Here is a 55,161-nt window from a genome sequence, read left to right as displayed (position 1 = left end):
ATTATTACAGACGGGGGCAAGGTGCTGTTTCAGATATATGGCTTCAAACTTAGAATTTATCTGGGTTTGAAGCTTTTTGCTTTACTAACGATTTAAGATGATATTTAAATATTGCGGAGATGTTCTCAAATACAGCTATTTTATAGGAGAAAACCAATGGTTATGCTAAAATATAGGTATTTTCTAATATTCTAAGCATAGCTATATATGGGAGGATTGTAGATGCGGGATTATAGTGAGCAGCATAAAAAAGCATGGGAGTATGATGCCTATGACTTTTGGGTTAAGACAAGCGGAACACCACAAGAAAGAGCACAGAAGGATATAGCGGATCCAATAGGAATGCTCAAAAAATATGCCGTATATTTTGATTCCTTTGAAGATATAAAGATTGCAAATATCTGCGGATCTTGCGGAAAGAAAGCAATTCCGCTGGCACTTCTTGGGGCAGATGTCACTATTTTTGACATTTCTGAAGATAACAAAAAGTATGCGATGGAAGCAGCAGCTGCTGCAAATACTGAGATTACTTTTGAAGTTGGGGATGTGCTTGACATAGACCTTGGTAGGTATGCTGAATACTTTGATGTAGTTTTCATGGAGGGAGGAATACTTCACTATTTTCACGATATAGATGAGTTTATGAAAATGATGAATGCTATTCTTAAGCCAGGCGGAAAGATAATCTGCAGTGATTTTCATCCTTTTACAAAAATCTATGATAGTTTAAAGCTGGAACAGCCCACGGGGAGCTATTTCTCTACTGATATATTTGAAGGTGAAATGGCACATGCCAGATTTTATGACGAAGAAATAAGAAAAAGCATGCCTAAATGCAGTTATAGGAAATACACGATAAGTGAAATCATAAATTCTATGCTAAGAAATGGATTTTCTTTAAAACAGTTTGATGAGCACCCTTCATGGGAAGATGAAAGGCTGCCTGGTGAGTTTACTGCGATTGGAATTAAGTGTTGCTAATAAGAGGCATGGGTATGGAAGAATTATCATTGTTTTAAGTGAACCGGGTCCATTCTGGGGCCTAAAATAGCAGTATTTGAGCAGTGCATATTTCATTTTGAAGAGTGCACTGCTTTTTTTATTTGTATAATTAGTCAGTACCAAATAAATATTCAGAGAGGGTAGTTATGGGTAATTGGGGCGATGATGTAGATTATGAAGCAAAAGAGATAAAGGATTTCGACGGACGTTTTACTATCAATTTCAAAAAAATCTATATGGACGTAGATGAGATTTCTGAAAAGACGCTTGAAGTTACAGACAAGCATCCCAAGGATTCACTGATGAAGCTTTGGGCAGGAACAATGGTGGGGATATTTATCTTTATGCTGCTTAGTTATCAGGTCTTTGCACTGGTGATGATCGTTTTTATAGCTTTTTATCTTATAGCACTTTTCAGGATTTCCAAATGCTGGAGAGAGTTTAAGTATAATGTGCTTGTTTTCTGGCTTGTGAGTTTTCTGGCTATGGGAGGCTTGTTTGCACTTTCGAGAGTGGTTCAAAGCGCTATTGTGAATGTCATTTTGTGAAAGCAGGACACGTCCATCGTTTTGCGAGGACCTGATTCAATTTTTGAATATATAAAGGAGGAGAGAAAAATGGGAGAAAAGAGTTTTCATGAGAATCCAATAATAAAGGACATTTATACGGCGGATCCAGCGCCAATGGTGTATGGGGATACTTTATATCTTTATACCACACATGATGAGGATGAGCTGGAAAATGATTTTTATACAATGAAGGACTGGCGCTGCTTTTCCACCAAGGATATGGTGAACTGGACAGACCACGGAGCAATCTTTTCACTTGATGATATTGAGTGGGCGGACACAAGAGCCTGGGCGCCTCAGGCAATAGAGAGAAATGGCAAGTTTTATCTATACTGCCCTGTGCACAAGAAAGATGGCGGAATGGCAATTGCTGTAGGAATCTCTGATTCACCTGTAGGACCTTTTAAGGATCTTGGCTATCCACTTGTTGATGAAGGAGACTGGAATGATATTGATCCTACAGTATTTATCGATGATGATGGCCAGGCTTATCTGTACTTTGGAAATCCGGAGCTTAGGTATGTCCTTCTAAATGAGGATATGATCTCCTATAACAAGGAAATTGGAATAGTAAAGGTTCCTATGACAGAGGAGGCTTTTGCAAAGGGAAGCCACGATACAGGCACATCCTACGGCGAGGGCCCTTGGTTTTATAAGAGAAATGGCCTATATTACATGGTTTATGCAGCCTTTGGAGTTGGCAGGCAGAATGAGCATCTTGCATATTCAACTTCAAAGAATCCTACAGGCCCATGGACCTATGGCGGTGTCCTCATGACTGAGGAGGGCGGCGTATTTACAAACCATCCTGGAATTGCTGATTTTAAGGGGCATTCATATCTCTTTTACCATACAGGAGAGCTTCCTGGAGGAAGTCTCTTCCACAGAAGCGTCTGCGTAGCGGAGTTTTCCTACAACGAAGATGGGACAATTGATGTAATCGATAAATGCAATGGTGTTGATAAAATTGACTGATACAACGTGCTGAAACTTTAAAGGACTAAAATAATAATTGCAAGCAAGGAAACTCCCAATTATAATGGTGATTGCGTGGGAGTTTCCTTTTTTTTTCTTATATAATGAGAGGAATTGACGAATGTACGTGACAAAAAGTTTTGAAAGGGGATATATATGAAGGCTAAATTTTCAACTTATTTAACTGAAATGGCACCTGGTCTTAAGGCGCTTATAGCCGAGCTTGGCAAGAGCTACGATTATGTAAGCGTTCTTGCTACCGATACTGTTGGCTTTAAAATGAGAGCTTCACAGAAGGTTAAGGTCATTGCAGGCCAGACAATGGTAACAGAGCGAGGCAATGTTGTGAGGGTATACAAGGACGGCCTCTACAGCGAGTATGCTTTTAACTTATTTGATTCTACTAAGGTAGAAGAGATGGCTGCCAAGATAAAGAAGGCATTAGATAGCCAGTTAGAGGTGCTTAAGGCGACAGAGTCAGAAGTTTACATTACTGACAAACTTTCTGATGAGCCACAGGAGCTGTTTGTGGAAATGGAAACTACAGATATGCCAGAGGATGCAGATCTTGATGCACTTATCCAGAAACTCCAGAAGATAAGTGACAGAGGAAAGGCTCTGTCTGATGAGATCATTGACTGCGCTGTTAATGCTGAGTCTAACCATATCTGCAAGATGTTCCTTACAGCTAACAGAGACCTTCGCCAGAGCTATGTTTACTCTACTGCAGGTCTATTAATGGTGGGTTCTAGAAACGGCAAGACTGATCAGGCCTATAATGCTCTTTCTGACAGAGAAGGCCCTGCTATATTTGATGGCCTTGAGGAATATCCGGAAAAGACCTATGAGGAGCTTTCAGCTAACCTTGGCGCTGAGCGCGTGATCCCAGGCGAATACGATGTTATCACAACTCCAGAGGTTACTGGCCTTATCGCCCATGAGGCTTTTGGCCATGGCGTTGAAATGGATATGTTCGTAAAAAAGAGAGCGCTTGGCCAGGAGTATATTGGCAAGAGAGTAGGCTCAGATATAGTAACAATGCATGAGGGAGCCCTTGTATGCAAGGATGCATCAAGCTATGCATTTGATGATGAGGGAACACTTGCTGGGGATGTAGTAGAGATTCAGAACGGCATATTGAAAACTGGCGTTTGTGATGCTCTGTCAGCTCTGCGTCTTGGAACAGTTCCTACAGGAAATGGTAAAAGAGAAAACTTTGAACACAAGGTTTACACCAGAATGACAAACACTATGTTTGACAGTGGCGTAAGTACCAAGGAAGAGATGATAGCTTCTATTAAGAAGGGATATCTTTTGTCTGGATTCTTCTCAGGAATGGAAGATCCAAAGCATTGGGGAATCCAGTGTATTATCGCAAGAGGATATGAGATCATTGATGGTAAGCTTACTGGCAAGGTTGTTGCACCAGTCATTCTTACAGGATATGTGCCTGATCTTCTCAAATCTATCAGCATGACAAGTAAAGATTACGTATCCTTTGGAAGTGGAATGTGCGGTAAAGGTCACAAAGAGTGGGTCAAGACAGTTGATGGTGGCCCATACCTTAAGTGCAGAGCAAGATTAGGTTGATGCCGGGAGGGGAATATGACAGACAAGATCATTGAATTATTAAAAGAGTCCAGTGCTGATGCCTGGGCTATTACAGATAAAGTTACACAGGCCTGGGAGTTTTACTTCATTGGCCATAAATTAGACCAGAACAGGGTTCGCGACGTAGAGCACATTCAGGTTGATGTTTTCAGAAAGCTTCAGGATGGAAAGCTTCTTGGCAAGGCTTCAGAGGAAATCGCACCAACTGCAACAGTGGAAGAAGCTAAAAAGATTATTGAGCAGCTTTCAGAGAGAGCAACCTTTGCACCTAATCCATACTATGAGCTTACCAAGGAAACGGTGCAGGTTGAAAACAAGACCTACGATCCGCAGGAGATAGCTAAAGAGTTCATAGAAGCAATGCAGCAGGTTCCTGAAACTGACGGAGAGTATATCAATTCTTACGAGATTTTTGCTGAGAGCTGCAAGAGAAGATTCATTAATTCTGAGGGCGTTGATGTTACTGTAACCTACCCTAATTCTATGGTAGAGGTTGTTGTTAATGCCAAGAATAAGGAGCATGAGATCGAGCTTTATAGGATGTACAAGGCTGGCACCTGCGACAAGGATCATCTGGTAAAAGAAATCACGGATACGCTCAAGTTTGGTAAGGACAGGCTTGTTACTAAGCCTACACCAAATCTCGAAAAGGCTACAGTTCTTTTCTCAACAGAGGATGCTAAGGCTCTTTTCCAATGGGCAGCTATGAACATGCATGCAGCCTACAAATTTATGGGTTATTCCAAATTTGAAGCCGGCAAAGAGATTCTTGAAGACGTTACGGGTGACAAGATCACAATCAAGGCGGTAAAAGAACTTCCTAATTCCTCTAATAATATTGCAGTGGATTCAGAAGGATCTCCAGTTCATGACATGTACATTATAAAAGACAATGTGGCTCAGAATTATTGGGGCGATTGCCAGTTCCGCCATTATATGGGAGTTAAGGATTCATTTATCGTAGGAAACTTTGCAGCTGAGGGCGGCAGCAGTACTGAAGCTGAGCTTAGATGCGGCAAGTATCTTGAACCAGTTGAGTTTTCTGATTTTGGCGTAGATGAAATTACAGGCGACATAGCAGGAGAAATACGTCTGGCATATCTTCATGATGGAGATAAGGTAACTATTGTGAGCGGAGGATCTGTTTCAGGAAACTTAAATGAACTTATGAAAAATGCCAGATTTTCCAAGGAACTTAAACAGTATAACAACATTGTTGTTCCGGCAGTTGTGAAGCTTGAAAACGTTACTATTGCAGGAGCTGAAGGATAAGACGATATTTCTTTTGCCTTTCCACTATTGCTCAGTGAATCATAAAAAATACAATCTACGACAAAAAAAGTTCATTTTGCGACAATTATGATTGTGAAACAAATTTTCATGCTAGAGTATTATTATAGAAACAAAATGTCTTCATGATTATGAGGAGTGCGGTATGGATCATATATATAACAATGAAGGCTATTTGCTTGTGAGAGAGAACCACTATTGTGAGCATTGGGAGCCTGACGATGGAGCACTGGTTCCTATGAAAGAATGCTGGTGCTGCAAATGGGCCAGATTCTCAGCAGATAGTGGTAATCTTCACAGCGAAAGCGTAGGTGTATGTTGCTATAGTGGCAACAAAGAAGATTTTACTGACAAAGAAATTAGTTGCAACAAGATAGGTTGACCGATAGGGGTATTGGTATGACTAATGGAAAAAAGGTAAAACTGCAAATACAATTATTTGGCGGTCTTGCTATTACTTATGAAGGCAAAAGTATTTCTATAGGCAAGAACAAGACGTCTAAATATATACAGCTTTTGGAAATAGTGTGGCTTAGCGGCAAAGATGGAATATCTAAGGATAGCCTTATGAATATTCTTTACGACCGGGAAGAACAGTCCAATCTCAACAATAGTTTCAACAATCTCATCTATCAGATGCACAAACAGCTCAAGAAATCGGGACTTCCTGATTGCGACTATGTAGTGAATGTGGATGGTGTTTTTTACACTGATGAAAATGTGGAAATCACATCAGATGCCGTGGATTTTTTTGATCTGGTCACCAAGGCTAGAGAGGCTAATGATCAGGCAGAGGAGATGAAACTCTATAAGGAAGCCTTTGATCTGTACAGGTCAGAACTATTGCCAGAGCTTTCAACTCAGGAATGGGTCATCATAAAGAGTGTACAGCTTCAGAAGATGTATTCAGAGTGTGTTGTTGCTCTTGGTGAGTATTATAACAAGAGAAAAGACTATGAATCCATGTTTAGGATCTACAAGAAGGCAGCAGATCTTTATCCTGATGATGAGTGGCAGATTGGTGAGATTAATGCGCTTATAGGAATGGACAGCTACAAGGAAGCATACAGGGTATACAACGAAACTGTAAGGTACTACACTGATGAACTAGGAGTAACACCTAGTAACGATTTGATGGATTGCTACAATAAGATGAGCCGCCAGATCACCAACATGCCCAGTAAGATATTGCAGATCCGTGATGATATTCTGGAACATCGCGAGAATGTAGCAGGGCACAGTAGTGGAGCTTATGACTGCTCGTATCCTAGCTTTATCGATGCTTACCACATTCTGAGCCGTAACATGGAGAGAACTGGCCAGTCTGTTTATATGATGCTACTTACTCTTGTGGACTATGAGGGTAAAAAGATCTCTAATCAGAGCAAGCTAGAAACAAAAGGAAGACTTCTTCAGGAAGCAGTTTCTTATACTCTAAGACAGGGTGACACCTACTGCAAATATTCATCTTCACAGTACCTTCTTTTACTGGTTGGAACCAGCAAAGAGAGCTGCAAGATAGTTTACAGACGTATTCTTACCAAGTATAAGATGCTGGCAGGGCCTAGAGCCGAGATAGATTATAGTGTGGTTTCATTGGCAGATCTGCCTGAAAGACTGGCAGAAGCCAGGTGATACAAGTTAAATAGGGGATTGTGGTTTATTATGAGGATTCCGCGTGGCTTTTTGCTACGCGGAATTTTGGGCTTATGGCGGTAAGAAAAACTTAATATTATCTTCACAGATAGTTAAAACAATCTTGGTATACTATGCATAGAAGTAAGCAATGAAAGGGGAGTGAAGTCTATGGCATTAGAGCATATTGACTACTCAGGTATAGATTTTACTATGATTAGAGGGAGAATGAAGGAATTAGAGGAATTGGAAGAATTAGACAACTTAACTTCGGTGGAGAATGTTTCTCTAGATGATGTTGAAAAAGTTCTCAAGCTTAAGGACCAGGTAAAAGAATTTCAGATTCTGATGATGAAATATGATTGCGCATTATCAGAAGTTAGAACTAAGCTGGATGTACTTAATAAAGAGCTATCACTTAGAAATAACAGAAATCCATTCGAATCAATTAAAATGAGATTAAAGACTCCTGTCAGCATCTATCAGAAACTTGCTGGCAAGGGCGTTGATTTTACTATCGAAAATATAAATGAGAATCTTTCAGATATAGCAGGCATCAGAGTTATCTGCTCATTTGTGGACGACATTTATATGCTTGCAGATTGCCTGGCTAATCAGGATGATATAACAGTTATCCAGAAAAAGGATTATATCGAAAGTCCCAAGGAAAGCGGCTATAGAAGTTTGCACCTTATTATAGAAGTACCTATTTTCCTGACTCAGGAAAAAGAGTATATGAAGGTTGAGGTTCAGTTTAGAACTATAGCGATGGATTTCTGGGCCAGCCTCGAACATCAAATGAAGTATAAAAAGAATATAGAGAATCAGGACGTAATTTCTGATGACCTTAAGTTTAGCGCAGATCTTATCAATCAGCTGGACCTTCGAATGCAGCAGATCAGAGAGAAGATTGATGCAAGTGAAGACATAAGGTTACATGACTGATAAAAAAGGACGATTCACGAGAATCGTCCTTTTTTATGCCAAGTTTATAGAGCTGTCCACCTGCCACTTGCACCACATGGGAGCACGAGCCCATTACTCTTGACGGGAAGACCAATTTCCTGAGCTTCTACAGTGCCCTTGTGTATAGGGTCAAGAACTGTGTGCAGCATGTAAGATAATACTGCAGGCTGAAGTCCTGTTGTATATGAATTGATCAAAAAGAAAAGTGGCTTATCAGATAGAAGCTGCGCAGTTTCCTTGATGAACGGGAATACGCTGTCTTCAATCTTCCAGATTTCACCCTTTGGACCCCTTCCGTATGAAGGCGGATCCATGATGATTCCATCATACTTGTTCCCTCTTCTTATTTCTCTTTCTACTAATTTAACACAGTCATCCACGAAATATCTGATAGGGGCATCTGCCAGGCCTGATGATGCCGCATTTTCTTTGGCCCAGCCTACCATCCCCTTGGAGGCATCAACGTGAGTTACACTGGCTCCAGCCTTGGCAGCAGATACTGTAGCACCGCCTGTATAAGCAAAGAGATTTAATACTTTGATTGGTCTGTTTGCTTCCTTTATTAATGAAGAGAACCAATCCCAGTTAGTAGCCTGTTCTGGGAAAAGTCCTGTATGCTTGAAACTAAAGGGCTTAAGATTAAATGTAAGATCCTTATAATTAATGGACCACTCTTCAGGGAGATTTCTGAATTCCCATTCACCGCCACCTTTGTTGCTGCGGTGATAGTGACCGTTGAATTTCTTCCAGCCAAAATGCTTCTTGTCTGTATTCCATATAACCTGAGGATCTGGACGTACAAGAATATAGTCACCCCAGCGTTCTAACTTCTCGCCATTTGAAGTGTCTATTACCTCGTAGTCTTTCCATCCGTCTGCAATCCACATAAATGTATTCCTTCCTATAATTATTTCTATATAATAATGAAACTATGATGATCAACTATAATAATGAACTATATTTATCAGATTGAAAACATGATTATAAAGTCTTAATAAATGTTTATAGTTCCATAATAGTCTTTTGAGCCATATTATGTTAACATCTGTTCTTGGTTAAGTCATTAAAAACAGTCAATAGATTAAAATAGATCAAGAAATCTAATCGAAAAACGCTGATTTTGCGATAAAAGTGATTAATTTTAAAAAAGTAGTTGCATATCAGAAAAAAATGTTTTATACTCATAAACGCTGTGACATGATAGCTATGAAGCGTGAGGTTGCTGCTTATCCAGTTGAGCAGGTTTTCCGTGGAGCGAATGTCTAGGGCCAGCTTTAAAGGCCAAACAAACTGACGACAAGTCACTGTACAGTAAATTGAAGTCTGCCGACTTAACCCAAGGCAGAAACGACGTGCAAAGTGTTCGGGAGAACTTTGTTTATAATGAAGTTTTGGACACACACGGGAGAGTGTACAGTCACCGCTTGTCGTACTTAATTCAAAAAGTGCGAAAAGGAGGCGACTTTTTTTATGGCAAATCAGGTAATGAGAATTACACTTAAGGCTTATGATCATCAGCTTGTTGATGCATCTGCCAAGAAGATTATCGAGACAGTCAAGAAGAACGGATCACAGGTTTCTGGACCAGTTCCACTTCCTACTAAGAAGGAAGTTGTTACTATCTTAAGAGCTGTTCACAAGTACAAGGATTCTAGAGAACAGTTCGAGCAGAGAACACACAAGAGACTTATCGATATCATTACACCAACATCTAAGACAGTTGAGGCTCTTCAGAGACTCGAGATGCCAGCTGGTGTAAACATCAATATCAAGATGAAATAATAGCCAACCCGGTTATTGTTCATTATAAAAAGAAACAATTCATTCACCTCTACTAGTATGATGCGAGACGCATGATGCCGTGATAACTGGAGAATTGCAAAGAGCAATTGAAGCGACATTGCGAATGAAGTAAGCATCCGCTGTAGATGTAATAAGGAGGTAAAAACATGAAGAAGGCTATTTTAGCTACAAAGGTCGGAATGACCCAGATCTTCAAAGAAGATGGTTCACTGGTTCCTGTAACTGTTCTTCAGGCAGGACCATGCGTAGTAACACAGATCAAGACAGTTGAGAACGATGGTTACAGCGCTGTTCAGGTTGGTTTTGTTGACAAGAAGGAAAAGGTTGTTAACAAGGACAAGAACGGTAACAAGACAATCTACCATCGTCACGGCGCAACAAAGGCTGAGCAGGGACATTTCAAGAAGGCTGGAGTTTCTTGCAAGAGATATGTAAGAGAGTTCAAGTTTGAGAACGCTGCTGAGTACGAGCTTGGCGCTGAAATCAAGGCTGATATCTTCGCAGAAGGCGACAAGATTGATGCAACAGCTGTTTCAAAGGGAAAAGGATTCCAGGGTGCTATTAAGAAGAATGGTCAGCACAGAGGACCTATGGCACACGGTTCTAAGTTCCACCGTCATCAGGGTTCTAATGGTTCAAGTTCAGATCCTAGCCGCGTATTTAAGGGCAAGGGAATGCCTGGTCACATGGGCAGCGTAAAGGTAACAGTTCAGAATCTTGAGGTTGTTAGAGTAGATGCTGACAAGAATCTTATTCTTGTAAAGGGCGCTATTCCTGGACCTAAGAAGGGACTTGTTGCAATCAAGGAAACCGTTAAGGTTGTAGGCTAATAGAACGCGAAAGGAGGAACCATACAGATGGCTAATGTATCTGTTTACAATATGGAAGGCAAAGAAGTTGGCAAGATCGAATTAAACGACGCTATCTTCGGAGTTGAAGTAAATGAACATCTCGTACACTTGGCAGTTCTTCAGCAGCTTGCTGACAACCGTCAGGGTACACAGAAAGCAAAGACACGTTCTGAAGTTTCCGGAGGCGGAAGAAAGCCTTGGAGACAGAAGGGAACAGGTCATGCTAGACAGGGATCTATCAGAGCACCTCAGTGGAAGGGTGGCGGAGTTGTATTCGCTCCAGTTCCAAGAGATTACTCTTTCAAGATGAACAAGAAGGAGAAGAGAGCTGCTCTTAAGTCTGCTCTTACAGATAAGGTTCTTAACAACAACGTTGTTGTAGTTGATGAGCTCAAGTTTGATGAGATCAAGACAAAGAGATTCGCAGAGGTTATGAACAACCTCAAGGCTACACGTAAGGCACTTGTTGTACTTGCTGACAATGATCAGAACGTAGTACTTTCTGCAAGAAACCTTGCTGAGGCTAACACAACACTTACAAACACACTTAATGTGTATGATATCGTAAACGCTAGAACACTCGTCCTTACAAAGGATGCAGTTGCTAAGATTGAGGAGGTGTATTGCTAATGGCAGCTTTACAGTATTATGACGTAATCCTTAAGCCAGTTATCACTGAGAAGAGCATGGCTGGCATGAGCGAGAAGAAGTACACTTTCCTTGTTAATCCTGAAGCTAACAAGACACAGATCAAGGAAGCTGTAGAGAAGATGTTCGAGGGAACAAAGGTTGCTAAAGTCAACACAATCAATGCTGCTGGTAAGAGAAAGAGACGTGGCATGATCGTAGGCTTCACAGCTAAGACAAAGAAGGCAATCGTTCAGCTTACAGAAGATAGCAAGGACATCGAGATCTTCCAGGGACTCTAATTCATAACTAATAACTATACGTACGGATCCAGATTGAGTCCGGGGTCCAAATGAGTAATCATTAGATACGTGATAAATAAAAAGGAGAAATAATCATGGGAATTAAGAAATACGGCCCATATACCCCATCCAGAAGGAACATGACTGGATCTGATTTCTCAGAGATTACAAAGTCTACTCCAGAGAAGTCACTCGTTGTTTCAAAGAACAGCAAGGCTGGTCGTAACAACCAGGGTAAGATCACAGTTAGACATCGCGGATGCGGCGGCAGAGTTAAGTACAGAATCGTAGATTTCAAGAGAAATAAGGACGATATGCCTGCAAAGGTTATCGGAATTGAGTATGATCCTAACAGATCAGCTAATATCGCACTTATCCAGTACGAGGATGGCACAAAGGCTTATATCCTTGCACCTAACGGATTAACAGATGGCATGACAGTTATGAACGGTGCTAACGCTGAAGTTCGTGTTGGTAACTGCCTCCCACTTTCACAGATTCCTGTCGGTGAAAACGTACATAACGTTGAGCTTTATCCTGGAAAGGGCGGACAGATGGTTCGTTCAGCTGGTAACGCAGCTCAGCTTATGGCTAAGGAAGGAAAGTATGCTACACTTCGTCTTCCTTCAGGCGAAATGAGAATGGTTCCTATCGAGTGCCGTGCAACAATCGGTGTTGTAGGAAATGGTGATCACAACCTTATTAACTATGGTAAAGCAGGTCGTGTACGTCACATGGGTATCCGCCCAACAGTTCGTGGTTCTGTTATGAACCCTAACGACCATCCACACGGTGGTGGTGAAGGTAGAGCTCCTATCGGACGTTCTGGCCCTAGCACACCTTGGGGTAAGCCAGCTCTTGGTTATAAGACACGTAAGGCTAAGAAGGCTTCTAACAAGCTCATCGTAAGAAGAAGAAACGGTAAAGCCATCAAATAAGGAGGAATAAAATGTCTAGATCACTTAAAAAGGGACCTTTTGCAGACGCAAGCCTGCTCAAGAAGATAGATGCTATGAACGCAGAGGGCCAGAAGCAGATAGTTAAGACATGGTCACGTCGTTCTACAATTTTCCCGTCTTTTGTTGGACACACAATTGCTGTTCATGACGGAAGAAAGCATATTCCTGTATATGTTACTGAAGATATGGTTGGACACAAGCTCGGTGAGTTTGTTCCTACAAGAACATTCAGAGGACATGCTGGAAATTCTCCCGCAGAGAGAAAGAGCAGCGTAAACTAATTATTTGTTCGACGAAAGGAGGTTTAATCCATGGAAAACGAGATCAAGCATAGATCTAAAATTAAAAGAGAAAGAAATCGTGACAATAAAGAAACAAGACCTTTTGCAAAGTTATCTTATGCAAGAATACCAGTTCAGAAGGCATGCTTCGTCATGGATGCTATCAGAGGTAAGGATGTAGAGACTGCACTTGCAATTCTCGAGTACAATCCTAGATACGCTTCAAGCGTAATCTACAAGCTTCTTGCAAGCGCTGTAGCTAACGCTGAGAACAACAAAGGTATGAACAGAGCTAATCTTTATATTGCTGAGTGCACTGCTTCAAACGGACCTATCATGAAGAGAATCCAGCCTAGAGCACAGGGCAGAGCATACAGAATCAATAAGAGAATGAGTCATCTGACTGTTATTTTGGACGAGAGATAATTGAAAGGAGAACCTAGAAATGGGACAGAAAGTTAATCCTCATGGCCTCAGAGTTGGTGTTATCGCTGACTGGGACTCAAAGTGGTATGCTGAGTCAGCAGATTTCGCCAATAATCTGGTAGAAGATTACAATATCAGAAAATTTCTGAAGAAGAAGTTATATGCAGCTGGTGTTTCTAAGATCGAGATCGAGAGAGCATCAGATAGAGTTAAGGTTATCGTTTACACAGCTAAGCCTGGTGTTGTTATCGGTAAGGGCGGAGCTGAAATCGAAGTAACTAAGAAGGAGCTTTCAAAGCTCACAGACAAGAAGGTTCTTGTTGACATTAAGGAAATCAAGAAGCCTGATAAGGATGCACAGCTTGTTGCAGAGAACATCGCTCAGCAGCTTGAGAACCGTGTATCATTCAGAAGAGCAATGAAGTCATGCATGAGCAGAACAATGAAGACAGATGCACTTGGTATCAAGGCATGCTGCTCTGGCCGTCTTGGCGGTGCTGATATCGCTCGTTCAGAGTTCTACAGCGAGGGAACTATTCCTCTTCAGACTCTTAGAGCTGACATCGATTATGGTTTTGCTGAAGCAGATACAACCTACGGTAAGGTTGGTGTTAAGGTATGGATCTACAAGGGTGAAGTACTTCCAACCAAAGCAGGTGAGAGTTCAGATAAGGAAGGGAGCGATAAATAATGTTAATGCCAAAGAGAGTTAAGCACCGCAAGCAGTTCCGCGGTTCAATGGCTCATAAAATTACTCGTGGTAACACAATCACTTATGGTGAGTACGGAATTGTTGCGCTTGAGCCTTGCTGGATCAACTCAAACCAGATTGAGGCAGCCCGTGTTGCTATGACACGTTTCATCAAGCGTGGTGGTCAGGTTTGGATCAAAATCTTCCCTGACAAGCCTATCACATTAAAGCCTCTCGGAACACGTATGGGTTCTGGTAAGGGTGCAACTGATAGATGGGTAGCTGTTGTTAAGCCAGGTCGTGTAATGTTCGAAATCGGCGGAGTTGCCGAGGCCGATGCTAGAGAAGCTCTTCGTCTTGCGACACATAAGCTTCCTTGCAGATGCAAGATCGTTTCAAAGGCTGATTTGGAAGGCGGTGTATCTAATGAAAACTAATAAGTATGTAGAAGAGCTTCTGGCTAAGTCTGCTGAAGAGCTCCAGACAGAGCTTGTTTCTGCAAAGAAAGAGCTTTTTAACCTTAAGTTCCAGAACGCTACAAACCAGTTGGATAATACAGCAAGAATTAAAGAAGTAAGAAGAAATATTGCAAGAATCCAGACTGTAATCACACAGAATGCTAAGGCTGCTAACTAAGCCTCATACTAAATAAGGAGAAATAATCGTGGAAAGAAATTTAAGAAAAACGCGTGTTGGTAAAGTAACAAGCGATAAGATGGATAAGACCATCACAGTTTCCATTGAGGACCATGTAAAGCATCCTCTTTACAAGAAGATCGTAAAGAGAACTTACAAGCTTAAGGCTCATGACGAGAACAATGAGTGCCGTATCGGTGACACAGTTAAGGTCATGGAAACAAAGCCTATCTCCAAGGATAAGAGATGGAGACTTGTATCCATAATTGAGCGTGCAAAGTAATCATAAAATAAAGGAGAAATATCATGATTCAGCAGGAAAGTAGACTGAAGGTCGCTGATAACACTGGTGCTAAAGAGCTTCTTACAATCCGTGTTATGGGTGGATCTACAAGAAGATATGCGAGAATCGGCGACACAATAGTAGCTTCTGTTAAAGAAGCAACACCCGGTGGAGTTGTAAAGAAGGGTGATGTAGTTAAGGCTGTTGTCGTTCGTACAGTTAAAGAGACACGTCGTAAGGACGGTTCCTACATCAGATTTGATGAGAACGCTGCTGTTGTTATCAATGAAGATGGTACGCCTAAGGGAACACGTATTTTTGGACCCGTAGCTAGAGAGCTTCGTGAGAAAAAGTTCATGAAGATCCTTTCTCTTGCTCCGGAAGTATTATAAGGAGGCGCCCATATGTCAACAAGTAAGATCAAAAAGGGTGATATGGTTCAGGTTATCGCCGGTGGTGAAATCAACAAGAAGGGTAAAGTCCTTTCAGTTGATCAGAAGAATGGAAAGGTTATCGTAGAAGGCGTTAATAAGGCCATCTGCCACGAGAAGCCTTCTGCAAAGAATCCTAATGGCGGAATTGTTGAGCGTGAAGCTGCGCTTGATATCTCAAATGTTATGTATCTTCATAACGGACAGCCTACCAAGATCGGATTCAAAGTTGAAAAGGATGAGAATGGTAAGGTTGTAAAGAAAAACCGCATCGCTAAAAAGACTGGTGAGGTTATCGACTAATTAAGAAAGGAGGTATATAACGTTGAGTAGATATAAGGATTTATACAAGAACGAGATCGTTGATGCTATGACAAAGAAGTTCGGTTACAAGAACGTAATGGAAGTTCCAAAGCTCGACAAGATCGTTATCAATATGGGTGTTGGAGAAGCAAAGGAGAATGCTAAGCTTCTTGAGAACGCTGCAAACGACATGGCTATTATTTCTGGCCAGAAGCCTGTTATTACAAAGGCTAAGAAGTCTATCGCTAACTTCAAACTGAGAGAGGGTATGCCTATCGGATGTAAGGTAACACTTCGTGGTGACAAGATGTACGATTTCCTTGATCGTCTTGTAAACCTTGCACTTCCTCGTGTACGTGACTTTAGAGGTATCAACCCTAACTCATTCGATGGTAGAGGAAACTATGCTCTTGGTATCAAGGAGCAGCTTATCTTCCCTGAAATCGAGTATGATAAGATTGATAAGACAAGAGGTATGGATATCATTTTCACAACAACAGCTAAGACAGATGAGGAGGCTCGTGAGCTTCTTACACTGTTCAATATGCCTTTTGCAAAGTAATTATAGGAGGGAATAGAACACATGGCTAAATTATCCATGAAGTTAAAACAGCAGATGAAACCAAAGTTCTCTACACGTGCTTATAACCGTTGTAAGATCTGCGGTCGTCCTCATGCTTACATCAGAAAGTACGGAATCTGCAGAATTTGCTTCCGTGAGCTTGCATACAAGGGCGAGATTCCTGGTGTACGTAAGGCATCTTGGTAAAGACTAATTGCTTAGTGAGATTTCATCGAGCTTAGCATATTAGTTTGTTCTGACAAAGGCTATTGCCTGAGAGCAGAACTTCATTAGCTGATAATTGTGGTCTGGGATGGAGACCACTAAATTTAAAGAAATTAGATTATTATTACTCAGTGTATTGAGAAACACAAAAGCGCGAGTTGCGGCTTCGTGTCTCTGCTCAATTCGGGGAGTAGTAAGGCGAAGCAAAAATAATTAAGGAGGCAATTTTAAAATGGCAATGAACGATCCTATTGCAGATATGCTTACAAGAATTCGTAATGCAAATACTGCAAAGCATGACACTGTTGATGTTCCTTCTTCAAAGATGAAGCTTGCAATTGCAAACATTCTTCTTGACGAGGGATATATTAAGAAGTTAGACGTTGTTGAAGATGGAGCATTCAAGAATCTTCATATTACTCTTAAGTATGGTGCTGACAGAAACGATAAGGTTATCACAGGTCTTAAGAGAATCTCAAAACCTGGTCTTCGTGTATACGCAGGCAAGGATGAGCTTCCTAGAGTATTAGGTGGTCTTGGTATCGCTATCATTTCTACAAACCAGGGCGTTGTAACTGATAAAAAAGCTAGAGAACTTCAGGTTGGTGGCGAAGTTCTTGCATTCATTTGGTAAATTGGAGGTACGGGCATGTCACGAATTGGAAAAATGCCAATCGCAGTTCCTGCTGGAGTAACAGTAGAAGTTGCAGAAAATAATAAGGTGACTGTTAAGGGACCTAAGGGAACCCTTACAAGAGTTTTCCCTGCTGAGATTTCTTTCTCACAGGAAGACGGTCAGATCGAGGTTAAGAGACCAGACGATCAGAAGAAGACAAGAGCTTTACACGGCCTTTCAAGAAGCCTTCTTAACAACATGGTTATTGGTGTAACAGAGGGATTCGAGAAGAAGCTTGAGGTAAACGGTGTAGGTTACAGAGCTGCTAAAAACGGCAAGACACTCTCTCTTACACTTGGTTATTCTCACCCAGTAGAACTTGTTGATCCTGAAGGAGTTGAGACAGTTGTAGAGGGTCAGGTAATCACAGTAAAGGGAATCGACAAAGAGGCGGTTGGCCAGCACGCTGCTATCATCAGAGAGAAGAGAGCTCCAGAGCCATATAAGGGCAAGGGAATCAAGTATGCTGATGAAGTTATCAGACGTAAAGTTGGTAAGACTGGTAAGAAATAATAGATAAGGAGAGTGCAAAATGGTTAGTAAAGAATCCAGACAGGAAATTCGTGTTAAAAAGCACATGAAGATCCGTAATCGTTTCAGCGGTACAGCTGAAAGACCACGTTTAGCTGTTTTTAGAAGCAATAATCACGTTTACGCACAGGTTATTGATGATGTTGCCGGCAAGACACTTGTATCTGCTTCAACTCTTGAAAAAGATATCAAGGCTGAGCTTAAGAATACAGACGACATTGAGGCTGCAACAAAGATCGGTGATGTTGTTGCAAAGAGAGCCCTCGAGAAGGGTATCAAAGCCGTTGTATTTGACAGAGGCGGTTATATCTACCACGGTAAGGTAGAAGCATTGGCCGAGGCTGCTAGAAAAGCTGGCTTGGAATTCTAAGAAGGGAGAAAACACAAAATGAAGCGTAATATCGTAGATGCAAGTCAGCTCGAATTGACAGATAAAGTTGTAACCATCAAGCGTGTTACTAAGGTTGTTAAGGGTGGACGTAACATGAAGTTCACAGCTCTTGTAGTAGTTGGTGACAACAATGGACACGTTGGTGTTGGTCTTGGAAAGTCAACAGAAATTCCAGACGCTATCCGTAAGGGTAAGGAAGATGCTACAAAGAACCTCATTACTGTTCCTCTTGATGAGAACAACAGTATTACACATGATTTCGTAGGTAAGTTCGGCTCTGCTGAAGTTTTACTTAAGAAGTCTCCAGAAGGTACTGGTATCATCGCTGGTGGTCCTGCTCGTTCTGTATGTGAGCTTGCAGGTATCAGAAATATCAGAACAAAGTCACTTGGTTCAAACAACAAGCAGAATGTTGTTTATGCTACAATCAATGGCCTTGCTCAGTTAAAGACACCTGAAGAAGTTGCAGCAAAGCGCGGTAAATCTGTAGCAGAAGTAACCGCTTAATAGAAGGAGAAAATCAATGGCAGATAAGAAGCTTAAGATCACATTGGTTAAGTCAACTATCGGAGCTATTCCAAAGCAGGTAGCAACAGTTAAATCAATGGGATTCAAGAAACTTAACAGTTCTGTTGAACTTCCTGATAACTCTGCAACAAGAGGTCAGATTCAGCAGATCAGACACCTCGTTAAGGTAGAAGAGATTTAATAAAATCTCAAAAAAGATGCAAAAATTGTGACCGGAGCTGTTCCATGTATACGCGAGTGGTGTATAATATAGAAGTGCGCTGCGCTGAGCGGTACGAGCTCCGGGTTTTATAAGGAGGAATATCATGGAATTATCCAACTTAAGACCTGCTGAAGGTTCAAGACAGAGCGATAATTTTAGAAGAGGCCGTGGTCATGGTTCAGGAAACGGCAAGACAGCTGGTAAGGGACACAAGGGTCAGAAGGCTCGTTCAGGAGCTCCAAGACTTGGTTTCGAAGGCGGTCAGATGCCACTTTTCAGAAGACTTCCTAAGAGAGGCTTCAAGAACATCAACCACAAGAATATCGTAGGCATTAATCTTAGCGCACTTGAAGTATTTGACAACGGAGCAGTTGTAGATATTCAGGCACTCAAGGACCAGGGTATCATCAAGAAGGAACTTGACGGCGTGAAGATTCTTGGCAACGGAGAATTTACTAAGAAGCTTACGGTTAAAGCTAATGCATTCAGCGCATCAGCAAAAGAAAAGATCGAAGCTCTTGGTGGAACAACAGAGGTGATCTAATAATGTTAAAGTCCCTAATGAATGCATTGAAAGTCAAAGAATTAAGAAGGAAGATCCTTTTCACTATTTGTATGCTTGGTGTGATCAGATTAGGATCAGCAATTCCGGTACCTGGTATGAATGTATCAGTATTCCAGAATTGGTTCAAGAGTCTTACTGATAGCGATTCTTTTGGCTTTATGGATCGATTTACTGGTGGATCATTTGAGAACATGTCAATTTTGGCACTCAATATTACACCATACATCACATCTTCCATTATCATTCAGCTTCTCACTATTGCTATTCCAAAGTTTGAAGAGTGGCAGAGAGATGGCGAGGATGGAAGAAAGAAGCTTACAGCTCTTACAAGATACGTAACAGTTGCTTTAGCTCTTATCGAATCCATTGCAATGGCAATTGGTTTCTACAGGAACACAGGCTTCCTTACACAGCAGTCTATTTTCCTTGTAGTACAGATTGTAGCAGCCCTTACAGCTGGTAGTGCATTCCTGATGTGGATTGGTGAAAGAATCACAGAAAATGGGGTTGGAAACGGTATTTCAATAGTTCTGACTATCAACATTCTTTCCAGAATGCCGTCAGATATCAAGGCTCTTTACGATCAGTTCGTAAATGGTAAGCCTATTGCTAGGGGAGTTGTATCAGCTATAATCATTCTTGCAGTTATAGTTGCAATGGTAGTATTGGTTGTTCTTCTTAATGGCGCTGAGCGCAGGATTCCTGTACAGTATGCCAAGAAGATTCAGGGTAGGAAAACTTACGGTGGAAATCGTTCAGAGATTCCTCTCAAGGTCAATACTGCAGGCGTTATGCCAATTATCTTTGCAATGTCTTTATTCCAGTTCCCTATCATTATCAGCCAGCTTGTTGGCTATAACGGAACAGGTTTCTGGGGCAAGTTCATTGCATATCTTAACCAGAGTAACTGGTGTAATCCAACACACTGGAACTACTCAATTGGTTTAGTAGTATACATATTATTGCTTATCTTCTTTGCGTATTTCTATACGTCAATTACCTTCAATCCACTTGAGATTGCAGATAACATGAAGAAGCAGGGTGGCTTTATTCCTGGTATCAGACCAGGTAAGCCTACAAGTGATTACCTTACAAACATTTTGAACTACATCATTTTCATCGGAGCATGTGGTCTTACAATTATAGGTGTATTACCTATCTTCTTTAATGGTGTATTCGGTGCGAGTGTTTCATTCGGCGGAACTAGCCTTATCATTGTGGTAAGCGTTATTCTTGAGACAATCAAGCAGATTGAATCTCAGATGCTGGTACGTAATTACAAAGGCTTCTTGGAAGACTAAGATTAATTGGAGAGAGGTCACAGGACTCGCTTTTAGCGAGTCTTGCAACCTCTTCTTTGTTCTTATATAATCAAATTTGTGTTACAAATAAATTTGTGAGAGGCAGAAATAAGTATGAAAATTATTATGTTGGGTGCGCCTGGAGCAGGCAAGGGTACACAGGCTCAGATGATTGCTGAGAAATACAGCATTCCTCATATCTCTACTGGAGATATATTCAGAGCTAATATCAAGAACGGAACAGAGCTTGGCAAGAAAGCCAAGGAGTATATGGACAAGGGACTTCTTGTACCAGATGAACTTACTGTACAGTTACTTCTCGACAGAGTAGCTAATGATGATTGCAAGAATGGTTATGTTCTTGATGGATTCCCACGTACTATTCCACAGGCAGATGTTCTGGATGCAGAGCTGACCAAACTTGGAGACAAGGTTGATTTTGCTGTGAATGTCGATGTTCCAGATGAGAATATCGTTCGCAGAATGTCAGGCAGAAGAGCTTGCCTTAAGTGCGGCGCAACTTATCATATTGAACACATTCCACCTAAGGTAGATGGTATATGTGATAAATGTGGAAGCGAATTGGTCCTTAGAGATGATGATAAGCCTGAGACAGTTCAGAACAGACTCTCTGTTTACCATGAGCAGACACAGCCTCTTATCGAGTACTATGATAAGAAGCAGATTTTAAAGACAGTTGACGGTACAAAGGATATGCAGGAAGTATTTAGCGATATCGTTAATATTCTTAATGCATAAGATTTTGGTGTTTTATTTATGGCTATAACAATAAAAACAGATGAAGAACTTGATCTTATGAGAAAGTCCGGACAGCTTTTGGCAAAGGTTCATGAAGAACTTCATGCCGCTATACGTCCCGGTATCTCAACACTTGAGCTTGATGAGATTGGTGAAAAGACAATCCTGGCTCTGGGTGGAATTCCTAATTGCAAGAATTATGAAGGATTTCCTGCTTCTGTATGTATATCTGTGAATGACGAAGTTGTTCATGGAATTCCAAGTGCCGATAGGATCCTGCAGGAAGGCGACATTGTCACCTTTGATACAGGACTTATATACAAGGGCTATCACTCGGACGCTGCCAGAACCTGGGGCGTTGGAAAGATAAGTGATGAAGCCCAGAAACTAATTGATGTTACCAAGCAGAGCTTTTTTGAAGGTATCAAGAAGGCAAGAGCAGGTAACAGACTGCATGATATATCCAGAGCGATTGACAATTATGTTACTCCTTATGGATATGGAATTGTCAGGGAGCTTACGGGCCATGGAATAGGAACATCTTTACATGAGGATCCTATAGTTCCTAATTTCAAAAAGTTTTTCAGAGGTCCCAAGCTTAGAAAAGGTATGACAATCTGCGTAGAGCCGATGATCACTATGGGACAGCGCTATGTAGGCTGGCTTGACGACGATTGGACAGTAGTTACTGTAGATGGTTCCCTTGCAGCGCATTATGAGAATACCATAGCCATCACAGATGGTGAACCAGAGATATTAACATTGGAAAGGTCTTGAACAAGGAGGATAATAATGTCAAAGGCTGATGTAATTGAAATTGAAGGAAAAGTTATTGAAAAGCTTCCTAACACAATGTTCCAGGTTGAACTTGAGAATGGACACGTAGTTTTAGCTCATATTAGTGGTAAGCTTCGCCAGAACTTTATTAGAATATTACCTGGTGATAAGGTTACACTGGAGCTTTCACCATATGATCTGACAAAGGGTAGAATCATCTGGAGAGATAAGTAATCCTTTTTATGGCTATTTCCCGCAAGGCGTTCGTTCGCTTTGCGGGTTTTTTAATTAAACATTCATTTGTCTACGTCGAATTAACGATATATAATTAACTAAGGAACACACATTTGACTTCAGTGGAGATCCTATGATTAATAAACTGATAGATGTCTACATAGATAGTGCGTACTATATTGATAATAATCAGAGAAAGGTTGCCAGAGAAAATTTTCTAGTTGCTGGAGATATGGCAGGCTTTCTGGTTTTTTTGAGTCTTATTTTTACTCTTATTTCTTTTATTGTTCCCATTGATTATAAAAAATATCTATTTTACCTGATTCCAATTATACTAAGTGTCCTCGTTACTATAAGTCACCATTTTTTTGAAAAACTAGTCGGTGGCAATATGTTAAGAACAAGGATTTACTGCTATTTAGTATATACAGTTCTTATTCTTACATTTTCTTATGCTGATGCCTATGTGCACAGGGAAGTTCGTTCTATAATTTTTCCTGCTGCTATTCTTGTAATCTCAGCTTTGTATAGAGATTATCTTCATTTAATAGCCTTATACAAGTTTGTTTTAATAATCCTGTTTGCTGTTTTAGAATACAGCATAAAGACTCCTCGACTAGTAATAATTGATGCAGCTAATGCAATTCTTTTTCTGATTGTATCTGTTTTTTGTTATGTTACTGTAATGAGAGCAAGTCTTATTTCCAAAGAAGAAAATGAAATCCTGATGGAAAAGAGCCAGACAGATCTTTTGACAGGACTATTTAATAAGCTTAGCTTCGAAGATAAAAGTAAAGAGCTACTAAATGATAGACATATAGGCGCTAAAGCGACTTTGTTTATATTTGACCTCGATAATTTCAAGGAAGTCAACGACAGATATGGACATCAGGTTGGTGACGAAGTTCTTAAAAAGTTTGCAGAAATAATTAAAAGCTATTTTCACCCTACAGATGTGTTCGGAAGAATTGGTGGAGATGAATTCATGGTGCTTGTAATGGGCGAGATGGGAAAAGAGTTTGTTGAGACTAGATGCCGAAGTGTCCTGCATGAATTTAAAACCTTTAGAACAGAAGAGGCCTCTGGTTTCTCCTGTAGTATAGGAATAGTAGAAGATACCAAAGGCCTTAATTTTGAAGATATGTATAACCTTGCTGATAAAGCTCTATATCAAGCCAAGGCTGATGGAAAAGGATGCTTTTTTACTGAAAGGAACTAGCAATCTTATCTATTTCTGACAGCTCATCACTAGTAAAACTTGTGTTTTCAATAGCTTTAATATTATCAAGAATTTGAGACGGCTTGGAAGCTCCGATAATGACGGAGGTTACATAGTCGTCTTTTAAAATCCAGGCAAGAGCCATTTCGGCAAGTGTTTGTCCGCGGCCCTTAGCAATCTCATTAAGAGCATGGATGCATTTGATTTTGTCTTCACTAAGACTATTTTCGTTAAGAAAACGTCCATCAGTACGAATTCTGCTGTCTTCTGGAATGCCGTTCAAATATCTATCTGTTAAAAGACCCTGAGCAAGAGGAGAAAAGCAAATTATGCCTTTCCCAAGCTCTTTAGATTTTTCTTTTAGACCATTCTTTTCGATTGTCCTATCGAAAATATTATATCTGTTTTGATTGATGATGAATGGAACATGTAGATCAGTGAGTATGTCGCTAGCTTTCTGAAGAGTTGGTCCATCATAATTAGAAATTCCGACATAGAGAGCCTTGCCACTTCTTACTATCTGGGCAAGAGCCTCCATTGTTTCCTCGAGCGGAGTTTCAGGGTCCATTCTGTGATGATAAAAAATATCTACATAATCAAGCCCCATTCTCTGAAGGGACTGGTCAAGGCTTGATATAAGATACTTGCGGCTTCCCCAGTCGCCGTAAGGACCAGGCCACATATAATAGCCGGCTTTTGTGGAAATGATCATTTCATCTCTGTATTTGTGCATGCTCTCTCTTAATATCTTACCAAAATTGATCTCTGCTGCACCTTCAGAAGGTCCATAGTTGTTGGCCAGATCAAAATGAGTTATACCATTGTCAAAAGCAGTAAAGCACATTTTTTCCATATTATCAAAGTCGCTGTTATCACCAAAGTTGTGCCATAAGCCTAATGAAACAGCAGAGAGCTTGAGCCCGCTTTTTCCGCATCTGTTATATTTCATTGTTCCATATCTATTTTCGTTTGCAGTGTACATCTTCTCTTTCTCCATTCTAATAAATTGGTTAATAGATACACATAAACTACAGACTTAGCGTAGTTTATATTATCAGGTAAAGTCAACACTTTCAGGCTAAAATGATTGAAAATAGGCAGAATATGATTAAATGTGGATTCAATAAAAAGTATTAAGTTATAAAGATAAAATGCCGATATAGATATAGGATTCATGTGCGCATAGACAAGGAAGGAATCGCTATGAAGAAATTATTAGGTAAATTATTGGCATTTATATTGGCCGTGATTGTAGCAGTCTGCGGCTTTATTGTGCTGTGTGGAATCAATCCGGATGTAAAAAACGGCGCCAAGGCCGCATCATCTGGGATAAACAGCATTATTCAGGAGAAGGCAACACTTGAAAGCTCGCAGGGGGCGCAAGGCGCTTCTGGCCAGCAAACTGGAGATAATGCTCAGGATACTGCAGGAAATACTCAGGATTCAGCTGCTTCGCAGGTTATCGCAGAATTAACTGACGCTGCGGCTACAGTTACCTCTTTTACAGTGTCACAGGATCAGGAAAAAGAGTTTGCGCAGTACGAGAGTGAATGGAGCAGCTCAGGAATAGAAAAAGATATAGTTGATCAGGCTGAAGAACCTTTGGTTAATCAGGACCTTTACGAGGATTCTACTGATGAAACTGCCTATTACAGTATCACAGACAATTTATCTGATTACAGTATGCCTACGGCAAATGTCATTGAAATCGAGACTCCTGAGCAGGTGCAAAGCGTAATCAGCGATATTAGCATGGGAAATACGGCAAAAGATATGTCTTTTGCCAAGGAATATTACCCTTATTACAACATGCTGACAGATAAATGCAAACAGCTTTATAAACAGATATATGGAAATTCCATGGAGCAGAGAGATGTTTTTTTGCCTGTGGTCAAGGCGACTCCTGATCAGTGGAAAAATGCTCTTATGAGTGTAGTTCTGGATCATCCCGAACTCTTTTGGCTAAATACAGCCATGTACACTGAATATGATTATAAGGGATATGTGGTAAAGGTTCAGATATATTTCTATGAAGATCTGGGAAACATTGATGAAGCAAAGGCGCAGTTTGATATTATGACTGCAGCTATTTTGGCCGGCACTGATGAACTTAAAACAGCTTATGATAAGGAAGTCTACGTCCATAATCTATTGGCAGATAAGCTGACATACAGCCCAAATAGCCTGGATCAGAGTGCGTATAGTGCGATTGTAGGAAACGAGACGGTTTGCGCCGGCTATTCTAAGGCTTTTCAGTATCTGATGCAGCAATTGGAAATACCCACCTACCTGACTGTTGGATGGGGTGGAGGTCTTGCTTCTGGAGACATGCATGCCTGGGATATCATTAAACTTGGTGATTCTTATTATAACGTGGATGTTACCTGGGATGACCAGGAACCAATAAATTATAATTATTTCAATCAGTCTGATAAGGACTTTCACAGGCACACTCGAATGTTTAATTCCCAGTATCTGCCTGCTTGTGCAGGAGGAAAATACTCAAAAGCACCAAAAACTGAATAACAGTAAAAAAATAGTTGCTATTTGATTTAGCATATGTTATTATGTTAAATGGTCTTTTTAGAAGAGGGGATATTATGCCCTTCTTTAGGCATTATGCTGTTTTTACCATGCAGGAAAGGAGTTACAATGAAAGTTAGGTCTTCTGTTAAGCCTATGTGCGAAAAGTGCAAGGTTATTAAGAGAAAGGGCGTTATCAGAGTAATCTGTGACAACCCTAAGCACAAACAGAGACAGGGATAATTCGAGCCGTTTTCGGATTACTTTTTGATACCAATGTGTATTGGAAGGATCGGATTATACTTTGTCCGGTTGGGCCGATAGAGTATCTGGCCCCAATCAAACAAGTAACAGCTCTGACGGAATTGGTTGGAGCAAGAGGAGTAAAGCTTCTCAAGTAATTATTTATTTTTTTATTTGTAAATGGAGGAATTAAAATGGCTCGTATTGCAGGTGTAGATTTACCTAGAGATAAGCGAGTAGAGATCGGTTTGACATACATCTACGGAATCGGTAGAACAAGCTCAAACAAGATTCTTGAAGCTGCAAAAGTAAATCCGGACACACGTGTTCGTGATCTTACTGATGAAGAAGTTAAGAAAATCGCCGAGATTATCGGTAACGACTACGATGTAGAGGGTGACCTTAGAAGAGAAGTTGCCATGAACATCAAGAGACTCACAGAGATCGGATGCTTCAGAGGAATGCGTCATAGAAGAGGACTTCCTTGCCGTGGTCAGAGAACAAAGACAAATGCAAGAACAAGAAAAGGACCAAAGAGAACAATCGCTAACAAGAAGAAATAATTCTTTTTAAAGCCTTTGATCTATATATTTGAGATTGTGCATGGCAGTTTCAAAAGTAACAATTTATAGTATTTATAGGAAGAAAGTAGGTTAGTTTAAAATGGCAAATCAGAAATCATCAGCTGCAAAGAAGGCAGCTGCAAAGAAGCGTGTCAAGAAAAACGTTGAACACGGACAGGCACATATCCAGTCATCTTTCAATAACACAATCGTTACATTGACAGATGCTGCAGGTAACGCTCTTAGCTGGGCAAGTGCTGGCGGTCTCGGATTTAAGGGTTCAAGGAAATCTACTCCTTATGCTGCACAGGTAGCTGCAGAGACAGCAACTAAGGCTGCTCTTATTCACGGCCTTAAGACTGTTGATGTATTCGTTAAGGGACCAGGTTCAGGAAGAGAAGCTGCAATCAGAGCTCTTGCTGCAAGCGGTCTTACAGTTACATCTATCACAGACGTAACACCTGTACCACATAACGGATGCCGCCCACCTAAGCGTCGTAGGGTTTAATCATTAGCCCAATCAATGTAGTTACATGTGCATATTATATATGTGAAATTACGTTGGACGAAGGTGCAAATGCTGTATTTTACAGCAATCATTGTAAACAACATCAAGACAGAGCATATTTGTTTTGAGTAAAAGAAAGGAGCCTAAAATGGCAGTAAACAGAGTTCCCGTATTAAAGAGATGCAGATCTCTTGATTTAGATCCAACTTTCCTTGGATATGATAAGAAGTCCAAGAGAACATCAGCTAGAGCTGGTAAGAAGATGAGCGAGTATGGACTTCAGCTCCGCGAGAAGCAGAAGGCTAAGTTCATCTATGGCGTACTTGAGAAGCCTTTCAGAAACTACTATGACAGAGCAGACAGAATGAAGGGTCAGACAGGTTCAAACCTTATGACAATTCTTGAGTCAAGACTTGACAACGTAGTATTCAGAATGGGATTCGCTAGAACAAGAAGAGAGGCTAGACAGGTTGTTCTTCACAAGTTCGTTCTTGTAAACGGCAAGCAGATCAACGTACCTTCATACCTCGTTAAGGCTGGCGACACAATCGAGATCAAGGAAGCTGCTAAGAATATCCAGAGATTTAAGGATATCACAGAGATCACAGCTGGCAGACTCGTTCCTGAGTGGATTGATGTTAACAAGGACAATCTTCAGGGTACAGTTAAGGAACTTCCTTCAAGAGAAGTAATTGATGTACCAGTTGACGAAATGCTTATCGTCGAGTTGTATTCTAAGTAATAAATAACTTATAATATAAATATCTTGTTAACTAACCACATAAGGAGGGTATATCAGTGTTTGATTTTGAAAGACCAAATATTGAAGTTGCTGAAATCTCAGATGATAAGAAGTATGGTAAATTCGTAGTTGAGCCTCTTGAGAGAGGTTACGGTATTACACTGGGCAATTCCCTTCGCAGGATTATGCTCTCTTCTTTACCTGGTGCAGCAGTAAGTCAGGTCAAAATCGAAGGCGTACTGCATGAGTTCAGTTCTATTCCTGGTGTTAAGGAAGACGTAACTGAAATCATCATGAATATCAAGAATCTTTCAATCAAGAATTCTTCTGACACAAATGAGCCAAAGACTGCTTACATTGAGTTCAATGGTGAAGGCGTTGTTAGAGCATCTGATATTCAGGTTGATCAGGATATAGAGATCATGAATCCAGATCAGGTTATCGCTACACTTTCCGGCAAGGATGCTAAGCTCTACATGGAGCTCACCATCACTAAGGGAAGAGGTTATGTAAGCTCTGATAAGAATAAAGGCGGCGACCTTCCAATCGGAGTTATCGCTATCGATTCTATCTACACACCAGTAGAGAGAGTAAACGTAACTGTAGAGAATACTCGTGTAGGTCAGGTTACTGACTTCGATAAATTAACACTTGATGTTCACACTGATGGAACACTTGCTCCTGACGAGGCTGTTAGCCTTGCAGCAAAGGTTCTTAGTGAGCATTTAAGCCTCTTCATCGATCTTTCCGAGAATGCCAAGACTGCTGAAGTTATGGTAGAGAAGGAAGATGACGAGAAGGGCAAGGTTCTCGAGATGTCAATTGATGAACTTGAACTTTCAGTTCGTTCATTCAACTGCCTTAAGAGAGCTGGTATCAATACCGTTCAGGAGCTTGCAAACAAGACTTCTGACGATATGATGAAAGTTCGTAATCTTGGACGTAAGTCACTTGAGGAGGTTCTTGCTAAGCTTGATGAGCTTGGACTTTCCCTGAGACAGGATGGCGAGCAGTAAGATCATTCAGATTGAGGCAAATCTATGGGTGGGAATACCTACCCATAGAATTTGATTTTCGCAGAGGATAAATCCGATGTGTACCAATGCGATTCTCATGGCGTATATTAACAGCATTAGAGAAGTAAGACCAAAGCGCATTCTTTGATGTACCACAGCAGGAGGAATCCTGCAGATGAGAAAGGAAGTATATTAAAATGGCAATGTACAGAAAGCTTGGAAAAGCAACAAAACCTAGAAGAGCACTTCTTCGTAACCAGGTAACAGCACTTCTTTACAATGGAAAGATCGTTACTACAGAGGCAAGAGCTAAGGAAATCAAGAAGATCGTAGAGCCTATGATCACTCTTGCAGCTAAGGAGAAGGACAACTTCGAGACACTTACAGTTGATTGCAAGGTTCCTGAGAAGGATAAAGACGGTAAGAGAGTTAAGGAAGTTGTAGACGGCAAGAAGGTTACAAAGTACACAACTGTTAAGAAAGAGATCAAGAAGGATATGCCTTCAAGAATGCACGCTAGACGTCAGCTTCTTAAGACTCTTTATCCAGTAGTTGAAGTTCCTACTGAGAAGGCTGGAAGAAAGAAGAACACTAAGGAAGTTGATCTTGTAGCTAAGCTTTTCGATGAGTACGGTCCTAAGTATGCAGATCGTAAGGGTGGTTACACTCGTATGATCAAGATCGGCCAGAGAAAAGGCGACGCAGCTATGATGGTTGTTCTTGAGCTTGTGTGAGCAACGAGCCACGTCAGATAAAATAAGAAGAGGTAGTTTTTTAATGTTTACATTAAAAAAACTACCTCTTTTTATTTTAGTTGTTGCGGCGACTGCCGCAACAACGAGGAACAAGCGAAGCGGTTCCGAGTCTGACGTGGCTCGTTGAGAGCCAAACGGAGGAACAAGCGAAGCGGTTCCGAGTCTGACGTGGCTCGTTGAGAGCCATAACGGAGGAACAAGCGAAGCGGTTCCGAGTCTGACGTGGCTCGATTTTAATACTCAAAATGCTGATAATCCTTGACTGAATTCCAGTTGCCGCCCCATTTAAAGCCATGTTCTGTAAAGAGCTTGTAGGCGAGGTCGTTTTCGTCAATCTTGTATGGGAATGATGCATCCCTGTCAGCATAGGCTTCACTTCCTACGGGAGAAATATTCTGAGAACCATCTTTGTTATAGGTAATATAAGGGTTGTAGAAAGGGTTTAAATCAATTGCAAGGCCATAGGCGTGCTTGGATAATTTGTTTGACCCCTCAACTACTCTGTAATTAAAGCAGGAGGTATTATTGGCCAGCATAGAAGCTGTATCATCCCCTTTATACTCATCAATAAGCTTAATGCTTTCTATCTGGTACCCGTTATTGTATAATTCATAGAATATCTCCAAAAGATCCTGGGCTATCTGTTCGTTACAGATAAGTTCTCCGGTCTGAACATTTCCGTCAAAATCATTATAAAGAACCTTGCAATATCTTAATTCATCCAGACTGATATTTGAATTTTCCACATAGGAAACACCGGAAATTTTCTCAACGATATCCTGCGGTAATTCTGAATAGGTAAAACCTTCAGCATAAGTTTGCCCGGATATATCAGTTGCCGCTTCTGTAGCTGATTCAGTTGATGCCTTTGTGGCTGCAATCGTAGCTGCATCTGTTGTGGATGCGGTACTTGCTTCAGATAATGAAGCATTGGAATCAAGAATATTATCATCTATTGTAGAGACAGCAGAAGATGAATTAAGTGCAGAGGAAGCCTCTTTTTCTTTTTCATATTCTGCAAGAGTTTGTCCGTGGGCCAAAAATCTTGCTATAAGCGATAAAGCTACTATAGCCATGCATAAAAGTCCGAAGTCATGTAAGTATTTTTTATTCATTAAAACCCCCAAAAAACAAAAGAATTCTCATAGTAAATATATATAGAACGAGACTATATATGAGATTTTATCACAATGCTGAAAGCGTCAAAAGAAAATTTTGAAACCGGTATCGTTGTGATAAATTGAATAGAAAATTGCTTTCCTATTCAATAAAAACGCTCCGCTAAGAATACGCGCTCGGCGCGAACATGTTGCAAGCAACATGCTTTCTTGGTAAACTAACAATTGCTGATTAATACTGATTTATGGATGATACTATGAAAAAAATGATAAAGACAGATAATCTTGTATTTGAATATATCAGAAGAGATGAAGAGGGCAACGTAGAAGGAATAACCAGAGCGATAGATAAGGTTAACCTTGATGTCAGGCCTGGCGAATTCATTGCTATTCTGGGGCATAATGGTTCTGGAAAATCTACACTTGCCAAACATTTTAATGCTCTTCTTTATCCCACAGAGGGAGAGGTCTTCGTCGATGGAATGAATATCGAGGATGATCAGCATCTATGGGACATCAGACAGGAAGCTGGTATGGTGTTTCAGAATCCTGACAACCAGATCATCGGCCAGGTTGTAGAGGAAGATGTGGGATTTGGCCCTGAGAATATGGGAGTTCCAACAGATGAGATATGGGAAAGAGTTGATGAATCCCTTAAGACGGTTGGAATGCTGCAATTTAGAAAATCCTCACCAAACCATCTTTCAGGTGGTCAGAAACAGAGAGTGTCAATTGCGGGAGTAATTGCAATGCACCCCAAGTGCATTATCTTTGACGAACCAACAGCCATGCTTGATCCTAACGGACGCAAGGACGTTATCAGGGCAGCCAGGGCTCTTAATCAGGTTGAGAATATCACTATAATCCTTATCACTCATTACATGGAGGAAGTTATCTACGCTGACAGAGTCTTTGTAATGGACAAGGGACATGTAGAAATGACCGGCACTCCCAGAGAAATCTTTTCCCAGGTGGACAAACTAAAAGACCTGCGCCTTGGTGTTCCTCAGGTTACACTTCTGGCTCACGAACTTAGAAAAGCCGGATTGCCGCTTCCAGAAGGCGTTCTTACTAGAGAAGAACTTGTGGAAGAGTTAAAGAAAATCAAAAATACAGAGAATAATTAGTATAAGGGAAGTACATCTTCCGGAGAATGAAATGTCAATTATACTCGATCACGTAAACTATATATATGATGAAGACACTGCAATGGCTCATGCGGCCTTGATAGATGTGTGTCTTAATATTCCAGATGGCCAATTTGTGGGGCTTATCGGTCACACCGGATCTGGCAAGTCAACGCTCATCCAGCATATGAACGGGCTTGAGAAACCTACAAGTGGATGCGTTTTCTACAATGGACAGGATATAAATGACCCTGACTATGATAAAAAGAGCCTTCGCGCCAAGGTAGGACTTGTTTTTCAGTATCCTGAGCATCAGCTCTTTGAAACAGACTGCTTTAAGGACGTGTGCTTTGGCCCCAAGAACCTTGGTCTTCCTCAAAAAGAGGTGGAGCTCAGAGCTTATGAGGCTTTGAAACAGGTTGGATTTGACGATGAATATTTTTATCAGTCCCCATTTGACTTATCTGGTGGACAAAAGAGAAGAGTGGCTATAGCTGGTGTTCTTGCCATGAAGCCAGAGGTTCTTATTTTGGATGAACCTACTGCTGGCCTTGATCCCAAGGGACGAGAGGATATTCTGGGCCTTATAAAGAAGCTCCATGATGAAATGGGCATAACTATCATACTTGTAAGCCATAGTATGGACGATGTAGCTAATTATGTGGATAGAATCATCGTTATGAACAAAGGACGAGTAGCCTTTGATGACGTGCCTACAGAAGTGTTTAAGCATTACAAGGAACTTGAAGAAATTGGACTTGCTGCACCACAGGTCACATACGTGATGCAAGAACTTAGAGAAGCAGGCTTTCCGGTTGATACTAATGTAACCACACTGGATGCTGCAAAAATAGAGATATTGAAGGCTTTTGGAAAATGCTAAGAGACATTACACTTGGACAATATTATAGAACAGAATCAGTTATCCACAGTCTTGACCCCAGGGTTAAGCTTGTGGCTACCTTTGTTTTCATAGTTTCACTTTTTGTTGCTAATAACTTTGTAGGATATGTGATTGCAGCTCTTTTTCTTGCTATGTGCATTTACTTATCCAAGGTTCCGCCTAAATTCATCTTCAGGGGTATGAAGACAATCTTTTTCCTATTGATGATAACTATGGTGTTCAACCTTTTCCTCACACCGGGAAAAGAGCTTATTAGTATCTGGAAGCTGACTATAACCTATGAAGGCCTTAAGATGGCTATAATGATGGCAATCAGACTGATGTTCCTTATTACTGGATCGTCACTTATGACCCTAACAACTACGCCTAATAATCTTACAGACGGCCTTGAGAAGCTTCTAAGACCACTTAGACTGTTCAAGGTGCCTGTACATGAGATTTCCATGATGATGTCTATTGCTCTTAGATTTATCCCAATCCTCATGGAAGAAACTGACAAGATCATGAAGGCGCAGATGGCAAGAGGCGCAGATTTTGAGAGCGGCTCTATAATTAAAAGGGCAAAGAGCCTTGTTCCACTTCTTGTACCACTGTTTATCTCAGCCTTTAGAAGAGCCAATGATCTTGCAATGGCCATGGAAGCCAGATGCTACAAGGGCGGAGATGGCAGGACCAAGATGAAACCTCTTATTTATCAGAACAGGGATAGATTAGCTTACCTTGTGATATGGGCTTATCTTGGAATTATAATTGTAATGGGAAGAATTCTTTTCTGAAAATATACAATGAAGAATTGTGAAAAGATAAAGTCTGGAGCAGTTCTTATACCATACAATTATCAATTATATTGATTGAACAAAAGATATGGAATTTAGATATGAGTGATCTTAGGCGAATAATGCTGATAGTTTCATATGATGGTACAGCCTACAATGGATGGGCTGAGCAGACCAGTACGCCCAATACTATAGAGGGTGAGCTTAACCGTGCTATAGGAAGACTAACTGGAGAGGATGTCCACGTGATCGGTGCCAGCAGAACCGATGCCGGAGTGCATGCCTATGGAAACGTGGCTGTATTCGATACAGCTTCAACAATTCCGGGTGATAGATTTATATTTGCTGTTAACCATGAACTTCCTCAGGATATCCGTGTTGTAGAATCCAGAGAAGTGGCTGGGGATTTTCATCCAAGGCACTGCGATACTGAAAAGACCTATGAATACAGGATTGTGAATAGACAGACCATGGATCCTACCAGAAGGCTCTATGCATGTCACTTCAGTATGCCCCTGGATATCGGAGTTATGAATGATGCTGCTCACTACCTTGTCGGAGAGCATGATTTCACAAGCTTTTGCAATGTGGAATCCCAGGCCCTTAGCCATGTTCGCAGGATAAAAGATATTCGTGTCACCAGAAACGGTGATGAAGTGGTCATCTCTGTTACTGGCAATGGCTTTTTATACAATATGGTCCGAATAATAGCTGGAACCCTGATGCAGATAGGACGAGGAAAAGGCGGCCCATCAGAGATGAAGACTATACTTGATAAGAAAAACAGAGCGGCAGCAGGACCAACAGCTCCTCCTGAGGGACTTTTTCTTATGGAGTACAGATTTCTTGAGGGTATTCCAGGGCCAGAAGTGGATAACGCGGACTAGTACATTGACTCATCCATGATCAAACTCGAATACATCTACATAGCCGAAGGATATCGGTAATTCTAGATGCAAACCAAATTGCGTCGATTAGTTATCTGTAAGGAAATACAGATAATAAGATAAAAAATTGATTAATTTCTTGAAGAAATGGTTTTTTCACCTTGACAATTTGGCTTGCAAAGTCATATAATATCTTACTGTGTGACGGTATGTCCGTTTGCACAGTTTTCAGTCCTAAATGGACTGAAATAACGTGGTAATGTCATATTGATGTCCCGGTAAGCCTCAATATGTACATCGTTATAAATGCATCGATCAGGTGAAGGGTCAATGCAAGGTATCAATTAAGAGCAATTATTTACTGGAGGAAACACAATGAAAACTTATATGCCTAGTGCAACTACAGTTGAGAAGAAGTGGTATGTAGTTGATGCTACAGATATGACACTTGGACGTCTTGCTTCTAACGTTGCAAACGTACTTAGAGGAAAGAACAAGCCAATCTACACACCTAACATCGACACAGGTGATTATGTAATCGTTATCAACGCTGAGAAGATTAAGGTTTCTGGTAAGAAGCTTGACCAGAAGATGTATTGGCACCACACAGATTATGTTGGACATCACAAGGAGTTCTCACTTCGTCAGATGCTCCAGGACAAGCCTGAGAGAGTTATCGAGCATGCCGTTAAGGGAATGCTTCCTAAGGGATCTCTTGGAAGAGAGATGTACACAAAACTCCATGTATACGCAGGAGCTGAGCACCCACATGCAGCTCAGAAACCTGAAGTATTAACATTTTAATCGGGTAGTTGAAAGGAGAACATAAAATGGCAAAGTCAGCAAGTTACTACGGAACAGGTAGAAGAAAGAAGTCAATCGCAAGAGTTTACCTTGTATCCGGAAATGGAAATATAACAATCAACAAGAGACCTATCGATGAGTATTTCGGACTTGAGACACTCAAGGTTATCGTAAGACAGCCACTTGTAGCTACAGAGACATCAGACAAGTTTGATGTTGTTGTAACAGTAAGAGGCGGCGGCACAACAGGTCAGGCTGGTGCTATCAGACATGGTATTTCAAGAGCCCTTCTTCAGGCTGATTCAGATGAGTACAGACCTACACTTAAGAAGGCTGGATACCTTACAAGAGATCCTCGTATGAAGGAAAGAAAGAAGTACGGCTTAAAGAAAGCTCGTCGTGCTCCACAGTTCTCAAAGAGATGAGAATATCTGCAGTTGCAGATTTCAGAAACCCACAACCATCTGGTTGTGGGTTTTTTGTTGTTAAAAATAGTGTAGAATATAAACATGACATATAGATGACATGTTTGTGCTTGTATGATAATCATAGAAGGTGATCAAATGAAGATAGACAGACTGATTGGCATACTATCAATTCTTTTGCAAAAAGAGGTGACGACAGCTCCGGAGCTGGCTGAGCATTTCGAGGTGTCTAGAAGAACCATAAACAGAGATATTGAGACTCTTTGTCAGGCAGGAATACCAATTAAAACGACCCAGGGAGTTGGAGGCGGTATAAGCATCATGGATGGCTATAAGATGGATAGGACTCTTTTGACATCCCGTGACATGCAGATGATCCTGACGGGACTACGAAGTTTTGATAGTGTTAGTGGAAGCGGATATTATGGGCAGCTTATGGAGAAGCTCCAGGCAGGTTCTTCGGAGTTTATCAGCGGTAGGGATTCTGTCCTTATCGACCTGTCTTCTTGGTACAAGACATCGCTGGCTCCAAAGATATCTACTATTCAGGATGCGATAGAAAACAGGCATCTTTTGACCTTCCACTATTATGCTCAGGCGGGAGAAGGAAAACGAACTATTGAGCCATATTATGTAGTGTTTAAGTGGAGCAGCTGGTATGTCTATGGATGGTGTCAAAAGCGCAAAGATTATCGTCTATTTAAATTAAACCGCATGGTTAAAGTGGTTGAAACGGATAAAGGATTTGTCTGCAGAAACGCTCCATTACCTGATCTGTCTACAGAAAAGATATTTCCTGGTGGAATCAAGGTAAAAGCGCTGTTTTCAAAGGATGTAAAGTGGCGCCTGGTGGAGGAATTCGGACCAAACTGTTTTACGGAAACAGAGGATGGTAGACTTATGTTTACTGCGGATTACACGGACTCAGATAATTTGATCACATGGATAATGACCTTTGGAAATAAAGCAGAAGTGCTTGAGCCGGTAGAAGCCAGGAGGCAGATTTCAAAGATGGTACAGAAAATGGCGACGATTTACAAGGAGGAATAAAGACATGGCATTCGATTACAAGAAGGAGTACAAAGAATTCTACATGCCTAATGATACGCCTTCCATAGTGACGGTTCCGAAGATGAACTATATTGCCGTGAGAGGCGTTGGTGATCCCAACGAAGAGGGCGGAGGGTATAAGCAGGCTATAGGTCTTTTATATGCGATCGCATTCACTATCAAGATGAGTAAAAAAGGCAGTCATCAAATCGAGGGCTATTTTGATTATGTAGTACCTCCATTAGAAGGCTTTTGGTGGCAGAACGGAGTAGAGGGAATAGATTATGCTCGTAAAACTGATTTTAACTGGATATCTGTAATACGTTTGCCGGATTTTGCGACAAAGGAAGATTTTGATTGGGCTATTGCAGAAGCTACAGTCAAGAAAAAGGAAGATTTTTCCAAGGTGGAATTCTTCTCTTACGATGAGGGACTTTGTGTCCAGTGTATGCATGTTGGTGCCTATGATGACGAGCCTGCTACAGTGGAATTGATGCATAAGTTTGCGGAAGAGCAGGGATATGTTTTAGATATCACAGAAAATAGATTGCACCATGAGATTTACCTTAGCGATGCAAGGAAAGTGGTGCCAGAGAAGCTTAAGACGGTTATAAGACATCCTATTAGAAAGGAGAGCTGAAGATGGAGTATATAAGAGTATCCAAGGATAATCTTGAAGAAGAACACATCTGTTGTGCTATATCAAACAATAAAGATATACAGGTATCATCCAAGAAAGCCTGGCTTGCTGACAGATTTGATGAAGGGCTTGTTTTCTTAAAGAGTGTCGAACGCGGTAAATGCTTTATTGAATATATCCCGGCAGAGTATGCGTGGAATCCGATAAATGCACCGGAATATATGTATATCGATTGTCTGTGGGTTTCAGGTTCCTTAAAGGGACATGGATATTCAAGTGATCTTCTTAATGAGTGCATAAAGGACAGTAAGGAAAAGGGGAAGAAGGGAATTTGCATATTATCTGCTGCTAAGAAAAAGCCATTCCTTTCTGATCCTAAGTTTCTAGCATTCAAAGGCTTTCAAGTTTGTGATGAAGCCGATAATGGAATCCAGCTGTGGTATCTGTCCTTTGAAAAAAGTGTTGAAACACCATGCTTCAAGGAATGCGCAAAGCATCCTCGTATCGATGAAAAAGGATACGTGCTTTATTACACGAATCAGTGCCCATTTAATGCCAAGTATGTGCCTGTTTTGGAAGAGACTGCTAAGAACAATGGAATACCGTTTAGAGCAATCAGAATAGAGACCAGAAATCAGGCTCAGAATGCTCCAACACCAATTACCACATATGCACTGTTCTGTGATGGGGATTATGTAACTAATGAGCAAATGAATGATAAGAAGTTTTTAAAACTGGTCAATGCAAATCGCAATTGAACTAAGGTACAAATTGCATGATATCTTAAAAATAACAAAAACACTGAGAGGTACAAAAGGTAATGCAGAAGTTTTTCAAAAATCATACAGTGCTGGCAATTATAGTAGCATTTGTTTTAGAGTTGGTTATATATGAGGCAATATGGCAAATTATAAAGATATTTCGATTATCGTTTGGGGCATCTAATGTGGCGTTCTTTGTTAGGGAGATAATAACCAAGGTTTTGCCGTCATTTTTCATAGCATTTATCATAGGAACAACGGATTCATTAAAAAAACCATTTAGAAATTTAGGTAACAGTCTGTTATCAGGTGCAATAATATTGGCTATATCAATTATGGGAACTGTTGTAACTATAGTGGATACAATTAATGGTTTTGGCAGGTTTAAATCAGTAACTGAGATCTTTTTTTATATTTGTTTTGTCCTTATGATTGGCCTTTCTGAGGAATTGTTCATGAGAGGAACTGTAATGCAACTTATCATGGATAGGCTTGGTATAGAGGGAAAGAGAGCTGTACTATCCGTAGTTTTGGGAGCACTGTTTTTTGGGATATATCATTTTCAAAACTATTTTGCGAACGGGAATATTAAGGCGACATTGCTTCAGGTTCTTGCTAATACAATGTTTGGATTATTGATGTGTGCAATATATGTTAAGTGGCAGAATCTACTTGGAATGATTATTCTTCATGCTGCTTTGGATTTTATGACACTATCGAAGTACGGACTAATAGCTGGGAAATCTATTGCTGATAGAGCATCAAGCACTGGAGGAAATCTTAGACAGACAATAGTAAGCAATTCAGTTTTTGTGATTGCTGCAATCATTGTGATGATTCATAAAAAGAAGGGTTTCCAAACTTGATACTAAACAATGCATGGTCTTTTATCTTAAGGGCATTATCGGAGTTGTCACTGAGTGGGTACGAGGTGGATGCACCGAGTCAAAAGATGAGATCATAAGCGTCATACAGAAGTGTATCATCAAGCCATAACGCAGTAAAAACACTATATCGAATTTACAAATCAACACTTTTTACAAAACGTGTCGGGACCTGTACTCCTGAAATCAACACATTTTGCAAAAAGTGTTGTTCTTTTTGTGTGCTCATTTTCCTATAATGACTTCAAGCTCAAAGCAAAGAGCAAAAAACAAATTGAGAATAAGAAAGGAAAAGATAAATGAGCAAAACAAATAAGATGTATCTGGTAACAGGAGCAGCAGGATTTCTTGGAAGCACAGTCTGCAGAAAGCTTGTTGAAAGAAATGAAAAAGTAAGGGCGTTTGTCCTTGAAGGCGACAAGTCAGCAAAATATCTTCCTGAGGAAGTTGAAATAGCATACGGCGATCTTTGTAACAAAGATGACCTGGAAAGATTCTTTGAGACACCTGAAGATACGGAAGTAATTGTGCTTCATATAGCGAGCATCGTAACAGTAAATCCTGATTACAGTCAGAAAGTCATGGACGTAAATGTCGGTGGAACAGAAAACATCATAGAGATATGCAAAGAGCACAAAGTATCAAAGCTTGTCTATTGCTCATCAACAGGAGCAATACCTGAGGAAGAAAAAGGAACCATAAGAGAGTGCGAAGGATCTATTCCCCTTGATCCTGAGAGAATCAAAGGCTGCTACTCATTGTCAAAGGCTATGGCAACAAACGTGGTGCTCAAAGCTGCAAAGGAAGGCCTTAACGCCTGTGTTGTTCATCCGTCAGGAATCCTTGGACCTGAGGACTTTGCAATGGGCGAGACCACAAAGACTCTGGTTGATATCATCAATGGTGAGATGCCCGCCGGAATTGACGGAAGCTTTAATCTGTGTGATGTAAGGGATCTGGCTGACGGACTCATTGGAGCAGCGGATAAGGGAAAAAGCGGAGAGTGCTACATTCTTGGGAATGAGCCTGTCAGCTTTAAGGATTTTACAAAGCTTGTTTCAGAGGAGAGCGGTTGCAAGCAGATGAAGTTCTTTTTACCAATATCAGTAGCAAACCTGATTGCCGGGGTACTTGAGAAAAGAGCTAAGAAGACAGGAGAAAAGCCTCTTATGACAACCTTCTCTGTTTACAACCTGGCAAGGAACAACCGCTTTGATTCAAGCAAGGCAAGTAAGGATCTAGGCTATAACACAAGGTCATATAGAGAGACTATACGTGACGAGATCAGATGGCTAAAAGAAACAGGAAAGATCGCATAAAAAGACATTGAAGAAAAGGAGAAAAATACAATGAACGATTTAGATAAGGTTTATGCAGAAAGTGTTGCAAAGGATTACATGCCAAAGGAAACCAATAAGGTAAGGCAGCTTAAAAAGCTCGATGAAAGAGCAAAGCTTCCGGCATTTATATCAGCCATGACGCTGGGAATTATTGGGACTTTGATCTTTGGCGCAGGGATGTGCTTTGGACTTAGCGTCTTTGGAACAGGAGTAATTTTCATGGTAATTGGGGTGCTTCTTGGAATAGTAGGTGCTGCTGTCTGTATCATCAACTATCCTTTATACAAAATGCTCCTTAAAAAGGGCAAGGAAAAATATGCCTTTGTGATTCTGGAACTTGCAAAAGAGATAACAGGAGAAGCATAATGACGGAAAAAGCATGAAGATTGAAGGCCTGTCCGACAAGGGATATAAGCTTCCTGATAAAGATTTTTAAGATTTTTCTTGAAAACAATTTTTAATCATATTAGCCTTTTCTTAGGACGTCCGAATCATTCCTAAGAGGAGGCTTTTTAATGACGAAAGAACAACTTCATAAATACGTTTCTGAAAGCACCAGAAACGAGAGTAACATTTGTCAGATTTATGCGATTAAAGAAGGGCTGGATGTTTATGACGACTGCTGGCACGGATTTAAGACCTTAAATGCTATGAATGTCAATTCTGTTACCAAAGGAATTATGGCGTTACTTGTGGGAATTGCGTTGGACAAGGGCTTTATCAAAAACGTGGATCAAAAGGTGATGGATTTTTTCCCTGATTACATTGTAAAGCGTGGGGAGAAGACCATATATGATGTCACAATCAGAAATCTGCTCACTATGACAGCTCCTTATAAAGGCAGGTCAGAACCCTGGAAAAAGGTGTGTACTTCACAGGATTTTACATATGCGATACTTGATTATCTCGGAGGACGTAGCGGAATTACAGGTGAGTTCAGATATGCTACGCTTGGTATTCAGATTTTGGCAGGGATAATCGAGAAGGCAGCAGATGAGAAGTGCATAGATTTTGCCAACAATAATCTGTTTGCGCCGTTGAACCTTCCTGAGCGAATAGCGCATGGAGACAGCTCCAAAGAAGATCAGTTTGATTTTTTCATGAATAAGAATCCAAGGAAATATGAATGGTACAGCGACCCTCGGGGCTGCGTTACTGCGGGCTGGGGATTATGTATGTCAGCGAAAGATATGGCTGTAATCGGCGCTATGGTGTTGAATGATGGCCTGTATAACGGAAATAGAATAATCTCAGAAGAATATCTGAAAGATATGCTCTCTCCCCATCTCAAGCTAGGCGAACGGTTTGGCTTCATGAACTATGGCTACTTATGGTACAAACCCTATGATGATAAAGAGGTATATGCGGCGATTGGTGACAGCGGAAATATCATCTATATAAACAAAGAGAAAAAAGTATCTGTTGGAGTGACAGGTACGTTTAAGCCGAGGATATTTGACAGAGTGGATTTTATCGAGCAAAAGGTATTGCCTGCCATTGGCGTAGGATGACAATTGGGACGGGGTTAGTGGTCCACTTTTGGGCTTAAAGATTAAGGGTAAGGCTTGCCTATTTTAATATGACTTTACTAAAATGTAAGAAAGAACAATGGAATAATAATGCTGGATTAACCGATGAGAGAAGATAGATTATGGACAAATCATGGTCAGAAAACAATAAAGAAATACAGAAATTGCTGACGAAGGAAGCAACCTTTAAAGATGCTATTCAGAAGCTTTTGGCTTTCCGCGAGGAAATGTTTGAGCAGATTACTCAGATTGTGAGTGGATACCCGGATGAGGCCTTTGCCAAAATGCCTTTTGCGGGTGCAGATGGATATCACAGTAAAACCCTTGCCTATTCTATCTGGCATATTTTCAGGATTGAAGATATAGTTGCCCATGAGATGATAGCAGGGGATAGTCAAATTCTTTTTACACATGATTTTCATAATCGCATTGGCGCACCTATTATTACTACGGGTAATGAACTTCAGGGAAACGAGATTGCAGAGTTTTCAGAAAAACTGAATATTAAAGAACTATATCTGTATGTAAAAGCTGTAAAGGAGTCTACGGATCAGATTCTTGGAGATCTGACATACAAGGATTTAAAGCAAAAATTCGGCGGCGATGTAAAGGAAAAACTTATCCGCAGTAAATGTGTCAGTGAGAATGAGAATGCCTTTTGGCTGATTGATTACTGGTGCGGAAAGGATATTAAAGGACTGATTCAGATGCCATTTAGCCGTCACTGGATCATGCATATCGAAGCCATGCGCCGCATCAAGAATAAACTCTGCAAGATAGCACGAAAGGGTGTTGATCCTGTTGCTTATTGTGGCTTTTCCTGTAATCACTGTTTTCTTTCAGAGTGGTGCGGATCCTGCAGAACGAACTACAATGTCTGCTCTTTTGCCACCTGTGCTGAGGACAGAATATGTCCGAATGTGAAATGCTGTAAGGAAAAAGATTTGGACGGATGTTATGAGTGTGATGAGCTCGAAAATTGCAATAAAGGGTTCTATATTCCATCAAATGACGGAGCAAATGCAGCAAAGGCTCAGGCATTATATATACGGAAATACGGAAAGAAAGAGTTCTTAAAGGTTCATGACAGACTACATGAGAAGTATGACTTCCAAAAGACACAGGAAGTTTTGGGACAGGATTATAAGGAAGGACTGAGAATTCTGGAGGAAAGCTATATGGAATAAGGAATGTGGAAAAGGAGTTAAGATAATTAACGTTCAGGTTAATCTGCCTTAAGGAGCTTGAAGTGACTTTTTCTGTACTCAATCAGCCCTTCATCTTTCATATGAGACAGCTCTTTTGACATGTTGGTTCTTTCCAGGTTCAGATAATCTGCAAGTTGTTGTCTGTTGAAAGGAATATCAAATTCCTTCGAGCCTGTCTGAAGTGCAATTGCATTGAGGTATGACAAAAGACGCCCACGGCAGCTCTTTGATGAAGTATGAAAGCTCCGACCGGACAGAACAAGATTTTTCTGAGATGAGATAATAAGTATGTTTTTAAGGAGCTTTTCCTTCCAGGGAGAGCTCTTTTTGCAGTCATCAAGGAGGGTTTTTATATTGCAAAAGAGAATACGACAGTCCTCATTTGCTCTGACATCGACCAGAAGGACCTTCCCAAGAAGAGAGTAGGTTTCAGCAAAATATTGGTTTATTCCAACGTGGCTTAAAACAGTACGGTTGCCCCATACATCGTTACTTTCAATGGTAACACTGCCTGAGAGTACCATGCCTATCTTATCGGTCGAATCTCCGGCGTGTAGAATCAATTCTTCTTTTCGATATTTCTTTTCCCTGGCATCCAGTGAATCGAGGCATAACGACAGTTCTTTTGCTGTCATCCCTTGGAACAGTCTGCTTTTCTCCAGTACATTTATATCCATTATTTATCCTCATAAAATTATTTAGAATCAGACTCGGAAAAATTTTCAAAATGTGGTTTAAACAACATACTTATTACGAACAGTATATTATACTGACGGCATCAAAACAAGAATACAGTGAAACAAGAGAGGATTAACGATGGTAAGAAAGATAATAAAGATTGATGAAGAAAAGTGCAACGGCTGTGGCATCTGTGCAAATGCATGTCATGAGGGGGCTATAGATATTGTGGATGGAAAGGCAAAACTTGTAAGAGAAAACTTCTGCGACGGTTTTGGAGACTGTCTGCCTGGATGCCCAATGGGAGCAATCTCTTTTGAAGAGAGGGAAGCGCCTGCCTATGATGAAGCAGCAGTAAAAGCAGCACACGGATGTCCAGGGTCAAGATTTATGGCACTTAAGAGTAGCGTACAGGAGGACACTGATCCTGGACAGAATATGATTTCAAGAATGACCTCGCATCCCTCCAGACTGATGCAGTGGCCCTGTCAGATAAAACTTCTGCCGACACAGGCAGATTTCTATAATGGAGCCAGGCTCCTTATAGCAGCCGATTGTACAGCATATGCCTATGCAAACATGCATGAAGAGTTCATGAAGGGCAAGGTTACAATGATAGGATGCCCCAAGCTTGATGAGGGTGACTACACAGAAAAGCTTACAGATATCATTTCAAACAATGATATCGCCAGCGTGACCATAGTAAGAATGGAGGTTCCCTGCTGCGGCGGTCTTCAGAGAGCAGCAGAGAATGCAATAAGGAACAGCGGTAAGTTTCTTCCATGGCAGGTTGTGACGATTTCAAGGAATGGTGAGGTTTTTGAATAAATTTCCCAGTAATCATTTAATTCATGATAACGGATGCTCTGCTTGTGCAGGGCATCATTTTTTAAAATATTGTTAGCTATAACTAACGCAAAGTGGTATCATAAAACTGCAGGAAAGGTTCTATCTTATATACCTGATGACTTTGATGGAAGCCTTTTGGATGTTCCGGTAGGGACTGTTGTATTTACGGAAAAGAAATGGAATGCCACATAGATGGATCAATGGCATATTTTTAGTGCAAAAAATAATAAGCCGCTTTAAGGGAGTAAAGATAGGAAATGTTTGATAAGAGATTGATGGCTATGTGTCCAGAGAGCAAAAAATACATAGTGGGTAACATTATCTGCCAATGGGTTGAACTTATGATGAACGCAGTGATGATCTTTGTCATCGCAAATGCGGTAGGAAAGCTGTATCGCAAGGAAATGACCGTAAATGAGATGCTTATTTCTCTTGCGATACTTGCAGGTGTTCTCATTGTTCGGTTTGTCATGACAAAGCAAACGACGCAGATGAGCTATCGTGCATCGAAGACAGTAAAGCGCGTAATGAGAGAGCAGATATATAAAAAGATACTGAAGCTTGGGAATACATACAGAGAGCATGCGACAACCGCAGAACTTGTTCAGGAATCAGTGGAAGGTGTAGAACAGCTTGAAAGCTATTTTGGACAATACGTGCCGCAGTTTTTCTATGCATTTATCGCTCCAATCACCCTGTTTGTGTTGTTCGGTCTTGCGGGAAGTTTCAAGGTGGCAGGAGTGCTGCTTATCTGTGTTCCCCTCATCCCAGGAGCCATAATGATGGTCCAGAAGATTGCAAAGAAGCTTCTGTCCAAGTACTGGGATCAGTATGCGAAGCTTGGGAGCACCTTCCTAGAAAATCTTCAAGGGATGACAACTCTGAAAACATACAAAGCTGATGCTTATAAGAACGAACAGATGAACGCGGAATCCGAGAACTTCAGAAGGATTACTATGAAAGTTCTGACGATGCAGCTCAATTCCATTATCATCATGGATTTCTTCGCATACGGTGGTGCCGCACTTGGTATTGCACTTGCAGGAAAAAACTTTATAGACGGAAACCTTACGCTTCAGAGTACGGTCTTTATGATCCTTCTTTCAGCGGATTTCTTTCTTCCGATGAGAAAACTTGGCAGCTACTTCCATGTGGCTATGAATGGAATGGCCGCAAGCGATAGGATATTTAAATTCTTGAGCGAGGAAGAGCCAAAAGAAAAGACTGCGAGACTTTCCGAGATAGGGCTGGACATTAGACTTTCAGATGTCAGCTTTTCCTATGATGATGAAAAGCAGGTACTTGACCATATATCTGCGGATATAAAGGAGAATACATTTACGGGTATCGTGGGGGAGAGCGGAAGTGGTAAATCAACCATTGCATCTCTTATCATGGGACGAAATACGATTAAGCAGGGAACTCTTACTATTGCCGGAATAAACGTTTTTGATATCAACGAAGACAATCTTTTTATGAATATCAACTATGTAGGTATTGGCAGTACGTTCTTCAAAGGAACTGTGCGGGAAAACCTTCTTTTGGCGAATCCTGAAGCATCAGAGGAAGAACTTTGGAATGTGCTGACTGAGTGTAATATAGACGGATTCTTCAAGGAAGAAAAAGGACTGGACACTCTTCTTACGGAAAATGCGGGAAACCTTTCCGGCGGGCAGAAACAGAGGCTTGCTTTGGCAAGAGCAATCCTTCACGATGCGAAGGTATATATATTTGACGAGGCTACAAGCAATATTGATATCGAGAGTGAGGAACTTATCCTTTCTGGGATAAAGAAACTTGCTGAAAAAAAGACAGTTATCATGATCACTCACAGGCTTATGAATGTTGTGGATGCGGACAGAATCTTTGTTATGGATAACGGCAGGATCTCCGGATCGGGAACACATGTAGATCTTCTTGAAACGAATAACGTATACAGAATCCTGTGGAATACACAGAAAGAACTTGAGGACTACGGGAAGGGAGGTGTTATCGCATGAAAAAGCAAAACAAAGCGCTGATTCTGTTAAGAATGCTTAAGCTTGTAAAGCCTCTCTCCGGCTTTATGATCCTGGCTGTCGTGCTCGGAACACTTGGCTTCCTTACAGCAGAGTTCATTCCGATACTTGGTGGAGAAGCAATTCTCATAGGGCTTGGGATACAAACAAAGTTATCTTGGAACATGCTTGTATGGCTGCTTTTATCATTTGCGATACTGCGAGCGATATTCAGGTTTACAGAGCAGCGGACAAATCATTATATAGCATTTACGCTGCTCGCGATCATAAGAGACAAAGTGTTTAAAGCACTCAGAAGGCTATGCCCTGCAAAGCTTGAAGGAAGGGATAAAGGAGATCTGATATCTCTCATCACATCGGATGTGGAGCTTCTGGAGGTGTTTTATGCACATACTATCTCGCCGATATGCATCGCTATAGTATCGGAAACGATTATGTGCCTGTTTATCGGAAGCTTTCACCCGCTTCTTGGTATCGCAGCACTAATTGCGTTTACTCTTGTAGGCGTGATTCTTCCCGTGATCATTTCAAAGCGGAGCGGTACAACGGGCGATGAACTTCGGGCGCAGTCAGGAGAACTTTCAGCACATATGCTTGAAAGCATAAGGGGAATCGATGATATGCTTCAGTATTCCTTTGGAGAAAAGAGACTGAAAGAGATAAGTGATAAAACAAGAGCGCTTTCAGAGAGACAGGGAGTTTTGAGTAAGCTTACCGGAACCAACATGGCGATAGCAAATATGCTGATACTAATCTCCGATATCGCAATGCTGATGGTTTGCGCATGGCTTTATCAAGCCGGGCAGATTGGATTTGACGGATTCCTTATACCGATGATCGCTCTCATGTCATCCTTCGGACCTGTTACCGCACTTGCGGCACTTGGTACAACTCTTCAGAGTACAGTGGCTTCAGGTGCAAGAGTCCTTGCAATCATAGACGAAGAGCCGGAGACGGAAGACATAACAGGGAAGGCATCTGTAGATTTTGACGGTGCGGAAGTAAAAAATGTTTCTTTTGCCTATGCAGGAGAAAATGTGCTGAATAACATATCGCTGCAGGTGCCAAAGGGAAGGATTGTCGGTATTGTTGGAAAGAGTGGGTGTGGCAAGTCTACACTTTTAAAGCTTCTCATGAGATTCTGGAATGCCTGTAATGGAGAAATCTCGGTATCCGGAAGAAATGTAAGTGAGATAAACACAGCGGATCTTCGGGACATGGAAAGCTACATGACTCAGGAAACAGAGCTTTTCAAAGATACGATTAGTAACAATATCCGCATCGGAAAACTTGATGCAACTGACGAAGAAGTTGTGCAGGCATGCAAAAAGGCTTCTATACATGACTTTATTATGACGCTTCCGAAGGGCTATGAAACCGAAGTCGGAGAGCTGGGAAGCACCTTGTCCGGCGGTGAGAGGCAGAGAATAGGACTTGCAAGGGCGTTTCTTCATAATGCACCGTTTATGCTTCTCGACGAACCAACAAGCAATCTTGATAGTCTCAATGAAGCTGTGATTCTGAAATCTCTTAAAGAAGAAGGGAGAGAAAAGACTGTCCTCCTTGTATCTCACAGAGAGTCAACCATGAGGATTGCAGAGAAAACATTGGCGATGGAAGGCGGACGGATTTCGTGAATAAGACGGAAAAAAACGTGAACGTGAGAAAGAGCATATGCTAAGTATCTTTCTGACGAAATCTTTTGCCAGAAAGTTTATTGGAAAAAGCGATATGAACAAGCCTGAAGATGTATTAAAAGCAAAACAGAAAGAGAACTAAGTCGCTGCGCCACAGCCTTGGCAGGCCGTCGCGCAGCGACTTAGTTCAATTTCAGTATTATGTACGATGACAAAGTGTGGGGCGGAATTTACGAAATATGCCTTAACAAGGTGTTTATGTTTTCTGAAGGCATATTTTTTATATAATTATCGATCTTTGATTTGCCTTTGTATGCCTTAAATGGCCCTTTTTATCTATTAAAGGCATACATTGCGTATGGAAAACCTTCACTGGCACCAAAATGTATGCCCTATAGCTATATTTTTTCTTCTATAAGGCATACATTGAAAAATTTTCAGTTTTTGACTAAACCATCAATGATTCCCTAATTTAGTCACTCTTTTTGAAGTCTAATTATATGAATAAGAAAATCTAAATGAGGATAATAAGTTCTATCGGAAGAAAAACCTTTGATTTCCAGGATAAACGAGAGAGTATGCATTTTTCTGTAAATATGGGTATTATATGTTAATTAAAATCTATGAGGAAGCAATCAGAATGGTTGCTTCCTTTTTTGGCTATTCCTTTTGCCTTTGACGGACGAGGGCTTTTTAACCATGTGCTATAATAAATCCTGCATTTTATGTGACGAATCTCTCGGTTTTCCGATCTATATATATGAAAGGCCTTATCACTAGAGAAAGGAGCAGAGCATGGAAGATAACCAGATTGTAGACTTGTACTGGGCGCGCTTTGAAAAAGCTATATCTGAAACATCTAACAAGTACGGGCACTATTGTTATTATATCGCCTATAACATTCTACATAGTAAAGAAGACAGCGAAGAATGTGTCAACGACACATATCTAAATGCATGGAATGCCATGCCGGATCAGCGACCAAACATACTATCCGCTTTTCTTGGCAGAATTACCCGTAATCTGTCATTGCAAAGATGGGAAAAATATACGGCCCAAAAGCGTGGAGCAGGTCAGGTTCCACTTGCACTTGATGAATTGCAGGACTGCATTCCAGCAACGGATAAAACTGTCCATATCGTCGATGATCTTATGCTGGCAGACCTGCTGAATCGTTTTCTTGCGTCGCTGACAGCTGAAAAAAGAATAATCTTCATGCGTCGGTATTGGTATTTATGCCCTGTCGCAGAAATAGCGTCAGATTTTGCTATCTCTGAAAGCAAGGTAAAAATGTCTCTGCTTCGCTCCAGAAATGAGCTAAAGCTGCTTTTGACGAAGGAGGGAATTGACTTATGAAGGAAGAACGCCTGTTGAGTGTTCTCGGTAAAGTTGACGAACAATATATTATTGAGGCAATGCCATCAAAACAAAAAATCAGAAAGCCCATATGGGTTAAGTGGGTAGCGGCTGCAGCATGCCTTTGCTTAATCGTTGGAGGATTCGTTGCAATCACCCGACCTGGTGAAACGCCCCCTATCATTTCAGGAGAACTTTCTCAAATTGTGATTCCTGAATATGAAAGCGGTGGCATGGGATTCGAGGGGTTGATGTACTACAGCGCGGAGGAATTAGAAAATGGAAATCCTTGGTGTGAGGACATAGCGTTGGAAACACTACCTGTTTTCAGAAACGATAGCTATGATCCATCCGGCGCTGGCGTGCCGATCGGCTTAAGTGAAGCAGAGATGACTGAAGAACTAGAAAACGCCGCAAAAGCTTTGGGCTTGGATATTCTGGAAACCGAAACTGAAACAATTGTTACAGAGAGCGAGGATGGCACATTTATTCCCGGTGATGTTATTTGCAATATGCGTGCGATTACGGGAAGCGGGAACTTAATAGTATATGCTAATGGGGAGCTGGTGTATGATCTGCCTGGCGGCTATGAACTCCCTGATGAGTATCATTTTACCTATAGCAACACTTCTGACTCGGAAGCGGAAGCAGTCATGACTTATTTGACGGAAACATACGCCGCTTTTTTGGATTTTGATCATCCTGAGATTGTGTTGCAGGGAGATTATACTTTCGATGGAGAATATACACGCAGTTACTTAGTCTATGATACCGGAATAGATATGACAGAAAGAATACTTAATTTCAATTTCCGTACCGCGCAATTTGCACCAGATGATAATGGAAATCTGATGCTGATCAGGCTTAACGATGGCCTTCGCATGGCTGAAAAGCTTGGGGACTATCCATTGATTTCCGTTTCAGAGGCGAGGGAAAAGCTGTTGGATGGTCAATATCAGACGAGTGTCCCTGTTGCCATGCCCGGAGAAAAGTATATTGCAAAGGTGGAACTGGTCTATCGTTCCGGGCCGATGGAAGAAACATTACTCCCGTACTACCGGTTCTATGTTGAGTTGCAGGATGCAGACGGATGGCAGATGACGCAAAGCAATGGTCTAAAAACTTATGGTGCCTATTATGTTCCAGCAATCCAAGACGATTATATCTCTAACCTATCAACCTATAGCGGAGGATTTAACTAACAAAGTTTTGCCCTGCAAGCCTCAAACTTGCATGGAGTTTTATGTATGCAAAAGCTAATTTAGAATTATTGAATAGTATCAAAAAATATATTTGCAGATATCATAAAAAGAAGTGAAAAAGGTATTTAGAAAGATTTTTGTAGGAATAGGAATTACGATAGTATCGATACCAATCTTTCTTCTGTGATGGCGAGTACGTGACCAACGAGCAGATGAATGATAAGAAATTCCTTAAGCAGATTGGGAAGTAAGAGTTATAGAGAGACTTTTCATGATTATAATTCGTGATAGTCTCTTTTTTCTTGTGCCCTAATATAGTATCATCAAAGAAACATAGAAGTGATGCGCATTCTTGGAAGATTAATGACTGGAGGACTAAATGACTAGAATGTACTTCGTTAGGCACGCAGAACCAGACAAAACTGTGGAGGATGACAGGACAAGACCGCTTTCTAAGAAAGGTCTTTCTGATAGATAAACGAAATAGGGCATAAAGAAAAAAGCAAATAAAGGGGATACAAAATGTCTTTATCAGAAAGAGCACTAGCGATACTTGATCGATACAATAAAACAGAAGATGTGATAGAAACCACCAAGAAATTTGTTTATGAGATGCTTGGACCAACGCCTGATAGAGGCGACATGCTCTATCGCTACGAACATTCAATACGAGTTGCAGAAAACGGCAGGATGATCGCGATTGCTGAGAACCTCCCTGTCACCGATACTGTTGTTGCCTGCCTTCTTCATGACGTTGGCTACAGAGAATGTGGTGACGACTGGCGCATACATCCACAGGTAAGCGCCGATATTGCCGCAGAGTATTTTGCCAGAATAGGCTATGATCATGATATGGCAAAAGAAATAGTGCAGGGAATCGGAAGGCATAATCTGACTGACACTTTACCTGAGGATATGAGCGTATTCCAGACCACCATCAGAGACAGCGATGATATCGACAGATTCGATATTATTAGGATTGCAATGGCTATGGGCAGCTCTGTTCACGAAAAGACAAATGTCGAGATCATCGAATCCTGTCAAAAGCAGATTGATATAGCTAGATGGTACATGACACTTCCAAGGGGAACTAAGACCGCCAAGGATATGATGGATAAAGAACTAACTCAGAGAATTGAACTTCTTGAACAGATCATAGCGCAGGCTAAGAAAGGCTTTGAATAAAACAATGAATGCTTTAATCATTAATTGCAGTCCTGTAAAAACGGGAGCTACAGCAGAAATTGTAAACATCATAGATAAAGAAATATCATCTAGATATAACACAAAATGCATCTGCATAGATGACTATTCTTTTGAGTTCTGCAAAGGGTGTAGAGCCTGCCACAGCACAGCAAAGTGTGTTATGGATGACGACATCCTCAAAATCATGGATGAGTTCGACAATGCAGACGTCATTGTATCTGTATCACCTTCCTACTGGGCTGACATTCCAGGACAGTATAAATAGTAACGTGAACAATCGGTGTAAGACCAAACAAAAAAACAGACTTCATATATCCTAAATCTGTCCTTTTGTTTGGGCTTCAGACCGATTTTCATCAGAGTGAACTAAGTCGCGTCCGGGGGGCTGTGGAATTTCAATCTGCCACCATCTATATAAATCTTATCATTGTTTCCGGCTAAAGGACATCAGTCATTCTCAAATACAGTCTTTATTCCACGCAAAATAAGCCTTCGTGAAAAGGCTTGTCTATCGATATGAGATCCATTTATTCAACAAAGCATATATCTGCCGTCCAAGCGAAAAGTGATGAGAGGTTCACCACATTTGGAACATTTGCAAATGTCATGGTTGTAAAGAATCTTGATTTTTTCAGCAGTTGTCTTACCTCTGAGCCTGGAAAGATACTGCTCGCATCCAAGAAGATTCCTGCATAGAGTCATTTTCTGTGCTTTGCATCTGCAGGCAAGTAACCCATAGTAGCGTATTCTTACAAATCCTTTAGGAAGTATGTGCAGAAGAAAGCGAGACACAAACTTTTCTCCTGAGATAGTCATAGGCCTGTACTTGCCATCTACACGGTAGTCCTTTGCCGCGAAGGTTACATTCTCAGAATCTATACTTAGAATTCGACTGTTGCTTATAGCAATTCTGTGAGTATATTTACCCAGGTATTTAAAGACTTCCTGTGCTCCTTTGAATGTTCGCTTGGAATAAACAACCCAATCCATGGCGTAGAGCTTATCAAGTAGACTTTTGAACTCATAGGTATTCCTTAGCTTTTCAGCTCCACCGGTATAAGATAGCTTCTTGGACTCATAAAGGTATTTAAGTTCTTCTAGATAGTATCTTTTGAAGACAGCTGACATAACCTTAACTGGCAAGAAGAATTTATTTCCTTTGTCCTTCCAATGATTCTTGGCATCAAGTCCACCACCCAGAACTATCGTATGAATATGCGGATGATAATTAAGCTTGGATCCCCATGTGTGAAGAATACAGATGTAGCCTATCTTTGCGCCAAAATGTTTGGTATCTTTGGAAAGCTCGGACAGAGTCTTATTAGTTGCATGGTAGAGTGCATCATAAAGAAGCTTCTGATTGGAGTAGATCAAAGGATACAAAAGCCCCGGCACAGTAAATACAGTATGGAAGTACGGCGCATCCAGTACATCTTCACGTCGAAGGTCTATCCACTCATCAACTTCCATTGCCTGGCACATGGGGCAGTGCCTGTTCTTGCAGGAGTTGTAATGTATAAACTTTGAATGACAGGATTCACACTCACTTACATGCGCACCCATTTCTGCAGTGCGGCAGGATCTTATACACTGGATTGCTCTGAATTGCTCATCAGAAAATGATCTGTCAGCGACCATAGGCAGGAACTGCTCAAATACATCCTGTATGGTCACGTTATTCATCCCCTTTGCCCTCATTGTCTTTTGAAGCATCTTCCTCTATTGGAAGATCAAAAGGACTCTTGACTCCCATAATTGCTTTATTCGTCACATGAACGTAAATGGCAGTGGACGAAGGAGATTTGTGTCCTAGCAGAGTCTGTACATACTCTCTGGGCGTTTCATTTTCTATAAGATGTGTAGCAAAAGAATGGCGTAGGATATGAGGGTGTACATCAATCCCTGCTTCTGCACCAATTCTTTTTAGCATGATCTCGATACCGCCTGTTTTCAAAGGCTTATGAGGCTTGCGAAGAGTAACAAATAGAGTGTCTCTTTCCTCCGGGCATTCATGCCAGTATTGCTTTAGAAGTTCAAGCGTCCGTTCTGAAAGAATGCTCCAATGATCACCATGATTTTTGCTGTTACGGACATGAATCTGCATAGTGGACATATATATATCACCAGGAGCAAGCTTCACAACTTCACCTACCCTTAATCCAGATGAATAGATCAATGCAATGATTGCTTTGTTTCGGGTGTTTTTGGCTGTATTTACAAGCTTTTCTATTTCAGAGCGGGTTAAGACTTGTGGGAGAGTCCATTCCAGCTTCATGCGTGGAACAATGTCGTGGTTCCATGGCTGATGGAGTATATGCTTATAAAAAAATGTGAGCGCAGAATTAATACCATTGCAATATCCCGTCGTTTTCCCATCCTTACGTTTCTCCAGTATATAGTCGCGGGCATTGTAAATAGTCAGCTCATCAATGTTTTCGCAATCATTCCATGCGATAAATTTGCTGATATGATACTCATATATACTGCAGGTTCGCGGTGATAAGTTTCTGATAAAGCACTCCTCTTTGAGTTGCTTTCTAATTTCGTTATTCATTAAAAATCCTCCAGAATTAAATATTTTCAGTGATAAAAAACATTCTTCCGGAGGAGGGCGGACTCTCAGCAGTAAAGAGTTGTGAAGAAATACAGAAAATGTTAATCTTTTCATAGGCGGAAGTAGTGGTTTTGTTTTGGTGTGGTAACTTAAACAATACTCCTTTTAGGAGTCACTATCTACCGCCTTTCTAAAAGTAAAAACGCTGCGCACAGCCTTGGCAGGCCGTCGCGCAGCGACTTAGTTC

Annotated in this window: 69 protein-coding genes and 1 pseudogene; 64 read left to right on the top strand and 6 right to left on the bottom strand. The window is 40.9% G+C overall.

What is annotated here, in order from left to right; genetic code table 11:
* The first annotated feature begins 222 nt into the window (after positions 1-222).
* From G631_RS0114380 to G631_RS0114345, 8 genes are all read left to right on the top strand, one after another.
* The gene (locus tag G631_RS0114380) at positions 223-981 is read left to right on the top strand and encodes a class I SAM-dependent methyltransferase (RefSeq protein WP_026490041.1); all 759 of its coding nucleotides are present in this window, start codon (positions 223-225) and stop codon (positions 979-981) included.
* Between the two features lie 167 nt (positions 982-1,148).
* On the top strand, positions 1,149-1,550 hold the full coding sequence (locus G631_RS0114375; RefSeq protein ID WP_026490040.1) for a hypothetical protein: 402 nt from the start codon (positions 1,149-1,151) through the stop codon (positions 1,548-1,550).
* A gap of 69 nt (positions 1,551-1,619) precedes the next feature.
* Positions 1,620-2,546, top strand: coding sequence for a glycoside hydrolase family 43 protein (locus tag G631_RS19365; protein WP_051197285.1), 927 nt, complete (start codon positions 1,620-1,622; stop codon positions 2,544-2,546).
* Positions 2,547-2,702: 156 nt separating this feature from the next.
* The gene (locus tag G631_RS0114365) at positions 2,703-4,136 is read left to right on the top strand and encodes a TldD/PmbA family protein (protein WP_026490039.1); all 1,434 of its coding nucleotides are present in this window, start codon (positions 2,703-2,705) and stop codon (positions 4,134-4,136) included.
* Between the two features lie 15 nt (positions 4,137-4,151).
* Positions 4,152-5,429 carry a metallopeptidase TldD-related protein gene (locus G631_RS0114360; RefSeq protein WP_026490038.1) on the top strand — a complete coding sequence of 426 codons (1,278 nt, stop codon included), beginning with the start codon at positions 4,152-4,154 and terminating at the stop codon, positions 5,427-5,429.
* Positions 5,430-5,592: 163 nt separating this feature from the next.
* Entirely contained in the window at positions 5,593-5,829 is a 237-nt protein-coding gene (locus G631_RS0114355; RefSeq protein WP_026490037.1) for a hypothetical protein, read from the top strand.
* A gap of 17 nt (positions 5,830-5,846) precedes the next feature.
* A complete protein-coding gene (locus tag G631_RS0114350) occupies positions 5,847-7,082 on the top strand; it encodes a bacterial transcriptional activator domain-containing protein (protein ID WP_026490036.1) in 1,236 nt (411 codons plus the stop codon).
* 171 nt (positions 7,083-7,253) lie between these two features.
* Positions 7,254-8,027 (top strand): GTP pyrophosphokinase, encoded by a 774-nt coding sequence (locus tag G631_RS0114345; RefSeq protein WP_081671370.1) that lies wholly within the window; start codon positions 7,254-7,256, stop codon positions 8,025-8,027.
* A 44-nt stretch (positions 8,028-8,071) separates the two neighbouring features.
* Here G631_RS0114345 and G631_RS0114340 read toward each other — a convergent pair whose 3' ends face one another.
* Positions 8,072-8,935, bottom strand: coding sequence for a class I SAM-dependent methyltransferase (locus tag G631_RS0114340; RefSeq protein ID WP_026490034.1), 864 nt, complete (start codon positions 8,933-8,935; stop codon positions 8,072-8,074).
* Between the two features lie 583 nt (positions 8,936-9,518).
* Between G631_RS0114340 and rpsJ the strand changes: the two genes are divergently transcribed.
* The 26 genes from rpsJ (at position 9,519) to G631_RS20400 (ending at position 23,611) form a co-directional block, all read left to right on the top strand.
* Positions 9,519-9,830: a 30S ribosomal protein S10 gene (gene rpsJ, locus G631_RS0114335; RefSeq protein WP_013279995.1), complete on the top strand. Its 312-nt coding sequence runs from the start codon at positions 9,519-9,521 to the stop codon at positions 9,828-9,830.
* Positions 9,831-9,997: 167 nt separating this feature from the next.
* Entirely contained in the window at positions 9,998-10,681 is a 684-nt protein-coding gene (rplC, locus tag G631_RS0114330; RefSeq protein ID WP_026490033.1) for a 50S ribosomal protein L3, read from the top strand.
* A gap of 27 nt (positions 10,682-10,708) precedes the next feature.
* Positions 10,709-11,332, top strand: a complete 624-nt coding sequence (gene rplD, locus G631_RS0114325) for a 50S ribosomal protein L4 (protein WP_026490032.1) — start codon at positions 10,709-10,711, stop codon at positions 11,330-11,332.
* The gene (gene rplW, locus G631_RS0114320) at positions 11,332-11,631 is read left to right on the top strand and encodes a 50S ribosomal protein L23 (protein WP_026490031.1); all 300 of its coding nucleotides are present in this window, start codon (positions 11,332-11,334) and stop codon (positions 11,629-11,631) included. The genes rplD and rplW overlap by 1 nt, the downstream gene beginning before the upstream one ends.
* 95 nt (positions 11,632-11,726) lie before the next feature.
* Positions 11,727-12,569, top strand: coding sequence for a 50S ribosomal protein L2 (rplB, locus tag G631_RS0114315; RefSeq protein ID WP_026490030.1), 843 nt, complete (start codon positions 11,727-11,729; stop codon positions 12,567-12,569).
* 11 nt (positions 12,570-12,580) lie between these two features.
* Positions 12,581-12,871, top strand: a complete 291-nt coding sequence (gene rpsS / locus G631_RS0114310) for a 30S ribosomal protein S19 (RefSeq protein WP_013280000.1) — start codon at positions 12,581-12,583, stop codon at positions 12,869-12,871.
* Between the two features lie 30 nt (positions 12,872-12,901).
* Positions 12,902-13,297, top strand: coding sequence for a 50S ribosomal protein L22 (gene rplV, locus G631_RS19360; protein WP_035789867.1), 396 nt, complete (start codon positions 12,902-12,904; stop codon positions 13,295-13,297).
* A 19-nt stretch (positions 13,298-13,316) separates the two neighbouring features.
* Positions 13,317-13,988 carry a 30S ribosomal protein S3 gene (rpsC, locus tag G631_RS0114300; protein ID WP_026490028.1) on the top strand — a complete coding sequence of 224 codons (672 nt, stop codon included), beginning with the start codon at positions 13,317-13,319 and terminating at the stop codon, positions 13,986-13,988.
* The gene (gene rplP, locus G631_RS0114295; protein WP_026490027.1) at positions 13,988-14,425 is read left to right on the top strand and encodes a 50S ribosomal protein L16; all 438 of its coding nucleotides are present in this window, start codon (positions 13,988-13,990) and stop codon (positions 14,423-14,425) included. The genes rpsC and rplP overlap by 1 nt, the downstream gene beginning before the upstream one ends.
* Complete coding sequence (rpmC, locus tag G631_RS0114290) at positions 14,415-14,624, top strand: 50S ribosomal protein L29 (RefSeq protein ID WP_013280004.1); 210 nt, start codon at positions 14,415-14,417, stop codon at positions 14,622-14,624. Before rplP ends, rpmC begins: the two co-directional genes overlap by 11 nt.
* Before the next feature lie 28 nt (positions 14,625-14,652).
* Positions 14,653-14,907 carry a 30S ribosomal protein S17 gene (gene rpsQ, locus G631_RS0114285; protein WP_013280005.1) on the top strand — a complete coding sequence of 85 codons (255 nt, stop codon included), beginning with the start codon at positions 14,653-14,655 and terminating at the stop codon, positions 14,905-14,907.
* A gap of 23 nt (positions 14,908-14,930) precedes the next feature.
* Entirely contained in the window at positions 14,931-15,299 is a 369-nt protein-coding gene (gene rplN, locus G631_RS0114280; RefSeq protein ID WP_013280006.1) for a 50S ribosomal protein L14, read from the top strand.
* Positions 15,300-15,311: 12 nt separating this feature from the next.
* The gene (rplX, locus tag G631_RS0114275; RefSeq protein WP_026490026.1) at positions 15,312-15,641 is read left to right on the top strand and encodes a 50S ribosomal protein L24; all 330 of its coding nucleotides are present in this window, start codon (positions 15,312-15,314) and stop codon (positions 15,639-15,641) included.
* Between the two features lie 22 nt (positions 15,642-15,663).
* Positions 15,664-16,203: a 50S ribosomal protein L5 gene (rplE, locus tag G631_RS0114270; protein WP_013280008.1), complete on the top strand. Its 540-nt coding sequence runs from the start codon at positions 15,664-15,666 to the stop codon at positions 16,201-16,203.
* A 21-nt stretch (positions 16,204-16,224) separates the two neighbouring features.
* A complete protein-coding gene (locus G631_RS0114265; RefSeq protein ID WP_026490025.1) occupies positions 16,225-16,410 on the top strand; it encodes a type Z 30S ribosomal protein S14 in 186 nt (61 codons plus the stop codon).
* Positions 16,411-16,660: 250 nt separating this feature from the next.
* The gene (rpsH, locus tag G631_RS0114260; RefSeq protein ID WP_026490024.1) at positions 16,661-17,062 is read left to right on the top strand and encodes a 30S ribosomal protein S8; all 402 of its coding nucleotides are present in this window, start codon (positions 16,661-16,663) and stop codon (positions 17,060-17,062) included.
* Positions 17,063-17,077: 15 nt separating this feature from the next.
* A complete protein-coding gene (gene rplF, locus G631_RS0114255; RefSeq protein WP_026490023.1) occupies positions 17,078-17,617 on the top strand; it encodes a 50S ribosomal protein L6 in 540 nt (179 codons plus the stop codon).
* A gap of 19 nt (positions 17,618-17,636) precedes the next feature.
* The gene (gene rplR, locus G631_RS0114250; RefSeq protein WP_026490022.1) at positions 17,637-18,005 is read left to right on the top strand and encodes a 50S ribosomal protein L18; all 369 of its coding nucleotides are present in this window, start codon (positions 17,637-17,639) and stop codon (positions 18,003-18,005) included.
* Between the two features lie 18 nt (positions 18,006-18,023).
* Entirely contained in the window at positions 18,024-18,533 is a 510-nt protein-coding gene (rpsE, locus tag G631_RS0114245; RefSeq protein ID WP_013280013.1) for a 30S ribosomal protein S5, read from the top strand.
* Positions 18,534-18,549: 16 nt separating this feature from the next.
* Positions 18,550-18,735, top strand: coding sequence for a 50S ribosomal protein L30 (gene rpmD, locus G631_RS0114240; RefSeq protein ID WP_013280014.1), 186 nt, complete (start codon positions 18,550-18,552; stop codon positions 18,733-18,735).
* Positions 18,736-18,859: 124 nt separating this feature from the next.
* Entirely contained in the window at positions 18,860-19,300 is a 441-nt protein-coding gene (gene rplO / locus G631_RS0114235) for a 50S ribosomal protein L15 (protein WP_026490021.1), read from the top strand.
* A gap of 2 nt (positions 19,301-19,302) precedes the next feature.
* Positions 19,303-20,622: a preprotein translocase subunit SecY gene (gene secY, locus G631_RS0114230; protein WP_026490020.1), complete on the top strand. Its 1,320-nt coding sequence runs from the start codon at positions 19,303-19,305 to the stop codon at positions 20,620-20,622.
* A gap of 114 nt (positions 20,623-20,736) precedes the next feature.
* Complete coding sequence (locus tag G631_RS0114225) at positions 20,737-21,381, top strand: adenylate kinase (protein ID WP_026490019.1); 645 nt, start codon at positions 20,737-20,739, stop codon at positions 21,379-21,381.
* An 18-nt stretch (positions 21,382-21,399) separates the two neighbouring features.
* A complete protein-coding gene (map, locus tag G631_RS0114220; RefSeq protein WP_026490018.1) occupies positions 21,400-22,158 on the top strand; it encodes a type I methionyl aminopeptidase in 759 nt (252 codons plus the stop codon).
* Positions 22,159-22,173: 15 nt separating this feature from the next.
* Entirely contained in the window at positions 22,174-22,392 is a 219-nt protein-coding gene (infA, locus tag G631_RS0114215) for a translation initiation factor IF-1 (RefSeq protein ID WP_013280019.1), read from the top strand.
* 133 nt (positions 22,393-22,525) lie between these two features.
* Positions 22,526-23,611 carry a GGDEF domain-containing protein gene (locus tag G631_RS20400; RefSeq protein WP_026490017.1) on the top strand — a complete coding sequence of 362 codons (1,086 nt, stop codon included), beginning with the start codon at positions 22,526-22,528 and terminating at the stop codon, positions 23,609-23,611.
* On the opposite strand, the gene G631_RS0114205 is transcribed toward G631_RS20400, so the two are convergent.
* Positions 23,595-24,593, bottom strand: a complete 999-nt coding sequence (locus G631_RS0114205) for an aldo/keto reductase (protein WP_026490016.1) — start codon at positions 24,591-24,593, stop codon at positions 23,595-23,597. The two genes, G631_RS20400 and G631_RS0114205, sit on opposite strands and share 17 nt — an antisense overlap.
* A 221-nt stretch (positions 24,594-24,814) precedes the next feature.
* Between G631_RS0114205 and G631_RS0114200 the strand changes: the two genes are divergently transcribed.
* The 7 genes from G631_RS0114200 to G631_RS0114170 all read left to right on the top strand — a co-directional run bounded on the left by G631_RS0114200 (position 24,815) and on the right by G631_RS0114170 (position 29,940).
* Positions 24,815-26,137 carry a transglutaminase domain-containing protein gene (locus G631_RS0114200; protein WP_026490015.1) on the top strand — a complete coding sequence of 441 codons (1,323 nt, stop codon included), beginning with the start codon at positions 24,815-24,817 and terminating at the stop codon, positions 26,135-26,137.
* Between the two features lie 126 nt (positions 26,138-26,263).
* The gene (gene rpmJ / locus G631_RS0114195; protein WP_013280022.1) at positions 26,264-26,377 is read left to right on the top strand and encodes a 50S ribosomal protein L36; all 114 of its coding nucleotides are present in this window, start codon (positions 26,264-26,266) and stop codon (positions 26,375-26,377) included.
* Between the two features lie 194 nt (positions 26,378-26,571).
* Complete coding sequence (gene rpsM / locus G631_RS0114190; RefSeq protein ID WP_026490014.1) at positions 26,572-26,940, top strand: 30S ribosomal protein S13; 369 nt, start codon at positions 26,572-26,574, stop codon at positions 26,938-26,940.
* Positions 26,941-27,040: 100 nt separating this feature from the next.
* Complete coding sequence (rpsK, locus tag G631_RS0114185; RefSeq protein ID WP_026490013.1) at positions 27,041-27,448, top strand: 30S ribosomal protein S11; 408 nt, start codon at positions 27,041-27,043, stop codon at positions 27,446-27,448.
* Positions 27,449-27,596: 148 nt separating this feature from the next.
* Entirely contained in the window at positions 27,597-28,190 is a 594-nt protein-coding gene (gene rpsD, locus G631_RS0114180) for a 30S ribosomal protein S4 (RefSeq protein ID WP_026490012.1), read from the top strand.
* Positions 28,191-28,246: 56 nt separating this feature from the next.
* Entirely contained in the window at positions 28,247-29,206 is a 960-nt protein-coding gene (locus G631_RS0114175; protein WP_026490011.1) for a DNA-directed RNA polymerase subunit alpha, read from the top strand.
* Positions 29,207-29,403: 197 nt separating this feature from the next.
* A complete protein-coding gene (locus tag G631_RS0114170; RefSeq protein WP_026490010.1) occupies positions 29,404-29,940 on the top strand; it encodes a bL17 family ribosomal protein in 537 nt (178 codons plus the stop codon).
* Positions 29,941-30,194: 254 nt separating this feature from the next.
* On the opposite strand, the gene G631_RS0114165 is transcribed toward G631_RS0114170, so the two are convergent.
* On the bottom strand, positions 30,195-31,076 hold the full coding sequence (locus G631_RS0114165; protein ID WP_026490009.1) for a M15 family metallopeptidase: 882 nt from the start codon (positions 31,074-31,076) through the stop codon (positions 30,195-30,197).
* A gap of 269 nt (positions 31,077-31,345) precedes the next feature.
* Between G631_RS0114165 and G631_RS0114160 the strand changes: the two genes are divergently transcribed.
* From G631_RS0114160 to G631_RS21490, 15 genes are all read left to right on the top strand, one after another.
* Positions 31,346-32,206: an energy-coupling factor transporter ATPase gene (locus tag G631_RS0114160; RefSeq protein ID WP_026490008.1), complete on the top strand. Its 861-nt coding sequence runs from the start codon at positions 31,346-31,348 to the stop codon at positions 32,204-32,206.
* 31 nt (positions 32,207-32,237) lie between these two features.
* Positions 32,238-33,089 carry an energy-coupling factor transporter ATPase gene (locus G631_RS0114155; protein WP_026490007.1) on the top strand — a complete coding sequence of 284 codons (852 nt, stop codon included), beginning with the start codon at positions 32,238-32,240 and terminating at the stop codon, positions 33,087-33,089.
* Positions 33,083-33,886: an energy-coupling factor transporter transmembrane component T family protein gene (locus G631_RS0114150; protein ID WP_026490006.1), complete on the top strand. Its 804-nt coding sequence runs from the start codon at positions 33,083-33,085 to the stop codon at positions 33,884-33,886. Before G631_RS0114155 ends, G631_RS0114150 begins: the two co-directional genes overlap by 7 nt.
* 101 nt (positions 33,887-33,987) lie before the next feature.
* On the top strand, positions 33,988-34,773 hold the full coding sequence (gene truA, locus G631_RS0114145) for a tRNA pseudouridine(38-40) synthase TruA (RefSeq protein WP_026490005.1): 786 nt from the start codon (positions 33,988-33,990) through the stop codon (positions 34,771-34,773).
* Positions 34,774-35,148: 375 nt separating this feature from the next.
* Entirely contained in the window at positions 35,149-35,577 is a 429-nt protein-coding gene (gene rplM, locus G631_RS0114140; RefSeq protein WP_013280033.1) for a 50S ribosomal protein L13, read from the top strand.
* Positions 35,578-35,603: 26 nt separating this feature from the next.
* A complete protein-coding gene (gene rpsI, locus G631_RS0114135; RefSeq protein WP_026490004.1) occupies positions 35,604-36,002 on the top strand; it encodes a 30S ribosomal protein S9 in 399 nt (132 codons plus the stop codon).
* Positions 36,003-36,140: 138 nt separating this feature from the next.
* On the top strand, positions 36,141-37,052 hold the full coding sequence (locus G631_RS0114130) for a helix-turn-helix transcriptional regulator (RefSeq protein WP_026490003.1): 912 nt from the start codon (positions 36,141-36,143) through the stop codon (positions 37,050-37,052).
* A gap of 4 nt (positions 37,053-37,056) precedes the next feature.
* Entirely contained in the window at positions 37,057-37,692 is a 636-nt protein-coding gene (locus G631_RS0114125; protein WP_026490002.1) for a GyrI-like domain-containing protein, read from the top strand.
* A gap of 2 nt (positions 37,693-37,694) precedes the next feature.
* Positions 37,695-38,450: an N-acetyltransferase gene (locus tag G631_RS0114120; protein WP_026490001.1), complete on the top strand. Its 756-nt coding sequence runs from the start codon at positions 37,695-37,697 to the stop codon at positions 38,448-38,450.
* Positions 38,451-38,512: 62 nt separating this feature from the next.
* Positions 38,513-39,319, top strand: a complete 807-nt coding sequence (locus G631_RS0114115) for a CPBP family intramembrane glutamic endopeptidase (protein WP_026490000.1) — start codon at positions 38,513-38,515, stop codon at positions 39,317-39,319.
* A 13-nt stretch (positions 39,320-39,332) separates the two neighbouring features.
* Positions 39,333-39,449 (top strand): TetR-like C-terminal domain-containing protein, encoded by a 117-nt coding sequence (locus tag G631_RS21665; protein ID WP_196803881.1) that lies wholly within the window; start codon positions 39,333-39,335, stop codon positions 39,447-39,449.
* A gap of 187 nt (positions 39,450-39,636) precedes the next feature.
* The gene (locus tag G631_RS0114110) at positions 39,637-40,656 is read left to right on the top strand and encodes an NAD-dependent epimerase/dehydratase family protein (RefSeq protein WP_026489999.1); all 1,020 of its coding nucleotides are present in this window, start codon (positions 39,637-39,639) and stop codon (positions 40,654-40,656) included.
* A gap of 30 nt (positions 40,657-40,686) precedes the next feature.
* Positions 40,687-41,043: a dihydropteridine reductase gene (locus tag G631_RS0114105; RefSeq protein WP_026489998.1), complete on the top strand. Its 357-nt coding sequence runs from the start codon at positions 40,687-40,689 to the stop codon at positions 41,041-41,043.
* A gap of 149 nt (positions 41,044-41,192) precedes the next feature.
* Positions 41,193-42,188: a serine hydrolase domain-containing protein gene (locus tag G631_RS0114100; protein ID WP_026489997.1), complete on the top strand. Its 996-nt coding sequence runs from the start codon at positions 41,193-41,195 to the stop codon at positions 42,186-42,188.
* A gap of 140 nt (positions 42,189-42,328) precedes the next feature.
* Positions 42,329-43,393, top strand: coding sequence for a DUF3795 domain-containing protein (locus tag G631_RS21490; protein ID WP_081671369.1), 1,065 nt, complete (start codon positions 42,329-42,331; stop codon positions 43,391-43,393).
* Positions 43,394-43,431: 38 nt separating this feature from the next.
* On the opposite strand, the gene G631_RS0114090 is transcribed toward G631_RS21490, so the two are convergent.
* Positions 43,432-44,091, bottom strand: coding sequence for a Crp/Fnr family transcriptional regulator (locus G631_RS0114090; protein ID WP_026489996.1), 660 nt, complete (start codon positions 44,089-44,091; stop codon positions 43,432-43,434).
* Positions 44,092-44,230: 139 nt separating this feature from the next.
* Here G631_RS0114090 and G631_RS0114085 point away from each other — a divergent pair, with 139 nt between their 5' ends.
* From G631_RS0114085 to G631_RS19340, 8 genes and pseudogenes are all read left to right on the top strand, one after another.
* Complete coding sequence (locus tag G631_RS0114085; RefSeq protein ID WP_026489995.1) at positions 44,231-44,920, top strand: ATP-binding protein; 690 nt, start codon at positions 44,231-44,233, stop codon at positions 44,918-44,920.
* A 278-nt stretch (positions 44,921-45,198) separates the two neighbouring features.
* Positions 45,199-46,941, top strand: coding sequence for an ABC transporter ATP-binding protein/permease (locus G631_RS0114080; protein ID WP_026489994.1), 1,743 nt, complete (start codon positions 45,199-45,201; stop codon positions 46,939-46,941).
* Positions 46,938-48,596 (top strand): amino acid ABC transporter ATP-binding/permease protein, encoded by a 1,659-nt coding sequence (locus G631_RS0114075; protein ID WP_026489993.1) that lies wholly within the window; start codon positions 46,938-46,940, stop codon positions 48,594-48,596. The genes G631_RS0114080 and G631_RS0114075 overlap by 4 nt, the downstream gene beginning before the upstream one ends.
* Before the next feature lie 795 nt (positions 48,597-49,391).
* Positions 49,392-49,952, top strand: coding sequence for an RNA polymerase sigma factor (locus tag G631_RS0114065; RefSeq protein WP_026489992.1), 561 nt, complete (start codon positions 49,392-49,394; stop codon positions 49,950-49,952).
* The gene (locus G631_RS0114060; protein WP_026489991.1) at positions 49,949-51,154 is read left to right on the top strand and encodes a hypothetical protein; all 1,206 of its coding nucleotides are present in this window, start codon (positions 49,949-49,951) and stop codon (positions 51,152-51,154) included. The genes G631_RS0114065 and G631_RS0114060 overlap by 4 nt, the downstream gene beginning before the upstream one ends.
* Positions 51,155-51,330: 176 nt before the next feature.
* Positions 51,331-51,405, top strand: a pseudogene (locus tag G631_RS21660) (YoaP domain-containing protein); the annotation flags it as partial.
* Between the two features lie 271 nt (positions 51,406-51,676).
* Entirely contained in the window at positions 51,677-52,339 is a 663-nt protein-coding gene (locus G631_RS20395) for an HD domain-containing protein (RefSeq protein ID WP_026489990.1), read from the top strand.
* 4 nt (positions 52,340-52,343) lie between these two features.
* On the top strand, positions 52,344-52,625 hold the full coding sequence (locus G631_RS19340; RefSeq protein WP_035789868.1) for a flavodoxin family protein: 282 nt from the start codon (positions 52,344-52,346) through the stop codon (positions 52,623-52,625).
* Between the two features lie 266 nt (positions 52,626-52,891).
* Here G631_RS19340 and G631_RS0114040 read toward each other — a convergent pair whose 3' ends face one another.
* Positions 52,892-54,043, bottom strand: coding sequence for an IS91 family transposase (locus G631_RS0114040; RefSeq protein ID WP_026489412.1), 1,152 nt, complete (start codon positions 54,041-54,043; stop codon positions 52,892-52,894).
* Positions 54,036-54,914 (bottom strand): tyrosine-type recombinase/integrase, encoded by an 879-nt coding sequence (locus G631_RS0114035; protein ID WP_026489411.1) that lies wholly within the window; start codon positions 54,912-54,914, stop codon positions 54,036-54,038. The genes G631_RS0114040 and G631_RS0114035 overlap by 8 nt, the downstream gene beginning before the upstream one ends.
* Positions 54,915-55,161: the final 247 nt, after the last annotated feature.

It is taken from the genome of Butyrivibrio sp. XBB1001 (genome assembly GCF_000424505.1).
GTDB lineage: Bacteria > Bacillota > Clostridia > Lachnospirales > Lachnospiraceae > Butyrivibrio.
The sequence above is the reverse complement of the archived record's forward strand: the minus strand, read 5'-3'. Positions and strand labels throughout refer to the sequence as shown.

Excerpts from the sequence above, each read along its gene's own strand:
- G631_RS0114380 (WP_026490041.1), top strand. The coding sequence starts at position 223 with ATGCGGGATTATAGTGAGCAGCATAAAAAAGCATGGGAGTATGATGCC.
- G631_RS0114375 (WP_026490040.1), top strand. The coding sequence starts at position 1,149 with ATGGGTAATTGGGGCGATGATGTAGATTATGAAGCAAAAGAGATAAAG.
- G631_RS19365 (WP_051197285.1), top strand. The coding sequence starts at position 1,620 with ATGGGAGAAAAGAGTTTTCATGAGAATCCAATAATAAAGGACATTTAT.
- G631_RS0114365 (WP_026490039.1), top strand. The coding sequence starts at position 2,703 with ATGAAGGCTAAATTTTCAACTTATTTAACTGAAATGGCACCTGGTCTT.
- G631_RS0114360 (WP_026490038.1), top strand. The coding sequence starts at position 4,152 with ATGACAGACAAGATCATTGAATTATTAAAAGAGTCCAGTGCTGATGCC.
- G631_RS0114355 (WP_026490037.1), top strand. The coding sequence starts at position 5,593 with ATGGATCATATATATAACAATGAAGGCTATTTGCTTGTGAGAGAGAAC.
- G631_RS0114350 (WP_026490036.1), top strand. The coding sequence starts at position 5,847 with ATGACTAATGGAAAAAAGGTAAAACTGCAAATACAATTATTTGGCGGT.
- G631_RS0114345 (WP_081671370.1), top strand. The coding sequence starts at position 7,254 with ATGGCATTAGAGCATATTGACTACTCAGGTATAGATTTTACTATGATT.
- G631_RS0114340 (WP_026490034.1), bottom strand. The coding sequence starts at position 8,935 with ATGTGGATTGCAGACGGATGGAAAGACTACGAGGTAATAGACACTTCA.
- rpsJ (WP_013279995.1), top strand. The coding sequence starts at position 9,519 with ATGGCAAATCAGGTAATGAGAATTACACTTAAGGCTTATGATCATCAG.
- rplC (WP_026490033.1), top strand. The coding sequence starts at position 9,998 with ATGAAGAAGGCTATTTTAGCTACAAAGGTCGGAATGACCCAGATCTTC.
- rplD (WP_026490032.1), top strand. The coding sequence starts at position 10,709 with ATGGCTAATGTATCTGTTTACAATATGGAAGGCAAAGAAGTTGGCAAG.
- rplW (WP_026490031.1), top strand. The coding sequence starts at position 11,332 with ATGGCAGCTTTACAGTATTATGACGTAATCCTTAAGCCAGTTATCACT.
- rplB (WP_026490030.1), top strand. The coding sequence starts at position 11,727 with ATGGGAATTAAGAAATACGGCCCATATACCCCATCCAGAAGGAACATG.
- rpsS (WP_013280000.1), top strand. The coding sequence starts at position 12,581 with ATGTCTAGATCACTTAAAAAGGGACCTTTTGCAGACGCAAGCCTGCTC.
- rplV (WP_035789867.1), top strand. The coding sequence starts at position 12,902 with ATGGAAAACGAGATCAAGCATAGATCTAAAATTAAAAGAGAAAGAAAT.
- rpsC (WP_026490028.1), top strand. The coding sequence starts at position 13,317 with ATGGGACAGAAAGTTAATCCTCATGGCCTCAGAGTTGGTGTTATCGCT.
- rplP (WP_026490027.1), top strand. The coding sequence starts at position 13,988 with ATGTTAATGCCAAAGAGAGTTAAGCACCGCAAGCAGTTCCGCGGTTCA.
- rpmC (WP_013280004.1), top strand. The coding sequence starts at position 14,415 with ATGAAAACTAATAAGTATGTAGAAGAGCTTCTGGCTAAGTCTGCTGAA.
- rplN (WP_013280006.1), top strand. The coding sequence starts at position 14,931 with ATGATTCAGCAGGAAAGTAGACTGAAGGTCGCTGATAACACTGGTGCT.
- rplX (WP_026490026.1), top strand. The coding sequence starts at position 15,312 with ATGTCAACAAGTAAGATCAAAAAGGGTGATATGGTTCAGGTTATCGCC.
- G631_RS0114265 (WP_026490025.1), top strand. The coding sequence starts at position 16,225 with ATGGCTAAATTATCCATGAAGTTAAAACAGCAGATGAAACCAAAGTTC.
- rpsH (WP_026490024.1), top strand. The coding sequence starts at position 16,661 with ATGGCAATGAACGATCCTATTGCAGATATGCTTACAAGAATTCGTAAT.
- rplF (WP_026490023.1), top strand. The coding sequence starts at position 17,078 with ATGTCACGAATTGGAAAAATGCCAATCGCAGTTCCTGCTGGAGTAACA.
- rplR (WP_026490022.1), top strand. The coding sequence starts at position 17,637 with ATGGTTAGTAAAGAATCCAGACAGGAAATTCGTGTTAAAAAGCACATG.
- rpsE (WP_013280013.1), top strand. The coding sequence starts at position 18,024 with ATGAAGCGTAATATCGTAGATGCAAGTCAGCTCGAATTGACAGATAAA.
- rpmD (WP_013280014.1), top strand. The coding sequence starts at position 18,550 with ATGGCAGATAAGAAGCTTAAGATCACATTGGTTAAGTCAACTATCGGA.
- rplO (WP_026490021.1), top strand. The coding sequence starts at position 18,860 with ATGGAATTATCCAACTTAAGACCTGCTGAAGGTTCAAGACAGAGCGAT.
- secY (WP_026490020.1), top strand. The coding sequence starts at position 19,303 with ATGTTAAAGTCCCTAATGAATGCATTGAAAGTCAAAGAATTAAGAAGG.
- G631_RS0114225 (WP_026490019.1), top strand. The coding sequence starts at position 20,737 with ATGAAAATTATTATGTTGGGTGCGCCTGGAGCAGGCAAGGGTACACAG.
- map (WP_026490018.1), top strand. The coding sequence starts at position 21,400 with ATGGCTATAACAATAAAAACAGATGAAGAACTTGATCTTATGAGAAAG.
- infA (WP_013280019.1), top strand. The coding sequence starts at position 22,174 with ATGTCAAAGGCTGATGTAATTGAAATTGAAGGAAAAGTTATTGAAAAG.
- G631_RS20400 (WP_026490017.1), top strand. The coding sequence starts at position 22,526 with ATGATTAATAAACTGATAGATGTCTACATAGATAGTGCGTACTATATT.
- G631_RS0114205 (WP_026490016.1), bottom strand. The coding sequence starts at position 24,593 with ATGTACACTGCAAACGAAAATAGATATGGAACAATGAAATATAACAGA.
- G631_RS0114200 (WP_026490015.1), top strand. The coding sequence starts at position 24,815 with ATGAAGAAATTATTAGGTAAATTATTGGCATTTATATTGGCCGTGATT.
- rpmJ (WP_013280022.1), top strand. The coding sequence starts at position 26,264 with ATGAAAGTTAGGTCTTCTGTTAAGCCTATGTGCGAAAAGTGCAAGGTT.
- rpsM (WP_026490014.1), top strand. The coding sequence starts at position 26,572 with ATGGCTCGTATTGCAGGTGTAGATTTACCTAGAGATAAGCGAGTAGAG.
- rpsK (WP_026490013.1), top strand. The coding sequence starts at position 27,041 with ATGGCAAATCAGAAATCATCAGCTGCAAAGAAGGCAGCTGCAAAGAAG.
- rpsD (WP_026490012.1), top strand. The coding sequence starts at position 27,597 with ATGGCAGTAAACAGAGTTCCCGTATTAAAGAGATGCAGATCTCTTGAT.
- G631_RS0114170 (WP_026490010.1), top strand. The coding sequence starts at position 29,404 with ATGGCAATGTACAGAAAGCTTGGAAAAGCAACAAAACCTAGAAGAGCA.
- G631_RS0114165 (WP_026490009.1), bottom strand. The coding sequence starts at position 31,076 with ATGAATAAAAAATACTTACATGACTTCGGACTTTTATGCATGGCTATA.
- G631_RS0114160 (WP_026490008.1), top strand. The coding sequence starts at position 31,346 with ATGATAAAGACAGATAATCTTGTATTTGAATATATCAGAAGAGATGAA.
- G631_RS0114155 (WP_026490007.1), top strand. The coding sequence starts at position 32,238 with ATGTCAATTATACTCGATCACGTAAACTATATATATGATGAAGACACT.
- G631_RS0114150 (WP_026490006.1), top strand. The coding sequence starts at position 33,083 with ATGCTAAGAGACATTACACTTGGACAATATTATAGAACAGAATCAGTT.
- truA (WP_026490005.1), top strand. The coding sequence starts at position 33,988 with ATGAGTGATCTTAGGCGAATAATGCTGATAGTTTCATATGATGGTACA.
- rplM (WP_013280033.1), top strand. The coding sequence starts at position 35,149 with ATGAAAACTTATATGCCTAGTGCAACTACAGTTGAGAAGAAGTGGTAT.
- rpsI (WP_026490004.1), top strand. The coding sequence starts at position 35,604 with ATGGCAAAGTCAGCAAGTTACTACGGAACAGGTAGAAGAAAGAAGTCA.
- G631_RS0114130 (WP_026490003.1), top strand. The coding sequence starts at position 36,141 with ATGAAGATAGACAGACTGATTGGCATACTATCAATTCTTTTGCAAAAA.
- G631_RS0114125 (WP_026490002.1), top strand. The coding sequence starts at position 37,057 with ATGGCATTCGATTACAAGAAGGAGTACAAAGAATTCTACATGCCTAAT.
- G631_RS0114120 (WP_026490001.1), top strand. The coding sequence starts at position 37,695 with ATGGAGTATATAAGAGTATCCAAGGATAATCTTGAAGAAGAACACATC.
- G631_RS0114115 (WP_026490000.1), top strand. The coding sequence starts at position 38,513 with ATGCAGAAGTTTTTCAAAAATCATACAGTGCTGGCAATTATAGTAGCA.
- G631_RS21665 (WP_196803881.1), top strand. The coding sequence starts at position 39,333 with ATGGTCTTTTATCTTAAGGGCATTATCGGAGTTGTCACTGAGTGGGTA.
- G631_RS0114110 (WP_026489999.1), top strand. The coding sequence starts at position 39,637 with ATGAGCAAAACAAATAAGATGTATCTGGTAACAGGAGCAGCAGGATTT.
- G631_RS0114105 (WP_026489998.1), top strand. The coding sequence starts at position 40,687 with ATGAACGATTTAGATAAGGTTTATGCAGAAAGTGTTGCAAAGGATTAC.
- G631_RS0114100 (WP_026489997.1), top strand. The coding sequence starts at position 41,193 with ATGACGAAAGAACAACTTCATAAATACGTTTCTGAAAGCACCAGAAAC.
- G631_RS21490 (WP_081671369.1), top strand. The coding sequence starts at position 42,329 with ATGGACAAATCATGGTCAGAAAACAATAAAGAAATACAGAAATTGCTG.
- G631_RS0114090 (WP_026489996.1), bottom strand. The coding sequence starts at position 44,091 with ATGGATATAAATGTACTGGAGAAAAGCAGACTGTTCCAAGGGATGACA.
- G631_RS0114085 (WP_026489995.1), top strand. The coding sequence starts at position 44,231 with ATGGTAAGAAAGATAATAAAGATTGATGAAGAAAAGTGCAACGGCTGT.
- G631_RS0114080 (WP_026489994.1), top strand. The coding sequence starts at position 45,199 with ATGTTTGATAAGAGATTGATGGCTATGTGTCCAGAGAGCAAAAAATAC.
- G631_RS0114075 (WP_026489993.1), top strand. The coding sequence starts at position 46,938 with ATGAAAAAGCAAAACAAAGCGCTGATTCTGTTAAGAATGCTTAAGCTT.
- G631_RS0114065 (WP_026489992.1), top strand. The coding sequence starts at position 49,392 with ATGGAAGATAACCAGATTGTAGACTTGTACTGGGCGCGCTTTGAAAAA.
- G631_RS0114060 (WP_026489991.1), top strand. The coding sequence starts at position 49,949 with ATGAAGGAAGAACGCCTGTTGAGTGTTCTCGGTAAAGTTGACGAACAA.
- G631_RS20395 (WP_026489990.1), top strand. The coding sequence starts at position 51,677 with ATGTCTTTATCAGAAAGAGCACTAGCGATACTTGATCGATACAATAAA.
- G631_RS19340 (WP_035789868.1), top strand. The coding sequence starts at position 52,344 with ATGAATGCTTTAATCATTAATTGCAGTCCTGTAAAAACGGGAGCTACA.
- G631_RS0114040 (WP_026489412.1), bottom strand. The coding sequence starts at position 54,043 with ATGAATAACGTGACCATACAGGATGTATTTGAGCAGTTCCTGCCTATG.
- G631_RS0114035 (WP_026489411.1), bottom strand. The coding sequence starts at position 54,914 with ATGAATAACGAAATTAGAAAGCAACTCAAAGAGGAGTGCTTTATCAGA.